The sequence below is a fragment of the Microbulbifer sp. YPW1 genome, from assembly GCF_013367775.1.
Classification (GTDB): Bacteria; Pseudomonadota; Gammaproteobacteria; order Pseudomonadales; family Cellvibrionaceae; genus Microbulbifer.
Map to the genome: position 1 here is coordinate 633,928 of NZ_CP055157.1, position 56,484 is coordinate 690,411.

Below are 56,484 nucleotides of genomic sequence, written 5' to 3' on the forward strand. Positions count from 1 at the left end.
GACCGCTATTGCGCGTGGTCACCGGACTCGAAGCGCAGCATTTTTCCGACGATACCCTGGCGCGGTTTTATCAGGGCGGATTTACGGTTTCTCCCCAGAGCAATCGCATGGGTATACGACTTGCTGGCGAGCCGCTGCCCGTGGAGGGAATTCCGCAACAGGTATCCTCCGCGCTGTGTCCCGGTACCGTGCAGGTACCGCCCAATGGCCTGCCCATTATCAGTTTCGTCGAGGGACAGACCATCGGCGGCTATCCGCGTATTGCCCATGTAATCAGCGCGGATCTGCACCGCCTGGGACAGCTGACAGCGAGCGCGCGGCTGGATTTTGAAGTGGTCGATCAGCACGCGGCCCACCGCATTCTGGCGGGGAAATACCGCCTGCTCGCGGAGCTTCCATCCCTGCTGTAAACCCGTACCCGGGTATTTCCCGCACTGATTCGCAAATGACACAAGCCGGGCGCAAATGGCGCGCGATCCCCTTCCCGATACCACAGGCTTTCGCTAACTTCTCCCACGCCTGATGACAGCGCTGTCAGCGCATATGTCACAGGCCTAGCAAGCAATAACAATAACTCTGGAGAAGACATGCCAACTCAATCCCGGCCAGTCCTGGCCGCAACCCCCACAACCGCAAGGCGGCGTATCCGACAAACACACGCCAGAAGCGCCCTGTACGCCCTTGTACCGCTGATGTCGCTGCTGGCGACACCTGCACAGGCGAACCTCCCGGCAGAGCCCTACGAGGCCGGACAGAGCTATTCCGGCGGCAGCCTGGTGTGTTACCAGGACGACCTGTTCAGGGCACAGTGGTGGGCGGGCCCTTCTGACTCACCGCAAGCCGCTTACACTGCGAGCAATAGTTGGGATACCCCCTGGCTGCTGGATGACCCGGGTGCCTGCAGCGCAACGGGTACCAACCTTCCACCGCTCGCCGAGGCCAGCGCAAATCCCGCGGAAATCACCGGCCCCGGTAGCATTGCCCTGGACGGCAGCCTGTCGTCGGATCCGGACGGCGACCCGATCAGCTACGCCTGGGCACAGATAGCCCCGACAACCCCGCAGGCAAGCATCCAGGCACCGAGTGCCAGCGGTACCCAGGTAGATTTACCGGATGTGGGGGAAGACACCCTGTATCAGTTCCGGCTGGGCGTAGCGGACGCCGACCACGTTACCTACACCACGGTCGAAGTACTGCAGCGTGCGGGCGCGGTCATCCCCGTGCTCCCTGTTGCAGCGATCACGGCCTCCGATACCAACCCGACCTGTCCGGCCAGCATCGAGCTGAGCGGCGCTACCTCCAGTTACCCGGACGGGGAGACCTTCGTGTTTTTCTGGCGACAGGTCAGTGGACCCTCCGCGGAGATAGTGACCCCCAACGCCATAACCACCACCGTGAACCTGCCGGACCCGGGTGCGAATGCTTCTTATACGTTTGAGCTGGAAATCACCAACGGAGAAGTCAGTGCAACTGACTCCATTGTGATCGACCAGCAATGCGGCGACGGGGGCTTCACCATTCCCCTGAGCACACTGGAAGCCCGCGAAGCGGAACTCACGTCCAGCGAGCTGTTCAGGCAGGTCAAAGCCTCGATCGTCACCCGGGATAACACTGAGGTAGAAGCGGTGGTAGCGGGACGCGCGCAGAACCCGACGAATGTCTTGCGAGTCGAATCCATCATCGGTAATGCGGACTGGGAATTCCTGTTTCCCGTGCGTGCACCGGAATATTCCTACAGCAATTTCCTGCGCGCGGTGGCGAAATTCCCCGCCTTCTGTGGTGATTACGATGACGGCCGAGACGCCGGTGCCATCTGCCGGAAATCCCTCGCCACCATGTTCGCCCACTTCACCCAGGAAACCGGGGGCCATACCCCGCACTGGGCAGAACCGGAATGGAGCCAGGGGCTCTACTTCCTGCGCGAACAGGGCTGGAACGAAAGCACGCCGAATGGCTATGGCATCTGCGATCCCTCCACCTGGCAAGCACAGCAATGGCCCTGCGCGACCTTCGCCGATGGAAGTTACAAAAGCTATTTCGGCCGCGGCGCCAAGCAGTTGAGCTACAACTACAACTATGGCCCCTTCTCCGCCGCCATGTACGGTGATGTAAATGTGCTGCTCAAACAACCCAGCCTGGTCGCGGACACCTGGCTGAACCTGGCCAGCGCCGTGTTTTTCTTCGTCTACCCGCAACCGCCCAAGCCGAGCATGCTGCATGTTATCGACGGTACCTGGCAGCCGAACACGCACGACCTCAACAGCGGCCTGGTGCCGGGGTTCGGTGTCACCACCATGATCATCAACGGCGGCATCGAATGCGGCGGCAGCAACGAGCATGTACAATCGCAAAACCGCATCGACTATTACCGCAATTTCGCGGATTACCTGGCAGTCCCGGTACCCGCGGATGAGGTACTCGGTTGCGCCAGCATGGGCCGGTTTGAAGTGGGTGGCGCGGGCGCCATGGAGATCTACTGGGAGCAGGACTGGAGCTGGGACCCCAGCTACCCGAACGGAGAAAGCTCCGCCTGCAAACTGGTTGGCTACCAGACGCGGTTTTCAGCGTTTATTGATGGCGACTACGCGCGCTGCGTAGATCACTTCTTTGAGGTGAATATCGATTACCAGAACTGACCTTCCGCAGCCCCCGTCTTAAGCGGCTGCATGTATGAACGGATGCGGTGTCGCCAACGCGACACCGCATTGCAGTACTCGCCGGGCCCCTGGTCAGGAGTCGACCCAGCTCACCACCTCGTCTTCGTGCTTGTCTGCACAGGGCGTCGCCTTCGGTGGCACGTAACCCACGCGTTCCGTTGGCGAGCGATGCTGTTGCTCCCAGTGCGCCACGGCTTCACCGCAGAGGGACTTCTGCTCCTCCGTAAGAGGCACACCATTCGGCCACTTGCCGAGCTCAATCGCGCGCTTGAGGCTACCCACAATCTGAGGATTGAGGGCCTGCAGTAAATCATTCAGGGACTGGAACATATCGGCTACCGTCGCGAAGGATGCGTTAAAACCTGGATCAAAAACAAAAAAAGCCGGTCAATGACCGGCTTTTCTCGCTCGGCACAAAACTCGTACCGATAAACCCGGGGCTATTCGCCTCAGGCTTCAGCTGCTTCTGCAGTCTCGTCCGCTACCGGACGATCCACCAGCTCGACGTAGGCCATTGGAGCCTTGTCGCCTGCACGGAAACCGCATTTCAGAATGCGGATGTATCCGCCCGGGCGGGCTTCATAACGGGGACCCAGTTCGTCGAACAGCTTGCGCACAGCATCCTTGTCACGGATACGGGCGAAAGCCAGACGGCGGTTAGCAACACTGTCTTTCTTGGCCAGGGTGATCAGCGGCTCAGCAACGCGACGCAGCTCCTTGGCTTTGGGCAGTGTGGTTTTGATCAGTTCGTGCTCTACCAGAGAGGCGGTCATGTTCTTGAACATGGCCTTGCGGTGAGAGCTGGTACGACTGAATTTACGGCCACTATAACGATGACGCATAACTCAATTCCTCACGACTTCAATTGCTTTCTCAGCAAGTCGTCTGGGAGCGGTGCTTGCGGTTGCGCACACCACTCGGTTTTCTTCACGCGGGCGGGCGAGGCCCGCGCCACAAACGCTTTACAGGGAGCTCAGCTTGCTGTCGCCCTTGAGGCTGGCCGGCGGCCAGTTTTCGAGGCGCATACCCAGGGACAGACCACGGGAAGCCAGAACGTCCTTGATCTCGGTCAGGGACTTCTTGCCCAGGTTCGGGGTCTTGAGCAGCTCTACTTCGGTACGCTGAATCAGGTCGCCGATGTAGTAGATGTTCTCTGCTTTCAGACAGTTGGCCGAACGCACGGTCAGCTCCAGGTCGTCTACCGGACGCAACAGCACCGGATCGACTTCCTCTTCCTTGGTTTCCGGCTGGGCATCCTTCTCGCCTTCCAGATCCACAAATACTGCCAGCTGCTGCTGGAGAATAGTGGCGGCGCGACGGATTGCTTCTTCCGGATCCAGAGTACCGTTGGTCTCCAGGTCCAGAACCAGCTTGTCCAGGTCGGTGCGCTGTTCTACACGCGCGGATTCCACGCTGTAGGAAACGCGACGAACCGGGCCAAAAGAGGCGTCCAGCTGCAGACGGCCGATAGAGCGGGTCTCTTCTTCGTCTTCACGACGCGCATCGGCGGGCTGGTAGCCACGGCCGCGCGCTACGGTCAGACGCAGGTTGAGTTCCACGTCACCGGTGATGTTGGCGATCACGTGCTCAGGGTTCACGATTTCAATGTCGTGGTCCACCTGAATGTCGCCAGCGGTTACTGCGCCCGGGCCCTTCTTGCTCAGGCTCAGCACTGCCTGGTCCTTGCCGTGCATCACCACCGCAATTTCCTTCAGGTTGAGCAGGATTTCAATTACGTCTTCCTGCACGCCCTCAATTGCGCTGTACTCGTGCTCAACACCGTCGATCTCAACTTCAGTGACGGCGCAGCCCGGCATGGAGGACAGCAGGATGCGGCGCAGCGCGTTGCCAAGAGTGTGGCCGAAACCACGCTCCAGCGGTTCCAGAACCACTTTAGCGTGGTTCTGGTTGTACTCGGTGACGTCAATACGACGAGGTGTCAAAAACTCGTTGACAGCAGTCTGCATAGCCATACCTGTATTACAGTTTTATTCCTTAAATGGAACAGAGCCTTACTTGGAGTAGAGTTCCACGATAAGGTTTTCATTGATCTCTGCCGGCAGATCGACGCGATCAGGAACGCGCTTGAAGGTACCTTCGAGCTTGCTCGCGTTCACGTCTACCCACTCTACGTCACCGCGCTGTGCAGCGAGGGAAACGGAGTTCTGGATACGCATCTGCTTTTTGGCTTTCTCGCGAATAGCGATAACGTCGCCTTCCTTAACCTGATAGGAAGGGATGTTTACTGCGCTACCGTTAACCAGGATCGCCTTGTGGGAAACCAGCTGACGCGCTTCAGAGCGAGTAGAGCCGAAGCCCATGCGGTAAACCACGTTGTCGAGGCGTTTTTCCAGAAGCTTCAGCAGGTTTTCACCAGTTGCACCTTTCAGGCGCGCCGCTTCCTTATAGTAGTTACGGAACTGCTTTTCCAGCACGCCGTAGATGCGGCGTACTTTTTGCTTTTCACGCAGCTGAACGCCGTAGTCGGACAGGCGACCGCGACCGGCGCCATGAACGCCAGGCTTGGTTTCCGCGCGGCACTTAGATTCGTGCGGGCGAACGCCACTTTTCAGCTGAAGATCGGTACCTTCCCGACGGGAAAGCTTACATTTTGGTCCAATATAACGTGCCATTTCGTCAACCCCCTCTTACACGCGACGTTTCTTGGGCGGACGACAACCGTTATGCGGGATCGGCGTCACGTCGGTGATGTTGGTGATCTTGTAGCCGCAGTTGTTCAGGGCGCGAACGGCAGATTCACGACCCGGGCCGGGGCCCTTAACTTCGACATCAAGGTTTTTCAGGCCGTACTCCTGAGCGGCAGTACCTGCGCGTTCAGCGGCAACCTGGGCTGCGAAAGGGGTACTCTTACGAGAACCGCGGAAACCGGAGCCACCTGCAGTAGCCCAGCTCAGAGTGTTGCCCTGACGGTCAGTGATCGTCACGATCGTGTTGTTGAACGATGCGTGGATGTGGGCAACACCGTCGACAACGGTCTTTTTGACCTTTTTGCGAACAGTAGTTTTTGGCTTAGCCATACCTGTATCCTAAATCCTGTACTTGTGAAGACTAGCGCGATCGATTACTTACGGATCGGCTTGCGCGGACCCTTACGGGTACGGGCGTTAGTCTTGGTGCGCTGACCGCGAAGCGGCAGGCTGCGACGGTGACGCAGACCGCGGAAGCAACCCAGGTCCATCAGACGTTTGATGTTCATGGATACTTCACGACGCAGATCACCTTCAACGGTCAGTTTCGCAACTTCACCGCGGATGGTTTCGATCTGGTCTTCGGACAGATCACGAAGTTTGGTGGATTCAGCGATACCTACCGCTGCCAGAATAGATTTTGCAGTAGTGCGACCGACACCATAGATATGGGTCAGGGAGATCACTGCGTGCTTGTGGTCTGGTACATTGACACCAGCAATACGTGCCATAGAGGCGTACTCCACGTATTGTGAACCAGCGCAATTTTGGTGATGGCGCGGCTCAATTCTCGATTCGGCGCTGACAGCGAATAAAAAGCCACCAGCACCACCAAAAAGGCGCGCAAGAATAGCTTTTCAGACACCAAATTGCAATAGCCCGCCCTCCCAAGGCCGAAACCCGGGGTAAAGCGGACGACAGTCAACGCCCCCTGTTTGAAACCTTTGAATCAGGCCAAACGGCTGACTCTCTGGTTTCGCCGCACGCTAATTGCGTTGCGGAGCGCCTTTTTACACGGGGCTGTGCAAGAAGGCAAATTTTTGATCACTCTTTACAACACCGGTAAACCGGACCTTGTAGAGAATGGCGTCGCTAGAAGCCCATCCCAGGGCGGACGCCGGCCCGACCATCCTTGGCCGGTCGCCAGGCAATGCTGCGGAATGCCACCGGCATTCCGCTCATTGCTTAGCCCTGCCGCTGCTTGTGACGCGGTTCGGCGCTGCAGATTACCCGCAGAACACCTTTACGACGTACGATTTTGCAGTTACGGCAGATCTTTTTAACAGAAGCGCGTACTTTCATGACCTTACCTCAATTCAATCCTGCTGCTGTGGATGCCAATCAACGGCGGCCGTAGCTTTGCAGATTTGCCTTTTTCATCATCCCCTCGTACTGGTGGGACAGCAAATGCGACTGCACCTGCGCCATGAAGTCCATCACTACGACCACAACGATCAGCAGCGAAGTACCTCCCAGATAGAAAGGAATGTTCAGCCCGACCACCAGGAACTGCGGCAGCAGGGATACCAGAGCGATGTAACAGGCACCGACCAGGGTCAAACGAGTCAGAACGCTGTCGATATAACGCGCGGTCTGCTCACCGGGACGGATACCGGGCACATATGCACCGGATTTTTTCAGGTTGTCTGCCACTTCATTCGGGTTGAACATCAACGCCGTGTAGAAGAAACAGAAGAAGCCAATCAACAGTGCGAACAGAATAATGTTCAGCGGCTGACCGGGGCCCAGCTGGAGCGCCATCCACTGCAGGATCTGCGCACCGATACCTTCGCCACCCTGACCGAACCACTGCGCCAGAGTCGCAGGGAACAGCAGGATACTGCTGGCAAAGATAACCGGGATTACACCGGCCATGTTGACCTTCAGCGGCAGGTGGCTGGACTGTGCCGCCGGCGCCTGGGAGTAACGACCCGCCTGGCGCCGCGCGTGATTAATGGTGATACGGCGTTGGCCGCGTTCCATAACCACAACGAAGTAGACAACAGCAATCGCCACGAAGCCGATAGCCAGCAGCATCAGGATATGCAATTCACCCTGACGCGCCTGCTCGAAAGCCTGGCCAATAGCACTGGGCAGCCCGGCAACGATACCGGCGAAGATCAGCATGGAAATACCATTGCCAACACCGCGCTCGGTGATCTGCTCCCCCAGCCACATCATGAACACTGCACCGGTTACCAGTGACACTACGGCCACAAAGTAGAAACCGAATGCCGGCTCAGCGGAATATGCGAGGTTCTGACCGGCGAGACCAAAGGTCATACCGATGCCCTGGATCAGAGCCAGCAATACCGTTAAATAACGGGTGTACTGGTTGATCTTGCGACGCCCTGCATCACCTTCCTTCTTTAACGCCTCCAGAGAAGGCGTCACCGCGGTCATCAACTGCATAATGATGGACGCGGAGATGTAAGGCATGATCCCGAGGGCCAGAATACTCATCCGTTCCAGTGCGCCACCGGAAAACATGTTGAACAGGCCAAGGATGGTTCCCTGGTTCTGATTAAACAGGTTTGCCAGCTTTTCCGGATCAATACCGGGCACCGGAATATGGGTCCCTATACGATATACGAGAATCGCGAGAAACAGAAAACGAAGGCGAGCCCAAAGCTCGCCTAATCCCTTGCCGTTACCCAGGGAGTTAACACCAGATCCTGGTCGTGCCATTGGGGCCTCGATTTAGTCTTCTACTTTTCCGCCAGCAGCTTCGATGGCCGCTTTAGCACCTTTGGTGACGCCGAGACCTTTCACGGTTACCGCTTTGGTCAGCTCACCGGAAAGGAACACTTTGGCGCGCTTAATGTGGCTGCCGATAATATCGGCATTTTTCAGCGCTGCCAAATCAATCGTGTCACCTTCTACCTTCGCCAGCTCCGCCAGACGCACTTCCGCTACAAAGCGGCCAACGCGAGAGGTGAAACCGTACTTCGGCAGGCGCTTCTGCAGCGGCATCTGACCGCCTTCGAAGCCCGGACGAACGCTACCACCGGAACGGGCCTTTTGACCCTTGTGACCACGGCCACCGGTTTTACCCAGACCGCTACCGATGCCGCGACCAACGCGCTTGGCGCTGTGCTTGTGACCCTCAGCGGGAGACAAATCGTTTAAACGCATGTTACGCCTCCTCAACTTTAACGAGGTAGTTCACTTTGTTGATCATGCCGCGCACAGAGGGAGTGTCTTCCACTTCCACAGTGTGACCGATGCGGCGCAGACCCAGACCAGCAACACATGCCTGATGATTTTTCAGGCGACCGTTGATGCTCTTGACCTGGGTGACTTTGATGGTCTTCTTAGCCATGACTCATTCACTCAAAGCAAGTTCAGAGTGGGCCGCAGCGATAGTGCTGCTGCGACCCAAACCGAATCAGTTCAGGATTTCTTCCACAGACTTGCCACGCTTGGCGGCGACGTCTTCCGGGCTGCTCATTTTGCCCAGAGCACTGAAAGTGGCGCGAACGACGTTTACCGGGTTGGTAGAGCCGTAGCACTTGGCCAGTACGTTGTGGACACCAGCCATTTCCAGTACGGAGCGCATGGCACCGCCGGCAATTACACCGGTACCCTGGGAAGCGGGCTGCATGTATACCTTGGAACCGCCGTGGCGACCGTTGGTAGCGTACTGAATGGTGTCACCGTTCAGGTCTACCTGGATCATGTTGCGACGCGCAGCTTCCATTGCCTTTTGGATGGCAACTGGCACTTCGCGAGCCTTGCCACGACCAAAGCCAACGCGGCCATTGCCATCGCCAACTACGGTCAGAGCGGTGAACGCGAAGATACGACCACCTTTTACGGTTTTGGCAACGCGATTGACCTGGACCAGCTTTTCCTGGAGGCCTTCGTCGTTGCTCTTCTCGACTTTATCTCTAGCCATAACTCAACCCTTAGAATTTCAGACCGGCTTCGCGGGCAGCGTCTGCCAGGGCCTTAACACGGCCGTGGTATTTGAAACCGCTGCGATCGAAGGCTACCGCTTCAACGCCGGCGGCCTTGGCACGCTCAGCGATCAGGGTACCGACGGCTTTAGCAGCGTCGACGTTGCCGGTTTTGCTTTCACGCAGGTCCTTGTCCAGAGTAGAGGCAGAGGCCAATACCTTGTCGCCTTCGGCAGACAGGATCTGTGCGTATATGTGGCGCGGAGTGCGGTTCACTGTCAGGCGAACGGCGCCCAGCTCACGGAACTTGGCGCGGGCACGACGTGCACGACGCAAGCGAGATTGCTTTTTAACGTTCATATCTATGCCTTACTTCTTCTTGGCCTCTTTGCGATACACGCGCTCATCGGCGTAGCGGACACCCTTACCTTTGTAGGGCTCCGGCGGACGGAATGCGCGGATCTCTGCGGCCACTTGACCCAACAGCTGCTTGTCGCTGCTCTTCAGTACGATTTCAGTCTGGCTCGGAGTCTCTGCGGTTACGCCTTCCGGAAGTGCGTAATCGATCGGGTGAGAGAAACCGAGAGTCAGGTTAACGGTCTTACCGGATGCTTTCGCACGGTAACCAACACCGTTCAGCTGCAGCTTCTTTTCGAAGCCCTGACTGACACCGACCACCATATTGTTAACCAGCGCACGGGTGGTACCCGCCAGTGCACGCGCCTGCTTGGAGCCATTGCGCGCGGCAAACTTCAGCTGGTTTTCTTCTTGCTTAACTTCCACATCAGAGTGGACGTTGAAGTTCAGATTGCCGTTACCACCTTTTACAGCGATATCCTGACCTTTCAGGTCAACGGAAACGCCAGCGGGGATCTGAACTGGATCATTTGCTACTCGAGACATTTCAACCCCCGCTTAGAATACGGTGCAGAGCACTTCGCCACCGACGCCAGCCTGACGGGCTGCACGATCAGTCATCACACCTTGAGAGGTGGAAACGATCGCGATACCCAGGCCACCGCGTACGGAAGGCAGCGCTTTTTTACCGGCGTAGTTACGCAGGCCCGGACGGGAAACCCGATCCAGCTCAGCGATAACCGGCTTGCCCTGAAAGTATTTCAGTTCGATGGTCAGTTCAGGCTTGGCGCCTTCGCTGACGGCTACACCAGTAACGTAACCTTCGTCTTTCAGAACGTTGGCTACAGCTACTTTCAGTTTTGATGAAGGCATGGAAACACTGCCCTTTCCGCGGCCCAGGGCGTTGCGGATGCGGGTCAGCATATCTGCCAACGGATCTTGCATACTCATTACTTAAGACTCCTCAAGTCTGCCGTATTACCAGCTGGACTTAACCAGGCCGGGGACATCACCACGCATGGCTGCTTCACGCAGTTTGTTACGGCACAGGCCGAACTTGCGGTAGACAGCGTGGGGGCGACCAGTGATACGGCAGCGGCGCTGCTGACGTACCGGGCTTGCATCGCGCGGCAGTTGTTGCAGCTTGAGCTGAGCCTCCCAACGCTCCTCTTCAGAAGCGTCGGCACTGGCGATGATCGCCTTCAGCTCTTGACGCTTTTCAGCGTACTTAGCTGCGGTTCGAGCGCGCTTGTTCTCGCGCGCAATCATGGATTTCTTCGCCATGGAATCCTCTTAACCCTTAAACGGGAAGTTGAATGCTTTCAGCAGTGCACGACCTTGGTCGTCGTTAGCTGCTGTAGTAGTGATACAAATATCCAGACCGCGGATCTTGTCTACTTTGTCGTAGTCAATTTCCGGGAAGATAATTTGTTCGGTTACACCCATTGAGAAGTTACCACGACCGTCGAACTGCTTCGGGCTAATGCCACGGAAGTCGCGGATACGCGGAATCGCGATACCGATCAGGCGCTCCAGGAACTCATACATGCGCTCACCGCGCAGAGTTACCTTACAGCCAATCGGCCAGCCATCACGGATTTTAAAGCCCGCGATAGACTTACGCGCGTTGGTCACAATGGGTTTTTGACCAGTGATTGCAGTCATGTCATTGACTGCGTGTTCCAGTACCTTCTTATCACCAATGGCTTCACCGACACCCATGTTGACGGTGATTTTGGTGATGCGCGGCACGGACATTACGTTCTCAAGTCCCAGCTCTTCTTTCAGCTTGGACGCGAGTTCTTTGGTATAGAGCTCTTTAAGCCTTGCCATGTTTTCCACCTGACTTATGCGTCAACGGCTTCGCCGCTGGATTTGAAGACGCGAATCTTAGTGCCGTCTTCCAGTACTTTGAAGCCTACCCGGTCAGCTTTCTGGGTATTCGGGTTGAAGATGGCTACGTTGGAAACCTGGATAGCGGCTTCTTTCTCAACAATGCCACCAGCAACGCCCAGCTGGGGGTTCGGTTTCTGGTGCTTTTTGATCATCTGTACACCGGATACGATCAGGCGACCGTCGTTAAGCACCTTACGTACGGTGCCACGCTTGCCTTTGTCGCGACCGGCGATAACGATGACTTCGTCGTCACGCTTGATCTTGCGCATTACTATTCTCCGCTCGTGGCTTAGATAACTTCGGGAGCCAGTGAGATGATCTTCATGAACTTCTCACCGCGCAGCTCGCGAGTTACCGGGCCAAAAATACGGGTGCCGACCGGCGCATGTTGCTGGTTCAGCAGTACCGCTGCGTTATCGTCAAATTTGATCAGGGAGCCGTCCGGGCGACGCACACCTTTTTTGGTGCGAACCACAACCGCGTTCATCACCTGACCTTTTTTCACTTTACCGCGAGGAATTGCTTCCTTAACGGTTACTTTGATGATGTCGCCAACGCCAGCGTAGCGACGGTGGGAGCCGCCCAGCACCTTGATGCACATGACACGGCGAGCCCCACTGTTATCGGCTACTTCTAAGTAGGATTCCGCTTGAATCATCGTTCCTCTCCGAAACTCTTCAATGCGCTAGGGGTTAAACCTTCGCCGCACGCTCTACAATTTTCTGCAAGGACCAGGATTTGCTCTTGGACAGCGGACGAGATTCTTCAATGGTCACAACATCACCGATGCCGCATTCATTGTTTTCGTCGTGTGCTTTGAGCTTGGTGGACTTGCTCACGATTTTGCCGTAGATCGGGTGCTTAACACGGCGCTCGATCAAAACGGTGACGGTTTTATCCATCTTGTCACTCACAACCTTGCCGGTCAGAGTACGCTTCAGTTTTGCTTCAGCCATGATTAATTACCTGCTTTCTCGGTCAACACAGTCTTAATGCGAGCAATGTCGCGACGAGTCTGCTTCAGCAGATGGGTCTGAGTCAGCTGACCGGTGGACTTCTGCATACGCAGCTTGAACTGTGCTTCAAGCTGGCTCAGGAGTTCCTGGTTCAGTTCTTCAACAGACTTTGAGCGTAGATCTGCAGTCTTCATTACATCACCGAACGCTTAACGAAAGTTGTCTTTACAGGCAGCTTGGCTGCCGCGAGCTCAAATGCTTCGCGAGCCAGTTCTTCGGATACGCCTTCCATTTCATAGAGGACTTTACCCGGCTGAATCTGAGCCACCCAGTATTCTACGTTACCCTTACCTTTACCCATACGAACTTCGAGGGGCTTACTGGAAATGGGCTTGTCCGGAAACACACGAATCCAGATCTTACCGCCACGTTTAACGTGACGAGTCATTGCGCGACGAGCCGCTTCGATCTGACGCGCAGTAATGCGTCCACGACCGATGGCCTTGAGGCCGAACTCGCCAAAGCTCACTTTAGAGCCGCGCTGAGAAAGACCGCGGTTGCGACCCTTCTGTACCTTGCGGAATTTTGTACGCTTTGGTTGTAGCATCTGCGCACCCCTTATTTAGCAGCTTTTTTGCGAGTCTTCGCTGGCTTTTCTTCGGGGATTTCGTCACCGATGACTTCGCCTTTGAAGATCCAAACTTTCACACCGATGATGCCGTAGGTAGTACTGGCTTCATAAGTGCCGTAGTCGATGTTGGCACGCAGAGTGTGCAGCGGCACACGGCCTTCACGGTACCATTCAGTACGCGCGATCTCAGCACCGCCGAGACGACCGCCCACTTGAATCTTGATACCTTCAGCGCCCTGGCGCATTGCGTTCTGTACGGCACGCTTCATAGCGCGACGGAACATAACGCGACGCTCCAACTGCTGAGCAACGTTCTGGGCTACCAGAGTGGCATCCAGGTCAGGCTTGCGAACTTCTTCGATGTCGATGTGCACGGGCACACCCATCTGGGAAGTCAGCTCGTTGCGCAGACGCTCTACGTCTTCACCTTTTTTACCGATCACGATGCCCGGACGCGCAGTGTGGATAGTCACACGAGCGGTGTTGGCCGGACGTTCGATCTCGATGCGGCTCACGGAAGCGTGGGCCAGTTTCTTGCGAATGTATTCGCGAACTTTCAGATCCGTGTACAGCTTGTCTGCGTACTCGTCACTGCCGGCATACCAAACGGAGGTATGCTTTTTAACGATACCCAGACGAATGCCGGTAGGATGTACTTTTTGTCCCATGGTTTTCTCGCCTGCTCTCTTATTTCTCGGCTACTTTCACAGTAATGTGACAAGTACGCTTCAGAATACGATCAGCACGACCTTTCGCACGCGGTTTAATGCGCTTCATGGTCATACCCTCATCCACGAAAATTGTGGAAACCTTCAGTTCGTCGACATCGGCACCTTCATTGTGCTCGGCGTTGGCGATGGCAGATTCCAGAACCTTCTTGACGATCGCAGCACCCTTCTTGTGGCTGAAAGCCAGGATATCCAGGGCTTCCTCGACACCTTTGCCGCGAATCTGATCAGCTACCAGACGCGCCTTTTGTGCCGACAGACGAGCACCGCGTAATTTTGCTTGTACTTCCATCTCTATAACCTCGGCTTAGCGCTTCTTCGCTTTCTTATCCGCAGCGTGGCCACGGTAAGTGCGGGTAGCCGCGAATTCGCCCAGCTTGTGACCAACCATTTCTTCGTTGATCAGAACGGGCACGTGTTGACGACCGTTATGAACGGCAATCGTCAGGCCCACCATTTCCGGCATAACCATGGAACGGCGGGACCAGGTTTTAATCGGTCGACGATCATTTTTCTCAATCGCCGCCTCCACCTTCTTGATCAAATGCAGATCAATAAAGGGACCTTTCTTTAATGAGCGTGGCACTGTCGATTCCTCTCTAGCAGCTCAGACATCGCGCGCGGCTTACTTGCCGCGACGACGTACAATCATGTTGTCGGTGCGCTTGTTCTTACGCGTTTTCTTACCCTTGGTCGGAACACCCCAAGGCGTCACAGGGTGACGACCACCAGAGGTACGACCTTCACCACCACCGTGCGGGTGGTCTACCGGGTTCATCGCCACACCGCGAACGGTAGGACGAACACCGCGCCAGCGTTTGGCACCTGCTTTACCCAGCTTGCGCAGGCTGTGCTCGGAGTTGCTCACTTCACCCAGGGTGGCGCGGCACTCGGACAGAACCCGACGCATTTCGCCAGAACGCAGACGGATAGTCGCGTACTGACCTTCACGGGCAACCAGCTGTACAGAGGCACCGGCAGAGCGGGCCAGCTGAGCACCTTTACCAGGCTTCAGCTCGATGGCGTGAATCACGGAACCAACCGGGATGTTGCGCAGCGGCAAAGTGTTACCCACTTTGATCGGCGCAGCGTCGCCGGACTGGACCTTGTCACCAGCTTTCAAGTGCTTCGGTGCAAGAATGTAACGGCGCTCACCGTCGGCGTAGCAAACCAGAGCGATATGCGCGCTGCGGTTCGGATCGTATTCCAGGCGCTCAACGGTGGCCGGAATGCCATCCTTGTTACGCTTGAAATCCACTACGCGGTAGTGATGCTTGTGACCACCACCGATATGACGGGTAGTGATGCGACCGTTGTTGTTACGACCACCGGACTTGGACTTCTTCTCCAGCAGCGGCGCGTAAGGTGCACCCTTGTGCAGGTCGGAATTAACAACCTTTACTAGGTGACGACGGCCAGCAGAGGTCGGTTTTGTCTTTACAATTGCCATTGTAACTTTCCCCTTTACTCAGCAGCTTCAAAGTTGATGTCGCTGCCTTCGGCCAGGCGAACGTAGGCTTTTTTCCAGTCGTTACGCTGGCCCATGCCGTAGCGAGTACGTTTGGTTTTGCCTTTTACGTTCACGGTGCGAACCTGCTCAACAGAAACATTGAACAGCTTCTCTACCGCGGCCTTGATCTCGGCTTTGGACGCGTCGGTGGTGACCTTGAACACTACCTGGTTGGCGGCATCCGCCAGCACAGCAGCTTTCTCGGAAATTACCGGACCCAGCAGTACTTTGTAGATTCGCTCTTGGTTCATCCCAGCACCTCATCAATTTTCTTCAGTGCAGAAACGGTAACCACGACCTTGTCAAAGCGAATCAGGCTTACCGGATCGATACCCTGGACATCGCGAACATCGATCTTGTGCAGGTTGCGCGCGGCCAGGTAGAGGTTTTCATTAACCTCTTCGGTCACGATCAGCGCTTCTGCCAGATCGTACTGGGCAAGCTTGGTTACCAGCTGCTTGGTTTTCGGCGCTTCCACGTCGAAAGACTCAACAACAACCAGACGCTCCTGACGAGCCAGCTCAGAGAGAATGCAGCGCAGTGCAGCGCGGTACATTTTCTTGTTCAGCTTGACGCTGTGATCGCGCGGTTCAGCGGCGAAAGTTACGCCACCGGAGCGCCACAGCGGGCTGCGGATAGTACCGGCGCGAGCACGGCCAGTACCTTTCTGGCGCCAAGGCTTCTTGCCGCCACCGGAAACCGCAGAGCGGTTCTTCTGGGCCTTGGTGCCCTGGCGCGCGCCAGCCATGTAGGCGACGACGGCCTGGTGTACCAGGTCCTGGTTGAATTCACGACCGAAAGCCACTTCAGAGACAGCTACAGTGCCTTTGGCGCCTTCGGGAGTAGCGATATTCAGTTCCATATCTAATTACCCTCAGACTTAGGCTTTCACAGCCGGACGAACGATCACGTTGCCACCCGGAGCTCCGGGAACAGCGCCTTTTACCAGCAGCAGGTTGCGCTCGGCATCCACACGAACCACTTCCAGGTTTTGCGTGGTAACACGCTCAGCACCCATGTGACCGGCCATCTTCTTGCCTTTCCACACACGACCAGGGGTCTGGCACTGACCGATAGAACCGGGTGCGCGGTGAGACAGGGAGTTACCGTGGGTAGCGTCTTGCATGCGGAAGTTCCAGCGCTTAATACCGCCCTGAAATCCTTTACCTTTGGAAGTGCCGGTTACGTCAATCTTCTGACCAGCTTCGAAGCTAGCAACAGTGATTTCAGAACCGATTTCGAAGGACTCTTCAGAACCGTCAGTACGCAGTTCGAAAAGAGCAGAGCCAGCCTCTGTGTTGGCTTTGGCGAAGTGGCCCGCTTGGGGCTTGGAGACACGGGAAGCCTTACGAGCACCCACAGTTACCTGCACTGCGGAGTAGCCGTCAGTTTCCTGAGTTTTCACCTGAGTGACGCGATTGGGAGCTACCTCGATAACAGTTACCGGGATAGACGCGCCATCTTCAGTGAAGATGCGAGTCATGCCGCTCTTGCGGCCGACAATACCTATAGTCATCTTTTCAACCTCTCAGTGCACGGGGCTTTAACCCACTGCGGCCGCCCAATTTCAGAGCGTTACACTACCCGAACCTTTTTCGTTCGGGATTCGGTAGTTAATTTGAAGTGTTAGCCGAGACTAATCTGAACCTCAACACCTGCCGCCAGATCGAGCTTCATCAGCGCGTCAACGGTTTTCTCGGTGGGCTCAACAATGTCCAGCAAACGCTTGTGAGTACGGATTTCATACTGGTCGCGCGCGTCTTTGTTGACGTGCGGAGAGATCAGTACGGTGTACTTCTCTTTACGAGTCGGCAGCGGAATGGGACCGCGAACCTGAGCGCCAGTGCGCTTGGCCGTCTCGACGATCTCCTGAGTAGACGTGTCGATCAGCTTGTGATCAAACGCCTTCAGGCGAATTCGGATGCGTTGACCCTGCATGGAATCAAACTCCAGTTATAAAGCTAAAGAACGTCCTTTTGCACAGCCCCGAGGGCGGGCGAAAAGGAGCGCGAAGTCTACGGGTGATTTTTTGGCCTGTCAACTCCACAGTGAAAACAAAGTTTGCACGGGCACGCCAAATAGCACCGGCGCGAAACTAAACTGAGGTATAAGCCGAAAAGCGCCATACAGGAGGGGCAAATCATGACTATTGCCAGCACTGTCAGTCAGTACCTGACTGACCATTCAATTCAGTATCGGGTCATCCCCCACGAGCACAGCGCTACCAACCGGGAAAGCGCACACAAAGCCAATGTTCGCGAAGACCGGGTCGCCAAGGCCATCATGCTCAAGGATGAACGCGGTACGGTGATGACCATCATCCCCGCAAGCAGCAGCCTGGACATGCGCGCCGTACACGAGGAGACCGGCCGCAACCATCTGGAAATGATGGACGAGAGCGAATTCCAGCAACACTTTTCTGACTGTGAGGTCGGCGCCCTGCCCCCGCTGGGCCCAGCCTACGGGATTACCACCCTGGTGGACAGCGGCCTGGACGACCGGGACACCCTCTACCTCGAGTCCGGGGACCACGAGTCACTGATCGCAATGGATGGCCGCGACTTCGACCAGCTCATGTCAGGCAGCAGACACTGCAACCTGACCCGAGACTGGATTTAAAGTCACCGGCCTTACGGGCGGCCATAAAAAAAGCCGCAGTGTTTCCACTGCGGCCTTTTCGTGCTTAAAACCAGGACTAAAAATTAGTCGAGGATTTTAGCTACAACGCCAGCACCAACGGTACGGCCACCTTCGCGGATGGCGAAGCGCAGGCCTTCTTCCATGGCGATCGGCGCGATCAGCTCAACTTTCATCTGAATGTTGTCGCCCGGCATTACCATTTCGGTGCCTTCCGGCAGCTCAACCGCACCAGTTACGTCGGTGGTACGGAAGTAGAACTGCGGACGGTAGCCTTTGAAGAACGGGGTGTGACGACCACCTTCGTCCTTGGACAGGATGTACACCTCACCTTCGAACTTGGTGTGCGGGGTGATGGAACCCGGCTTCGCCAGGACCTGACCACGCTCAACTTCGTCACGCTTGGTGCCACGCAGCAGTGCGCCGATGTTCTCACCAGCACGACCTTCGTCGAGCAGCTTGCGGAACATTTCAACACCGGTACAGGTGGTCTTGGTGGTCTCTTTGATACCAACGATTTCGATTTCGTCGCCGGTATTGATGATGCCACGCTCAACACGACCAGTTACCACGGTACCACGGCCAGAGATGGAGAATACGTCTTCGATCGGCATCAGGAACGGCATGTCTACTGCACGCTCCGGCTCCGGGATGTACTCGTCCAGGGTTTCTACCAGCTTCTTAACAGCGGTAGTACCCAGCTCATCACCGTCTTCACCGTTCAGCGCCATCAGAGCGGAACCAGCAATGATCGGAGTGTCGTCGCCCGGGAATTCGTACTGGTCCAGCAGCTCGCGCAGCTCCATTTCAACCAGTTCCATCATCTCGGCGTATTCTTCAGAACCAACACCGCCACAGTCTTCTGCCAGCAGGTCAGCCTTGTTCAGGAACACAACGATGTAAGGTACACCTACCTGACGAGACAGCAGGATGTGTTCGCGAGTCTGGGGCATAGGGCCGTCAGTCGCACCACATACCAGGATAGCGCCGTCCATCTGAGCAGCACCGGTGATCATGTTTTTAACGTAGTCGGCGTGGCCCGGGCAGTCTACGTGCGCGTAGTGACGGGTCGGGGACTCGTATTCAACGTGAGAGGTAGCGATGGTGATACCACGCTCACGCTCTTCCGGTGCATTGTCGATACCGTCGAAAGCAACGGCTGCGCCGCCCCATACTTCCGCACATACGCGAGTCAGCGCAGCGGTCAGGGTGGTTTTACCGTGGTCAACGTGACCGATGGTGCCCACGTTTACGTGGGGCTTGGAACGTTCAAACTTTTCTTTTCCCATTTTCAATATCCTCTAGCTAAAAGAAGTTAGGAAATTAGCCTTTGTTTTTCGCGATGATTTCGTCAGCGACGTTTTTCGGCGCTTCAGCGTACTTCAGGAATTCCATGGTGTAGGTCGCACGGCCCTGGGTAGCAGAACGCAGGTCAGTGGCGTAACCGAACATTTCGGCCAGCGGCACTTCAGCGTTGACAACCTTACCAGAAGCACTGTCTTCCATACCCTGGATCAGACCACGACGACGGTTGAGGTCACCCACAACGTCACCCATGTTTTCTTCCGGGGTAACTACTTCCACTTTCATCATCGGCTCGAGCAGAACCGCGCCGCCGACCTGAGCCAGCTTCTTGGTTGCCATGGAACCAGCGATCTTGAACGCCATTTCATTGGAGTCCACATCGTGGAAGGAGCCGTCGTACAGGGTAGCCTTCAGGCCCAGCAGCGGGTAGCCAGCCAGAACACCATTCTGCATCTGCTCTTCGATACCCTTCTGTACCGCAGGAATGTATTCCTTCGGTACCACACCACCAACGATGGCGTTTTCGAATTCCAGACCTTCCTGGGACTCGTCTTCTGCCGGCTCGAACTTCACCCATACGTGACCGTACTGACCGCGACCACCGGACTGGCGAACGAACTTGCCTTCGATCTCAGAGGTGTTGCGGATAGTTTCACGATAGGCCACCTGCGGCTTACCGATGTTGGCTTCAACGTTGAATTCGCGACGCATGCGGTCAACGATGATGTCCAGGTGTAGCTCACCCATACCGGAGATGATGGTCTGGCCAGTCTCTTCGTCGGTTTTAACGCGGAAAGAGGGGTCTTCCTGAGCCAGTTTGCCCAGGGCAATACCCATCTTTTCCTGGTCCGGCTTGGACTTCGGCTCTACCGCCACGGAGATTACCGGCTCAGGGAATTCCATGCGTTCGAGAACAATCTTGGCGTCTTCGGCGCACAGAGTGTCACCAGTGGTCACATCCTTCAAGCCGATAGCCGCAGCGATGTCGCCCGCCAGTACTTCCTTGATCTCTTTACGGTCGTTGGAGTGCATCTGCACCATACGGCCAACGCGTTCTTTCTTCATTTTCACGGAGTTGTATACCGCGGTGCCGCTTTCCAGCTTACCGGAGTACACGCGGAAGAAAGTCAGAGTACCAACGAACGGGTCGGTAGCGATCTTGAACGCCAGAGCAGCGAACGGCGCATTGTCGTCAGCCTTACGGGTTTCAACGGTTTCACCGTCGTCCAGAGTACCTTCAATCGCCTTAACTTCGGTAGGCGCAGGCAGGTATTCAATAACCGCGTCCAGCATGGCCTGTACGCCCTTGTTCTTGAACGCAGAGCCGCCCAGAACCGGTACGATTTCGTTGGCCAGGGTACGCTGACGGATGGCTGCCTTGATCTCTTCTTCGGTCAGCTCACCCTCTTCCAGGTACTTCTCCATCAGCTCTTCGTTGGCTTCCGCCGCCGCTTCCACCAGGAACTCGCGCATTTCTTCGCACTCGTCCTGCAGCTCAGCCGGGATGTCGGCGTAGTCGAAAGTCATACCCATGTCTTCTTCGTTCCACAGGATGGCTTTCATCTTGACCAGGTCGACAACACCCTTGAACTCGTCTTCTGCGCCAATGGTCATCTGCAGAGGTACTGCAGTGGCGTTCAGACGGGTTTTCAGCTGGCCGACAACCTTACGGAAGTCTGCACCGGCGCGGTCCATTTTGTTGACGAATACCATGCGTGGTACTTCGTACTTGTTGGCCTGACGCCATACGGTTTCGGTCTGCGGCTGCACACCGGAAGAGCCACACAGAACAACAACAGCGCCGTCCAGTACACGCAGGGAACGCTCCACCTCAATGGTGAAGTCAACGTGTCCGGGGGTGTCGATGATGTTTACGCGATGCTGCGGGAACTGTTGCTGCATACCAGCCCAGAAACAGGTGGTCGCTGCAGAGGTGATGGTGATACCACGCTCCTGCTCCTGCTCCATCCAGTCCATGGTTGCGGCACCCTCGTGCACCTCACCAATTTTGTGGGACAGACCGGTGTAGAACAGTACGCGCTCGGTAGTCGTGGTTTTACCGGCGTCTACGTGGGCGCAGATACCGATATTGCGATAGCGTTCGATAGGCGTTTTACGTGCCACAGTTGTATCCTCGATATAACGGCAAAAGGCAGCTGGGCACGAGTTTAAAAACTGGCCCTGCTGCCTTTCGGTTTTAATTTCCGATGTGGGTATTCATCAGACTTAGAAGCGCCACTATCTTAGAAACGATAGTGGGAGAACGCTTTGTTGGCTTCCGCCATACGATGCACGTCTTCACGCTTCTTGACCGCGCCGCCCTTGTTCTGGGAAGCATCGATCATTTCATTGGCCAGACGCTGGGCCATGGACTTCTCACCGCGCTTACGGGAGAAATCTACCAGCCAGCGCATTGCCAGCGCGGTACGACGTGCGGGACGCACTTCTACCGGCACCTGGTAGGTAGCACCACCAACACGACGGGACTTAACTTCCACCATCGGGGCGATGTTTTCCAGGGACTCTTCAAAAACTTCAATCGGATCTTTGTTCAGCTTTTCTGAAACCAGATCCAGTGCACCGTAAACGATGCTCTCTGCCACAGACTTCTTACCAGAGATCATGACATGGTTCATGAACTTGGCCAGAGTCACGTTCCCGAACTTGGGATCGGGCAGCACTTCGCGCTTGGCGACTACTCGTCTTCTTGGCATGGGATTGCCTCTCTTCAGGGTTACTCTGAGACGCCGCCTGATTCACTAAAAATAGTAACTACAAATCGGCGAGCTCAGCCTTACTCCGGTTATTCGTTAAACCGAAACGCAAATTGACCTATGGGAATTAACCCTTAGGACGCTTGGCACCGTACTTGGAACGGCCCTGCTTGCGATCGTTTACGCCGGCACAGTCAAGTGCACCGCGTACAGTGTGGTAGCGCACACCCGGCAGGTCTTTTACACGACCGCCGCGAATCAGCACCACGCTGTGCTCCTGCAGGTTGTGGCCTTCACCGCCGATGTACGAAGTTACTTCGTAACCGTTGGTCAGGCGCACACGACAAACTTTACGCAGTGCGGAGTTCGGCTTCTTCGGTGTAGTGGTATACACACGAGTACAAACTCCACGGCGCTGCGGGCTAGCTTGCAGTGCAGGCACGTCGCTTTTTTCAACTTTGCGTTTTCTCGGCTTACGAACCAACTGGTTGATCGTTGCCATTAAAAATCACTCCAAAATAAAACGCCCCCACCTTTACAGCAGCGGGGGCCTATCGTCAGTGCGCGATTTCCGCCCGGCCCATGGACCATGAACCAATCGGCAATCGCACCCCATTAGCGGGGGCCGCATTCTATAAGGGCGACAACCCCGAGTCAATCACCTGCCGAAGTAAATACTTACCCCAGCAGGCAATTGCGATCCGGAACTGACCGGTGATGCCTGCTCCGCAAGCAAGAACCGCCGGTCAGACTACTCCGTTCTGTCGACCTTACTCCCCGGAAGATTTCAGGGCTTCGGTCAGTGCAGCTTCCACCTCTTCTGCAGAAGGACCCTCGGCATAGCCCTGGGTCAACTGCTGGGTGCGTCTGCGCTTGCGCTCTGCGTGGTAGGCGAGGCCGGTACCGGCCGGGATCAGACGACCCACTACCACGTTTTCCTTCAGGCCGCGCAGGCTGTCTTCCTTGCCGGTTACTGCCGCTTCGGTCAGTACACGGGTGGTCTCCTGGAAGGAGGCCGCAGACAGGAAGGACTCGGTCGCCAGAGACGCTTTGGTGATACCCAGCAGCAGGCGCTCGAACTGCGCAGGCTGCTTGCCTTCGGCACGCAGACGCTCGTTCTCTTCAACAACGCGCTGGTATTCCACCTGATCGCCCTTGATGAACTCGGAGTCACCCATCTCGAGGATCTCAACTTTACGCAGCATCTGACGCACGATGGTCTCAATGTGCTTATCGTTGATGCCTACACCCTGGAGACGGTAAACCTCCTGGATCTCGTTGGTGATGTAGCGCGCCAGTTCCTCCACGCCCTTGAGGCGCAGAATGTCGTGCGGGTTGGACGGGCCATCGGAGATAACCTCGCCCTTTTCTACGGTTTCACCTTCGAACACGGTCAGCTGGCGGTGCTTCGGAATCAGTACTTCGTAGTGATCCTTGCCATTGGCCAGCGGCTTGCCGTCTTTCGGGGTGATCTGCAGACGAACCTTGCCCTTGGTCTCTTTACCGAAGGAAACGGTACCGGAGATCTCCGCCAGGATGGACGGTTCTTTCGGCTTACGCGCTTCAAACAGGTCGGCAACCCGCGGCAGACCACCGGTAATATCCTTGGTACCGCCGGATTCCTGCGGAATACGTGCGACGATATCACCCACGTTCACCTTGTCGCTGTCCTTCAGGCTGAGGATTGCCCGCGGCGGCAGTGCGTAGTGTGCCGGCGCGTTGGAGTTGGCCAGGGTCAGCTCTTCACCGTTCTCGTCCACCAGGGTTACCGCCGGACGCAGGTCTTTACCTGCCGCCGGACGTTCTGCCGGGTCGATGACCTCGATAGAGGACAGACCGGTAATCTCGTCGGTCTGCTTACGGATAGAGAGGCCGTCTTCCATACCGGACAGCTTCACCCAACCGGCAACTTCGGTAATGATCGGGTGGGTGTGCGGATCCCACTTGGCCACGATCTGGCCACCATCAATGGTAGAACCTTCGTCGACGCTGATCACAGCACCGTAAGGTAGCTTGTAACGCTCGCGTTCACGACCGGCGGGGTCCGCTACTGCCAGCTCACCGGAGCGCGAAACCGCTACCAGGTTGCCGCTTTCGGTTTTAACCGTCTTCACATTGTGCAGACGCACGGTACCAGGCTGTTTCACCTGAATGCTGTCTGCAGCAGAGGCGCGGCTCGCCGCACCACCGATGTGGAAGGTACGCATGGTCAGCTGGGTACCCGGCTCACCGATGGACTGGGCAGCCACAACACCCACGGACTCACCCGGGTTGGCGCGGTGGCCACGGGCCAGGTCTCGGCCGTAACACTGGGCACAAATGCCGTGGGCGGTTTCACAGGAAATCGCGGAACGGACGATCACTTCGTCGATACCCATACCTTCGATGCGCTCGACCCAGGCTTCGTCGATCATGGTACCAGCCGGTACGGCAATCTCGTCGCTGCCAGGCTTGGTCACGTCGCGCGCCACAACACGGCCGAGGATACGGTCACCCAGGGACTCGATGACGTCACCGCCTTCGATCACCGGCGCCATGGTCAGGCCGTCGTCGGTGCCACAGTCGATCTCGGTAATTACCACGTCCTGCGCCACGTCTACCAGACGACGGGTCAGGTAACCGGAGTTCGCAGTTTTCAGTGCGGTATCCGCCAGACCTTTACGAGCACCGTGGGTCGAGATGAAGTACTGCAGTACGCTCAGACCTTCACGGAAGTTCGCAGTAATGGCGTTTTCGATAATGGAGCCGTCCGGACGCGCCATCAGACCACGCATACCTGCCAGCTGACGAATCTGCGCCTCGGAACCACGAGCGCCGGAGTCCGCGTACATGTAGACAGAGTTAAAGGAGTCCTGCTCGGTCTCTTTACCTTCGCGATCGATTACCGGCTCTTTCTTGATACCGGCCATCATCGCCTGGGTCACCTTGTCATTGGTGCGGGACCAAACGTCGATGACCTTATTGTATTTCTCACCCGCGGTAACCAGACCGGATGCGAACTGGGTTTCGATCTCTTTCACTTCCTCTTCCGCGGAAGCGATCAGGTCGGCCTTGGCCGCCGGGATCTCGAAGTCGTTCACACCGATGGAGGAGCCGGACTTGGTGGAGAAGTCGAAACCGGTGTACATCAGCTGGTCAGCAAAGATGACGGTCGCCTTCAGGCCCACTTTACGGTAGCACTCGTTCAGAACGCGGGAGATCGCCTTCTTCTTCATCGGCTGGTTGACGTATTCGAACGGCAGGCCTTCCGGCACGATGTTCCACAGCAGCGCACGACCGACAGTGGTGTCGTAAATAGTGCGGGTAACCTGCTTCTCACCGTCTTCGCCGATGGAGGTCTCGTCGATACGCACCTTGATCTTCGCCTGCAGGCCTACCTGCTTGGCGTAGAAGGCGCGGCTGACTTCCTTGATATCGGAGAAGGACATGCCCTCACCTTTATCGTTCACGCGCTCACGGGTCATCCAGTACAGACCCAGTACAACGTCCTGGGACGGTACGATGATCGGCTCACCATTGGCGGGCGACAGGATGTTGTTGGTGGACATCATCAGCGCGCGGGATTCCAGCTGCGCTTCGATGGTCAGCGGTACGTGTACCGCCATCTGGTCACCGTCGAAGTCGGCGTTGTACGCCGCACACACCAGCGGATGCAGCTGGATCGCTTTACCTTCAATCAGCACCGGCTCGAATGCCTGGATACCCAGACGGTGCAGGGTCGGTGCACGGTTCAGCAGTACCGGGTGCTCGCGGATCACCTCATCGAGGATGTCCCACACCACCGCTTCTTCGCGCTCGACCATTTTCTTGGCCGCCTTGATGGTGGTGGCCAGACCGCGGGTTTCCAGCTTGCCGAAAATGAACGGCTTGAACAGCTCGAGGGCCATTTTCTTGGGCAGTCCACACTGGTGCAGGCGCAGGGTCGGACCAACCACGATCACGGAACGACCGGAGTAGTCCACACGCTTACCCAGCAGGTTCTGGCGGAAACGACCCTGCTTACCCTTGATCATGTCGGCCAGGGACTTCAGCGGACGCTTGTTGGAACCGGTGATGGCGCGGCCGCGACGGCCGTTGTCCAGCAGGGCGTCAACAGATTCCTGCAGCATACGCTTTTCGTTGCGCACGATGATGTCCGGCGCGTTCAGCTCGAGCAGGCGCTTCAGACGGTTGTTACGGTTGATCACCCGGCGGTACAGATCGTTCAGGTCAGAGGTCGCAAAGCGGCCGCCGTCCAGGGGTACCAGCGGACGCAGATCCGGCGGCAGAACCGGCAGAGCCTGCATGATCATCCACTCCGGCTTGTTGCCGGACTTGTAGAAGGCTTCCAGCAGCTTAAGACGCTTGGACAGCTTCTTGATCTTGGTCTCGGAGTTGGTCGCCGGGATCTCTTCGCGCAGACGCTGGATTTCGGACGGCAGCTCGATGTCGTTCATCAGCTCCTGGATGGCTTCCGCACCCATCTTGGCTTCGAACTCGTCAGCGAACTCTTCCATTGCTTCGAAGTACTGCTCGTCGTTCAGCAGCTGGCCGCGCTCCAGGGTAGTCATACCCGGATCGGTAACCACATAGGATTCGAAGTACAGCACGCGCTCGATATCGCGCAGGGTCATGTCCAGCAGCAAGCCGATACGGGACGGCAGGGACTTCAGGAACCAGATGTGCGCAACCGGGCTCGCCAGCTCGATGTGGCCCATGCGCTCACGACGCACCTTGGCCTTGGTCACTTCTACACCGCACTTTTCACAGATGATGCCGCGGTGCTTCATGCGCTTGTACTTGCCGCACAGACACTCGTAGTCTTTTACCGGGCCAAAGATCTTGGCACAGAACAGACCTTCACGCTCCGGCTTGAAGGTACGGTAGTTAATGGTCTCCGGCTTTTTCACTTCGCCGTAGGACCAGGAACGGATCATTTCTGGCGAAGCCAGACCGATACGGATCGCGTCAAATTCTTCCAGCTGCTCCTGGGCTTTCACCAGGTTTAACAAATCTTTCAAGGCCTTTCCTCCACTAGGGGGTAGTCAACCCGGCCAACTGCTTCTGGGGCCGGGAGCGCCGGCGGTGTTTTACAACCGCCGGCCTCTGTCTACTAAATCCGATTGTTACCAGTCTTATTCGTTTTCCAGCTCGAAGTTCATACCCAGCGAGCGGATTTCCTTGACCAGTACGTTGAAGGATTCGGGCATGCCCGGCTCCATGCGGTGGTCGCCATCCACGATGTTCTTGTACATCTTGGTACGACCTTCAACGTCATCGGATTTGACCGTGAGCATTTCCTGCAGGGTGTAAGCGGCACCGTATGCTTCCAGTGCCCACACTTCCATCTCACCGAAACGCTGACCACCGAACTGCGCCTTACCACCCAGCGGCTGCTGGGTAACCAGGCTGTAGGAACCGGTAGAACGCGCGTGCATCTTGTCGTCTACCAGGTGGTTCAGCTTCAGCATGTACATGTAGCCCACAGTAACCGGACGCTCAAAGGCGTCACCAGTACGGCCGTCGTACAGCGTGATCTGGCCGGAATCCGGGATGTCCGCGAGACGCAGCAGCTTCTTGATCTCGGGCTCTTCGGCACCGTCGAACACCGGAGTCGCCATGGGTACACCGCGACGCAGGTTTTCGGACATCGCCATCACTTCCTGGTCAGACAGCTCGTCCAGCTCTTCCTTGTTGCCGCCGGTGGAGTTGTAGACCTCTTCCAGGAACCCGCGAACTTTCGCCGCTTCCTGCTTCTCCTTGATCATGCGATCAATCTTCACACCGAGGCCCTTGGCGGCCATACCCAGGTGCATTTCCAGAACCTGACCCACGTTCATACGGGACGGTACACCCAGCGGGTTGAGAACCACATCTACCGGCTCACCGTTCTCATCGTACGGCATGTCTTCGACAGGCTTGATCACGGAGATCACACCTTTGTTACCGTGACGACCGGCCATCTTGTCACCGGGCTGGATGCGACGCTTGATCGCCAGGTATACCTTGACGATCTTCAGCACGCCCGGCGCCAGGTCGTCGCCAGATTCCAGTTTCTTCTTCTTGTCTTCAAACTGCTCGTCGAGCAGCTTGCGACGCTCTTTCAGCTGGGCTTCGGCCTTTTCCAGCTGCTCGTTCAGGCTCTCTTCCGCCATGCGCAGCTTGAACCAGTCTTCGCGCGGCAGGCCGGCCAGGACTTCAGCGTTCAGCACATCGCCTTTCTTAACGCCCTTGCCGCCGGCGACCTTCTGGCCGTCCAGTGCCGCAGCCAGACGCTCAAAGGTTGCGCCTTCTACGATGCGGTATTCCTCGTTGAGGTCCTTGCGGACTTCGTCGAGCTGGGCTTTTTCGATCGCCAGGGAGCGCTGGTCCTTCTGCAGACCGTCGCGGGTGAAGACCTGTACGTCGATCACGGTACCGCGAGTGCCGGACGGCGCACGCAGGGAGGTGTCTTTAACGTCAGACGCCTTCTCACCGAAGATTGCACGCAGCAGTTTTTCTTCCGGGGTTAGCTGGGCTTCGCCTTTCGGAGTTACCTTGCCTACCAGGATATCGCCGGCGCCCACTTCCGCACCGATGTACACGATGCCGGACTCATCCAGCTTGTTCAGCGCAGATTCGCCCACGTTGGGGATATCCGCGGTGATTTCCTCACTGCCCAGCTTGGTGTCACGGGCAATACAGGTCAGTTCCTGAATGTGGATGGTGGTAAAGCGGTCTTCCTGTACAACGCGCTCGGATACGAGGATGGAGTCCTCGAAGTTGTAGCCGTTCCAGGGCATGAACGCGATGCGCATGTTCTGGCCCAGCGCCAGCTCACCCAAGTCAACGGACGGGCCGTCAGCCAGGATGTCGCCGCGCGCAACCACGTCACCGGTCTTCACGATCGGGCGCTGGTTGATACAGGTGTTCTGGTTGGAGCGGGTGTACTTGGTCAGACCATACAGATCCACACCCGCATCACCGGCTTCTACTTCGTCGTCATGTACCCGCACAACCACACGGCTGGCGTCGACACGCTCGATCACACCACCGCGCTTCGCTACGACACATACGCCGGAGTCGCGCGCTACGGTGCGCTCCATGCCAGTGCCCACCAGCGGCTTTTCAGCGCGCAGGGTCGGAACCGCCTGGCGCTGCATGTTCGAGCCCATGAGTGCGCGGTTGGCGTCATCGTGTTCGAGGAACGGAATCATCGCCGCAGCCACAGAGACCACCTGACGGGCGGACACGTCCATATACTGGATTTCGTCCGGAGTCTTCAGGGTGAACTCGTACTGGTAACGCACGCTGACCAGGTCATCGGTAAAGCGACCGTTTTCGTCCACAGCTGCGGACGCCTGTGCAACCACGAAGTTGGCTTCGTTGATCGCAGACAGGTATTCGATTTGGTCCGTCACCTGACCGTCGACAACCTTGCGGTACGGGCTCTCGAGGAAACCGTAGTGGTTAGCGCGGGCATAAGTGGCCAGGGAGTTGATCAGACCGATGTTCGGACCTTCCGGCGTCTCAATCGGACATACGCGACCGTAGTGAGTCGGGTGTACGTCGCGCACCTCAAAGCCGGCACGTTCGCGGGTCAGACCGCCCGGGCCCAGTGCAGAGACACGGCGCTTGTGGGTAACTTCCGACAGCGGGTTGTTCTGGTCCATAAACTGGGACAGCTGGGAGGAGCCAAAGAACTCCTTCACCGCAGCGGCTACCGGCTTGGCGTTGATCAGATCCTGCGGCATCAGGCCTTCGGATTCCGCCATGGACAGGCGCTCTTTAACCGCGCGCTCTACCCGCACCAGGCCCACACGGAACTGGTTTTCAGCCATTTCGCCCACAGAACGCACACGACGGTTACCCAGGTGGTCGATATCGTCCACCATGCCGCGGCCGTTGCGGATCTCGATGAGGGTCTTGAGCACGTCGACGATGTCTTCTTTGCTCAGGGTGCCCTGACCGGTCTCGTCTTCACGACCCAGGCGACGGTTGAACTTCATGCGGCCAACAGCGGACAGATCGTAACGCTCGTCGGAGAAGAACAGGTTCTCGAACAGGGATTCCGCAGATTCCTTGGTGGGCGGCTCGCCCGGGCGCATCATGCGGTAGATCTCGACCAGTGCTTCCAGCTGGGTGCGAGACGGATCTGCACGCAGGGTATCGGAAATAAACGGACCGCAGTCCAGGTCGTTGGTGTAAAGGGTCTCGAAATTCTTGACGTTCAGGATGCGCAGCTTGGCAACCACTTCGTCGGTGATTTCGGTATTACACTCCACCGCCACTTCGCCGGTGGAATCATCGATGATGTCGTTCGCCAGAACGCGACCATTCAGGTAGGTCAGCGGAGCTTCAAGCTTCTCTACACCGGCCTTTTCCAACTGGCGGATATGACGCGGGGTAATACGGCGACCTTCCTCAACAATGACCTTGCCGCTGCCGTCCTTGATATCGAAGGAAGCAACATCACCGCGCAGGCGCGATGGGATCAGGTCGAGGCTGACAGTGTCGTCATTCAGGGTGAACTTGCTGGTGTCGAAGAACATTTCCAGCATTTCCTGGGAGGCGAAACCCAGGGCGCGCAGCAGAATGGTCGCAGGCAGTTTGCGGCGACGGTCGATACGCACGTATACGAGGTCTTTCGGGTCGAACTCGAAGTCGAGCCAGGAACCGCGGTAAGGAATCACCCGCGCGGCGTACAGCAGCTTGCCGGAAGAGTGAGTCTTGCCTTTGTCGTGATCGAAGAATACACCCGGGGAGCGGTGCAGCTGGGATACGATTACACGTTCAGTACCGTTAATAACAAAGGTACCGTTTTCAGTCATGAGCGGAATTTCGCCCATGTAGACTTCCTGCTCCTTGATGTCCTTGATGGACTTATTCGCAGATTCTTTATCGTAAATAATCAGGCGAACGCGAACCCGCAGCGGGCAGGCATAAGTCACGCCGCGCAGGGTACATTCCTTGACATCGAAGGCAGGTTTGCCGAGGGTGTAGCTAACGTACTCCAGTGCGGCGTTGCCAGAGTAACTGACAATTGGAAATACAGACTTGAACGCCGCCTGCAAGCCCATGTCCAGGCGCTCATCCGGGCGCGTGTCGGCCTGAGTAAATTTGCGATACGAGTCCAACTGTATCGCAAGCAGGAAAGGCACATCCATGACCTTAGGCAGCTTGCCAAAATCCTTGCGGATACGTTTTTTCTCAGTGTATGAGTAAGCCATTCATATTCCCCAGCTTGATCGGTGACAAGACTTCATCAGAACTGCGGTCAGTTATCTGACGATACGCAGTCCATCCGGGCGAGAAGTCTCTGCACATTGCGCTACGCTTAAAACAGGTGGTTAAAAACTGCACCGCCCTGTGCGCAAACCTCTCGATTTTTCTGCCGTTTGCTGCTTTCGAGGCGCTTCCCTTTGGCGGGAAAAAGCCCTATGCCGCAAACGGCAAAAAGGCCGGCGGACAAATGTCCACCAGCCTTGCCGTCAGTGGTTGATTACGCAGCCACTGACGGTGGTGTGTAGATCTGAATTACTTCAGTTCTACGGTAGCGCCAGCTTCTTCCAGCTCTTTCTTCGCTGCTTCGGCTTCGTCTTTGGACACGCCTTCTTTCAGCGGGCTCGGAGCGCCGTCTACCAGAGCTTTGGCTTCTTTCAGGCCCAGACCAGTGATGCCGCGAACAGCTTTGATCACGTTCACTTTCTTGTCGCCAGCAGAGGCCAGGATTACGTCGAACTCGTCCTTTTCTTCTGCAGCAGCTTCGCCGCCAGCCGGTCCAGCCATAACAGCAGCAGCTGCGGTTACGCCGAACTTCTCTTCCATAGCTTCGATCAGCTCAACAACGTCCTTAACAGACATTTCAGCGATCGCATTGATGATATCTTCTTTAGTCAGAGACATGAGTTAGTACCTGATTTCGTGTGAGCAGGAAACTGCTCGTAATTTCTTTAAAAGTTGAAAACTGCCATTTCGCCTCAGCGAAACAGTTACGCAGCTTCCTGCTCTTTTTGGTCGCGAACGGCCGCTATAGTGCGAACCAGTTTGCCAGCAGAGGCTTCTTTCATGCAGCTCATCAGCTTCGCGATTGCTTCATCGTAAGTCGGCAGGCTTGCCAACAGAGCGATGTCAGTCGCTACGCCTTCGAAGGCGGCACCTTTCAGCTCCAGCTTGTCATTGCCCTTAGCGAACTCTTTCAGGATGCGCGCGCCGGCACCCGGGTGTTCGTTAGAGAAAGCAATGATGCTGGGACCGACGAAGTTCTCAATGAGACATTCGAATTCGGTACCGGCCAGAGCGCGACGCGCCAGAGTATTGCGGACGACTTTCAACCAAACGCCGTTCTCGCGAGCCTCTTTGCGCAGGGCAGTCATGTCGTTCACGGTAACGCCGCGGGAATCCGCAACCACCGCCGACAGAGCACCCTCAGCAGCCTGCTGGACTTCCGCGACAATCGCTTTCTTGTCTACGAGTCCAATAGCCATAGTGTCACTCCTGGATTTGAATGAAGGCCGGGAACTACATGTAACCCCGGCCCGTTCCGGTGCTTAAAGCTCAAATCCAGTAAAAATACTGGTTTGGGCACACCGTCTGCGTAGGCTCGATCTCTTAACTGGTCAATCTGACCAGAGATCTGGATTAAGCGGCGGGCATTTAAACCTCAAACACCCGCCGCACCTACGGTCTTTGACGACCCACCTACCCGCTTGCGCGTTGGTGGACCCCAAAGTTCTTTTTACTGAACGTTGTCAATTTTCAGAGAATTGAATTCTCGGAAAATTATTTAACGTCCAGAGAAGCCTGGTCGATGGTCAGACCCGGGCCCATGGTAGTGCTCAGGGTGATCTTCTTCAGATACACGCCTTTCGCGGAAGCCGGCTTGGCCTTTTTCAGGTCAGCTACCAGCGCTTCCAGGTTTTCCTTCAGCAGGTTTGCGTCGAACGCCACCTTGCCGATACCACCGTGGATGATGCCGCCTTTGTCAGCGCGGAAACGCACCTGACCAGCCTTGGCATTTTTAACGGCAGTAGCAACGTCCGGGGTAACGGTACCGGTTTTCGGGTTCGGCATCAGGCCACGCGGACCGAGGATCTGGCCCAGCTGGCCAACAACGCGCATGGCGTCCGGAGAAGCCACAACCACGTCGAAATCCATCTTGCCAGCTTTAACTTCAGCAGCCAGCTCGTCCATACCTACCAGGTCGGCGCCAGCTTCTTTAGCGGCGTCGGCATTGGCACCCTGGGTAAATACGGCAACGCGTACTTCTTTACCGGTACCGTGCGGCAGAGTGGTCGCGCCACGTACAGCCTGGTCGGATTTACGCGGGTCGATACCCAGGTTGATGGCAGCATCAACAGTTTCCGCGAACTTGACGTTGGAAAACTCTTTCAGCAGCGCAACAGCTTCATCGATGCCGTATGCTTTGCCAGCTTCAATTTTTTCAGCGATAGCACGCTGACGCTTGGTCAATTTAGCCACTTACACACCCTCCACTTCGATACCGGCACTGCGGGCGGAACCAGCGATGGTGCGCACCGCTGCATCCATATCGGATGCAGTCAGGTCTGCCTTCTTCATTTCCACGATCTCTTCGATCTGAGCGCGGGTCACTTTGCCCACTTTCTCAGTGTTCGGGCGGCCGGAACCGCTCTTGATCTTGGCAGCCTTGCGCAGCAGAACTGCGGCGGGCGGAGATTTCATGATGAAGGTGAAGGAGCGATCGCTGTATACAGAGATCACTACCGGTACCGGCAGGCCCGGCTCCAGGCTCTGAGTCTGTGCGTTGAACGCCTTACAGAACTCCATGATGTTCACGCCGTGCTGACCCAGTGCAGGACCAACGGGCGGACTCGGGTTGGCCTGACCGGCCTTCACTTGCAGCTTGATGTAAGCTTCAATTTTCTTAGCCATTACAGCTTCCTCTTTAACTGGGTATTAGCGCCTGCGCTGTACACTTTTACAAACATGCAACGCTCAGCTCCCCTGTTTACCCCGGACACCGCTCGACACGGTTTTCAGGGACGCGAAAGCCCTCTTCCACCTGTGGCGAAAGAGGGCCGAATCCTTTCAGCTCGAACTCAGTTCTTTTCTACCTGACCGAATTCCAGCTCTACCGGCGTGGAGCGACCGAAGATCAATACCGCCACCCGCAGGCGACTCTTCTCGTAATTGACCTCTTCAACCACACCGTTGAAATCATTAAACGGACCGTCGATAACGCGAACCATTTCACCCGGCTCAAACAGCGTCTTGGGCTTGGGCTTATCAACGGAATCATCGATGCGATTCAGGATAGCCTGAGCTTCGCGATCGGTAATCGGTGCAGGCTTGTCCGCCTTGCCACCGATGAAACCCAGCACACGCGGAGTCTCTTTAACCAGGTGCCAGGTGTCGTCATTGAGCTCCATTTCCACCAGCACGTAGCCAGGGAAGAACTTGCGCTCACTTTTGCGCTTCTGACCGGCACGCATTTCCACCACTTCCTCGGTGGGGACCAACACCTCTCCGAAGAGGTGATCCATCTCGTGCAGCTCAATGCGCTCCTTGAGAGAAGTCTTTACACGCTTCTCATAGCCGGAGTAAGCCTGAACTACATACCAATGCTTTGCCATGGATTAACCTTTAGCCAATGATCTTGGAGGCAGCCCAACCGAGGCCGGAATCCAGCGCCCACAGAATGACAGCCATCAGCAGCACGAACACCACCACAATCAAAGTGGTCTGGGTCGCTTCCTGACGAGTCGGCCAAACTACGCGGCGCACTTCATTCTGCGCCTCCCGCAACAGATTCCAGAAGGAATTACCCTTCTCGGTCTGCACTGCAACAAATACAGCCGCCAGGCAAAGCGCAACGATTGCCAGCACACGATACAGCAGGGGGATTTCGGCGTAGTAGGAATTGCCCGCCACAGCAGCACCAACAAGCAGCACCACTACCAGCCACTTAAGGCCGTCAAGACGAAAGGTTTTCGCCTCTACTTTAGCATTCATACAAAGAAGCCTTTAGCGCGCCCAGTTACTGCAAGGCGCCTTTATTGCCAACGACCGCAAAGAGCGACAGCAGTACAGGATAGCCCAACTGCAGGCCCCTTGCGGGCATCTGAAAGTTGGCAGGCCAGGAGGGACTCGAACCCCCAACAGCCGGTTTTGGAGACCGGTGCTCTACCAATTGAACTACTGGCCTGGAACACATCCGGGGGCAAAACGCGTCACCACCGGAAAAAACGAGGGGCGGATCATACCACCCACCCCAGCGTTTGCAAGCGTGACCACCAATTCATTATGGCGATCACACCCGCGCCATCGATTACTCGATGATTTTGGCTACAACGCCAGCGCCAACGGTACGGCCACCTTCGCGGATCGCGAAGCGCAGACCGTCTTCCATGGCGATCGGAGCGATCAGGGTAACGGTCATCTGAACGTTGTCGCCCGGCATTACCATCTCGGTACCTTCCGGCAGCTCACACGCACCAGTCACGTCAGTGGTACGGAAGTAGAACTGCGGACGATAGCCCTTGAAGAACGGGGTGTGACGACCACCTTCGTCCTTGGACAGCACATACACTTCCGCTTCGAACTTGGTGTGCGGAGTGATGGAGCCCGGCTTGGCCAGTACCTGACCACGCTCTACTTCGTCACGCTTGGTACCGCGCAGCAGGGCGCCGATGTTCTCACCAGCACGACCTTCGTCGAGCAGTTTGCGGAACATTTCAACACCGGTACAGGTGGTAGAAGTGGTCTCTTTGATACCAACGATCTGGATCTCGTCACCAGTGCGGATGATGCCACGCTCTACACGACCGGTTACTACGGTACCGCGACCAGAGATAGAGAATACGTCTTCGATCGGCATCAGGAACGGCTGATCTACCGCACGCTCCGGCTCCGGGATGTACTCGTCCAGGGTTTCAACCAGCTTCTTAACAGCGGTGGTACCCATTTCGTTGTCGTCTTCGCCGTTCAGCGCCATCAGAGCAGAACCGGTGATGATCGGAGTGTCGTCACCCGGGAACTCGTACTGGTCCAGAAGTTCGCGAACTTCCATCTCAACCAGCTCCAGCAGCTCTTCGTCGTCAACCATGTCGGCTTTGTTCAGGAATACCACGATGTACGGTACACCTACCTGACGAGACAGCAGGATGTGCTCACGAGTCTGCGGCATGGGGCCGTCAGCTGCGGAACACACCAGGATAGCGCCGTCCATCTGAGCAGCACCGGTGATCATATTCTTAACGTAGTCGGCGTGTCCCGGGCAGTCTACGTGCGCGTAGTGACGGGTCGGAGACTCGTATTCAACGTGAGAGGTGGCAATGGTGATACCGCGCTCACGCTCTTCCGGTGCGTTATCGATACCATCGAAGGCAACGGCAGAGCCGCCCCACACTTCGGCACACACGCGAGTCAGCGCTGCAGTCAGAGTGGTCTTACCATGGTCAACGTGACCAATGGTGCCCACGTTCACGTGGGGCTTGGAACGTTCAAACTTTTCTTTTGCCATTGCGGGCCTCCCAATATAAGCGTGAGCCGAACTAGCGACCTTACCCAAGAACAGCTCCCGGGCACCCTTCCAGGAGCCAAACCGGGAACCAGTGCACCCAGGCCCGCCTGACGGCAAATAAGCCGGATACAAATAGCCGCGGAGACACAAGTCACCGCGGCTACGAATAATGGAGCTCATGGGCGGATTTGAACCGCCGACCTCACCCTTACCAAGGGTGTGCTCTACCCCTGAGCTACATGAGCATACTCCGGACATCGACAAAAACTGTCGACACACAGGCGGGGCTGCCTGCGCTCTCACTCGACCCAAAGATCAAGCAAGTTACCAACCAAGCTCCGCACTAAAGAATGGAGCGGGCAGCGGGAATCGAACCCGCATCATCAGCTTGGAAGGCTGAGGTTCTACCATTGAACTATGCCCGCGCTATCGCGTGCGAAAACCTCCACGATAGAAGACCAAACAACTTCTTCTACCTTCGATGCCAGCACACAGGCATCTGAATAATGGTGCAGGGGGGTGGATTCGAACCACCGAAGCTTGCGCGTCAGATTTACAGTCTGATCCCTTTGGCCACTCGGGAACCCTGCTCGAAAGCGGTGCGTATTTTCTACAGCCGCCGCCTCGCTGTCAACAATTTTTTTCCTTAATTTTCACAGACTTAGCTGCTTTCTTTACCCTTCGGTAAAACCGACCAGAACCCGGAAGGAAATGGAGCTGGCGAGAGGAGTCGAACCCCCGACCGGCTGATTACAAGTCAGCTGCTCTACCAACTGAGCTACGCCAGCATGCCCATACTTGAACCCTAAAAAGGACTCACCACTCCGGGCGTTGTTGACACCCCCTGAAGTGGAGGCGGGATTCTAGGGGAACTGTCCGCGACAAGCAACAGTGGATTGTCGCTTTTCTTCACCCAGGCAAAACACACCCGCCAATTCTTCCTTCAGCTACTCCTCTTGGGCGGTACGAATCTCACTGCACAGGTTCTGGCGGCGGCCGATATCCGGATAATCCAGCTGCAGCTGACCCCAGAAATCCTCACCCAAAGAAGCCGCTCCGGAAGCGCCCTCGCGCTCCGCGAGCACTACCCAGCGTTCCAGATACGTCTGTGGCTCCTCGCGAAACTGTGCCGCGAAACCGCGATCCTGCAGTTCACCTGTCAGGGTCTCGGCACGATCTTTCTCAGAAAAAATACCGAACGAGATGCCGTTTTCCAGCGATCCCTTGGGTATCACATAGCTGTCGATACCCGCCGCCTGCAGCTCACGCAGTTTGCGAAAGGCTTCCTGAGAGGAATTCAGCGGCGCCAGGTATACCCAGTAGCGCATCTGCCCCTGCATTTCTATCTCGCGCATGGCGGCATTTATCTCAAGCGCCTGCAGGCGTCGCGCCACATCTTCCCCCTGATAGGCTTCGGCGAATGGGCCCACCATTGTGCACAGTGCCTCCGCCCCGCCACGGGCATTCCGCGCCGGTACCGCAGACCGCTCCGGCTTTGACGGCGGTTCAGGCGCAGGCAACGCGGCGGGATCGGCCTCGGTGACCAGCGAAATACCCCCCCCCTCTTCCGCCGCGATTACCGGCGTCACGCGCGCCGCAGTTGGTCTGTCGTTGGACAGGAACCAGGCAAACAGACCGAGATTGGCAACCGCCAACAAAATAAATATCCAGCGCATAATGTATTCAGGTAGTTAGTACTTTGAATGCCGACAAAGGCGTCAGAGTGTTGAACAGTGCGCATTCTAGCCAACCAGAGCGTCTCAGGGGCAGCCACTGGCGCACACTGCGAGCTGCCGGGAAGCATTCGCCGCAGGTCTAGGGGTTGGTGAGCGCAAGCCCCTCCATCACCAGATCCTCTGCCCACTCCCCGGGACGATCACACAACGGCGCCAGCATTCCACCGTCGCCACCACAAAACAGCAAGCGCGGGCTCGCGTGCCCAGACACAGCGCAGCGGTGCGCCAGATCATCGTACACACGCTCGACCGCGCCGAGCACCATGACCGGCAAGCCGCGGTCCACCGCATCCCGCGTGTTACATCCCGGATCGAGGGAAGTGGGCTGGCTATCCGGCGGATCTACTTTTACCGCATCGGTGTCGCTATACAGAGCGCGGCGCATCAACCCCAGCCCCGGAACGATGTACCCCCCAAGATGCTGACCATCGCCCCCCAGAAGGTCCAGGGTGACGGCACTGCCGCAGTCGACCACCAGCGCCGGCGCGGGGCGGCGCCGATACGCTGCCAGCACTGCCAGCCAGCGATCCACCCCGAGCTTTGACTCTTCCCTGTACGCGCAGCGCACCCCTCCGCACTCCGGCGTAACCCGGGCAAACTCCGGCCGAGCTCCGAGATGCTGCTGCACGTGAGAAGCGATACATTGCTCGACGGTCGCGCCCGCCACATTCGCCACCCGGACCCTTTGCGGGGCGTGCTCGCCCCAGGCCGCGGGGGGCTCCGATGCCTCCCACCAGGGCCCTGGCGCAAACGCGCCGCGCGCGAGGACCACGGGATCAGCGGCACCCGCGCCGGTTTCGATAAGACGCCACTTGGCGCGGGTATTTCCCTGGTCCAGTTCGAGTATTCTCACCCTTGCGCCCCCTGCCCCTTGCGCGCCGAATCTTGCTCGACCTCTCGCTCCGCGGCTCCATCGCCGGGACGCAGGGACACCTCGCCACCGTGAAAAACCTTGTGCTCACCGTCGCATTCCAGCACCAGTGCGCCACTGCCATCGACCCCGCGCTCGATGCCACACCAGCGCTGCTGGGCGGACTGCAGACAGACCTCCGCATCGGCAAACTGATCCAGAGCCAGCCACGCATCGCGCCAGCGGGCAAACCCGCCCTCGGGATAGTCGGCAAGCATCGGCAACAGTTCATCGAGCATCGCCGCGACCAGTTGATTACGCGGAATACCCGGACACACCTCTGCGAGGTCGATCCACGGCTGACCGATGGCCTCGGCCGCAGCATCAGGCAGGCGCATGTTGAGGCCAATACCGACCACTACGGCGCAGCGGTCGGTCAGGTCACCACTCAATTCGAGCAGTACGCCGGCCAATTTGCGGCCGCGACACCAGACATCATTGGGCCATTTCAAGCGCACATCCGGCACCTCGAAGCGCGCCAGGGCGCGGGCCAGGGCGACGCCGACAGCAAGACTCAGCCCTTCGAGCAACTGCACGCCGCCATTGAACTGCCAACCGATTGAGAGGCTGATCCCTGAGGCGAAGGGGCTCGCCCAGGTGCGGCCGCGGCGGCCGCGCCCCGCGGACTGCATTTCCGCAAGCACCACGCGTGCGTGCCCGCTTCCCTGCTCCAGGCTTGCAAGCACCCGCGCGTTGGTGGAGTCCACCTGATCAAATACCTGTAGCTCGCCCAGCAGCGGTAAGCTGGCACGCCCCAGCGAAGAGAGAATCGACTCTGGCTCCAGCAGATCCAGACCCCCAGCGAGACAATATCCCCGCCCCTTGACCGACTCCACTTGCAGCCCCAGGGGCTCGAGCTTCTGCAACTGTTTCCACACCGCTGCGCGACTCACCCCCAGTACCTCACCGAGGGATTCACCGGAGTGAACCTCGCCATCGGCGAGCAGCAGCAACAGGGGGCGCAGTGCGGCCAGCGAACCTGCCGGCACTTCATTGGAATGACGCGAGACCAAGTTAAATTCTCCGGTAATTCGGGTACTGCGAACGGTTTCCAGCAATGCCGCGGTTCAGCGATAACGGCGGCAGTAGCGGTGACCGAGAGAGGTCAGGATCTCGTAGCCAATGGTGCCCGCAGCGGCGCCCATATGATCCACCGTCAATGACTCCCCCAGCACTTCGATCAGCGATAGCTGTGCGCGCTGGTCCCCACTGAGGGCAGAGACATCAAACACGGTGGTATCCATGGATACGCGCCCCAGCATCGGTACGGGAATCCGCTGCTCCCCGGCAATCGCCACGCCGCTGCCGCGACCACTCTGGGCGCGCAGTATACCGTCGGCATATCCGCCCCTGACCACAGCCAGCCAGCTGCCAGCCACCGCAGTCTGCGTAGCGCCGTAGCCCACCGCACTGTCCCTGTGTACCTGGCGCAGCTGTATTACCGGCAGGCGCAAATTGACGACCGGGCGCATGGGGTTGGGCTGGGCAGGCGTCGGGTTGACCCCGTACAGGGCACACCCCGGGCGCACCACCTCGAACTGGAAATCTTCACCCAGACAGATACCCGCGGAGTTTGCCAGACTCGCCGGCACGTTCGGGCAGATCTCCCGCAGGCGCGCCACCATACCGGCAAAGGCGGCCTGCTGATGGCCGTTTTGCGCGTGGCCGACCTCGTCCGCACAGGCGAGGTGGCTGAGGATCAGTTGCAGGTTCGCCTGCCGCAACAGCGCGGGCTTTGTTAACAGGTGGGCAAATTCATCCTCGCCCATACCCAGCCGGGTCATCCCGGAATCCACCTTCAGCGCTGCCGGTGCCGCCAGCGCGTTATCGCCGGCGAAACCGAGTGTCTCATCACACCAGCGCTGTATCTGTGCGGTCGTCACCAGCACCGGGATCAATCCGGACTCGGCACAGGCGCGCTCGCACCCCGGGCGTACACCGGTCAAAACGAAAATAGTCACAGGTCCATCCAGAACCGATCGCAGCTGCACGCCCTCGCTCTGTGTGGCGACAAAGAAGGTCCGGCAACCGGCCTGGTACAGGGCCGGAGCCACTTGCGCCACGCCCAGGCCATAGGCATCCGCCTTGACCACCGCACCGCACTCGCAGCCGCCGTGCAGGCGCGCACGCAACCAGCTGTAGTTATGGACAATGGCGCCCAGGTCGATAGTGAGCAGCCCTTCGCGCTCGTGATCGGAGATCGTCACTCTTAATGCCTTCCTCTACGCCGCTTTCAACTGGCGGACAACAAACCTTCACGGCGCAGGGCCCGTGCGCCCACCATGACCGCAGCCAGAACTAATCCCAGAGTAACCAGAGACCCGGCGACCATCCACACGGGAGAAACCTCGCCCCCCACCAGCAGGCCCTTGAGCCACTGTTGATGCCCCACGAGCGGCAGCAACTGCCAACTGTCGGACAACTTGACCTGCGCAATGTCCAACGCCATCAGCACCACCAGCGGCGCTATCTGGAAAATGCTCAACTGGGTCTGTGCATCCTTGAACGACTGGGAGCGCAGCGCCAGCAGAATCTGCAACACCGCCACCAGCAGCGCCAGCGGCAACATGATCAAGCCCATGGCGATCACACCGCCGGTCGTGGTGGCGCGCTGGATACCCAGCTCGGTAAGCGGCATGACCGGCATCAATAACAGCAATGTGGCAATTGCCAGCAGCGAGCCCAGCCACCCCAGGCTCGCGACGGCGATGGTTTTGGCGGTAATGATCTGCCAGCCCGCCATAGGCTGCAGCAACAGCGGCTCCAGACTGAGGCGCTCCCGCTCGCCGGCGGAGGTATCCACGGCGGTAGCGAGACAGGCGACAAACAGGGTCATGATCAACAACCCGGGCACTGTGGCCAGAATCAACGCACCGCGGCTCGAAGGGGTACTGACATCGCGGGTTTCGACACGCCAGGGGGCCAGCAGCCGCGGCGCCACGCCCCGCGCAGCAAGACGCTGGGTAACCACCAGCTGCTGCAGGGCCCCCAGGCGCTCTTGTATGTCCCGCTGGGCGCGCCCGCTGCTGGTGTCTGAACTGTTGACGTAGAGATACAGCGGCGGCGCGCGGAATCCCTGATAGCGCTGTGCAAAGTCCTCACCGAATTCCAGCACAATATCGTAATCCCCGGCGAGCAGTTCCCGCGGCGAACCACTATCCAGCGATGACACTTCCAGATCCGGGGACTGCAATCGCTCCCGGATCAGCGGCGCGCGCTCGGCGCCCAGCAGCGCGACACGGGTAACGTCTTCGCTCTGCTTCTTGATCATGAAGATGGTGCCGCCCGCCAGCGCGGCGGGAAACATCAGGGAAAAGCACACCGCCATTACCAGCGCCCGGCGGTCCCGCCACGCCTCCAGCAATTCCTTGCGCAGCAGCGGCGCCATCTGTTTCACGCCGCGGATCACATTCGAAATACTCACGCTGGCTCTCCTTGCATCTGCGCAACTGCTGGCCGCTGCCCGTAGGCCAGCGCCACAAAACTGTCTTCGAGATTCGTGCAGCCGGTTTCCGCCGCCAGCTGCTCCGGTGTCCCCGCGCCCACGATCTGCCCCGCCGCCATCACCAGTACCCGGTCCGAAAGTTCCGCCACTTCCGGCATCACGTGACTGGAAAACAGGATGGTGGTGCCCGCAGCCCGCAGCCGCAGCAGGGTTTTGCGCAGCAGGCGCACCGCCAGCACATCCAGGCCGCGGGTAGGCTCATCCAGGATCAGGTGGCGGGGGCGATGTACCAGCGCCCGAGCCAGGGAGACCTTCATGCGCTCCCCCTGGGAAAATCCTTTGGTGCGCCGGTCCCACAGGGCATCCAGCTCGAGCTCCTCACGCACAGCCTGCAGTGCCTCCTGCAGCGCCGCGCCGGTGAGCCCCTGCATCTGCGCGAATACCGACAGGTACTCGCGTACGGTGAGCCGCTCGTAGAGCCCTTCGCGGTCGCCCACCACCCCCAGCTGGCGACGCACCGCCATGGGATCGGAGGCGGGGTCCGCATCGCCCACCAGCACACGTCCGGAGTCTGCTTGCAGCAATCCACAGACGATACGCAGGCAACTGGTCTTGCCCGCGCCATTGGCGCCGAGCAGAGCGGTGATACGGCCATCCGGCACTTCAAAACTCAGGTTGTGCAGCACCTGCTGCCCCTCGAAAGATTTGCAGATTTTGTCGACGCGAATCATGGCTGGTCACCTCCTGCGACTTCTTCCGTGGGAGTTTCCCGTTGCTCCAGCGGTTCCGGATGCTCCGCTGAACTCTCGTCCGCGCCTCCGGCAGAATCTTCTTGCGCGAGCATTGATTCCGCTTCCGGAATCGACTGTTCAGGCATCAGTGCGGGCCCGAACGCACCGGCCGCAAACGGCGGTCGGCGGATATCTGCGAGGCAGCCGTCGTCCAGTGGCGTACCTGGCTGATCCAGGAACTGCAGGATCAGGTCCGGCACACATCCTCGCGGCGAATTGATATGTCCCCCGCCCTGCACCACCAGGTGCTGCTGGTTGGGCAGATAAGCGAGCTGCTCGTCCGCATACTCGGGCGGGGTAATGGGATCGGCGGTGCCGGAAATCAGCAATACCGGATGATCGCGGGGCTCCGGCGCATCGTAGGGGCGGGGCGGTACTGGCCAGACCTTGCAGCCCTCCACAAAGATGCGGATAAACATATCGCCGATAAAAGTGCCTTCGGCGTCGCGGGCAATATCCGCCGCGTCTACTCGGTTCATCTCCTCGGCACAGGCCACGGAATAGGTAAGTCCCAGGGACATGGCCCCTTCCATATCCGCAAACAGCCCGAGGATGCCAGACAGCGGCGCATAGTTGCCGCGACTGGCTTCGCTCACCGCGTACGGCAGCTGTGCCGCAGCGGCGGGATCGTACAGCGCGGTGCGCACGGCGCCGGCCAGCATCCAGGTTTCCACCGGTTCTTCGGAAGGACGCCCGGTAAACGGATCCGGGAAGCTGCTCGCCTGGGCATCGCTCCAGTTCGCCAGCAGGTTATCCAGCTGATTGCGCCAGTCTCCAAATCCCGCACATACGGGGTCTTCACTGCACGCCTGTTCCAGTTCCTGCAATGCGGACTCCGCCGCAGACGCGGCCAGAAACACCTTGGTATCAATGGGGGCAACACCGTCCAGCACCAGGCTCTGCAGGGAATCCGGATACCACTGCTGGTAAAGCAGCGCGGTGCGGGTACCCCAGGAGCCGCCCCACAGGGAAATACGCTCATGTCCCAGCGCCCGACGCACCGACTCCAGGTCTTCCACGGTCTGACGGCTGTTGATGCTCAGGGGGCGCTCGCCGGCATTGATATAGCAGGCGGCCAGCTGGGCCGTCATGAGTTCGATATTGTTCGGAGTCTCGGCACCGAAGCCGCAATCGAAGGCGTCGGAACGCCCTCCCCCTCGGCGATCCACCATCACGATATCGCGCCCGCGATTCAGTTTGCGCAGCGGATTCAGCAGCCGCACCAGGTCACTGGCGGCCTGCCCCGGGCCACCCGCGAGCAGATACAGCGGCTCATGCTGGCCGCCGTTTACCGCCGGCGCCACCAGCACCGACAGCGTTACCTGGTCACCCGCGCTGTCCGCGCCCACCGGGACCCGATAACAGCGCAGCGACTCTGACCAGCCGTCTGCATAACAGGTTTCGCTGGCGGTGGCAGTCGCTTCCGCCGGCCCCGGCTCGGCCAGCGCGCCAAAACTGAACAGTCCCGCCAATAAGGTAATTCCCAGGCTGTATTGCAGCCGTTGTGGGACAAGTCGCTTCCTTGAGTCCAATGCATACTCCCGTATTCGTAAGCGTTGATCGTTATCCGTTAACTGACCTCACCAGCCTTGTGAGCCGGCAGGCAAACCCAGCCAGTCTACCGGAGTTCCCCCCACCCGCCCACGCTTTGCAAGCCCCCGGCGGCATTAGTCGTGGCACCCCGGGGCGCGCGGTGGTATCGTTTGCGGTCGTTTTTATATCGAATAATTAATAGCCAGCGATACCCCACCGAAAAAAATGAGCTTTTCAGACAGAGAAAAACAACTGGTACGGGCTGCTTTTGCCTGGGGGCAGATTACCCAGAAGGAAGGCTACACCCTGTCCGATCTGGAAATCGAAAAGTCGGTGTTATTCCGCCGCCTGCTGGCCGGTCGCCCACCTCTCGCCTTTCCCCCGCCCCTGCGCCACGGATTTCCCTGGTACGAGGTGATCGAGGGCCGCAGTGAACATGTGGTAAACGCATCCGAGGCCTCTCCGGAACACAGCATCATCGCACCCGGCAGTAAACCCGGGGATACCTGCATTCTGATCGACGGCGCTTTCTGGCGTGTGGCGGAGACGATTCGCGAGCGCGAGGAATACCTGGTGGAATGGGGCGAGTACCCGATGCAGTGGCGTCTTTGCAAGCACTGGGAAGTGAATTACGAGATGACCCAGCAGCTGAACAATTTCCGCAAGGACAATCCGGAGGCGAATGTGAGCCTTGCCAGCCGCGGCGGGCAGAAGGAGTACAGTGAGTTCCGGGTGGACGACGACCAGACGGTATGGCTGTCGGAATGGCACCTGACCCGCATTGGCCTTCCGGGCTGGGTATGGGTTGGCAACGAGGTGGATCCGGAGCCGTACGTGCACGATCTGACGCCCCTGTGCCAGGATCAGCAGGGCGCGCTGGTGCTGGGCGTTGCCGGTGCAGACCGCGGCCCGGGGTGGCTGCGCATCGAAACCAGCGCTACCGATGCCCGCTATATCAAGCTGGGGGATGAACTGGAATACAAGTCCGTCATCGCCTCTGCGGTAACCGAATTCGACCGCCTGCTGCACAGCATTGCCGGCGAAGACCTCGAGGTAATTGATTGCCGCGACGGCGAGGTACTGCGCTGCTACCGCGTCCCCATGCAACTGGCTCCGCTCGAGCAGTTTGACCTTGGCGATGTGAATTACGATCTGGTGCCTGAGAACGCTTACGCCGGATAAACCACTTTACTCCGGCCCCCTTCATACTTCGTAGAAAATACAGTGGCGGCACTACCGCCGGGGGAAGTTCACGAGACACGCCGTGAACCCATCCCTGGGGGCTCTTCTAAAACATCCCTGTTTTAGAAGGTCTCGCGAACTTCCCCCGACGGCAGCGCCTGCAACTCTCACCTAGATACACTGATCGCCTCTATTAACGACAAAGCTTACGAAGCAAATCTGCTTTGATTGAAGCAAGGGGCCTGGTGTTTGTTTTTGAAAGCGTCGGCGACAGGGATGTCGCCGACGCAGCGTACATGGACGTATTGAAGGGGGGCGCCTAGCCCGGTTTCAAAAACAAACACCAGGCCCCTTGCGCCACCATTCCAGCTAAAAAAGAAAATCCACAGGGCGCAAGTCAGTCCACATCCCGCCCGCGACCAGCGCGCAACAATTCAAACCACGCCTCCCGATCGAGTTCCATTTCCAGTGCCGCCAGTGCAGCAACCAACCGCTCCGGATTACCACTTCCCAACACCGGAACCATATCTGAAGGGTGTTTCAACAGCCACGCCAATGCCAATTGCATGGCACCCACCTCGGGGGCCAGCCCGCGGGATTCGCACACACGACGCAATTCCGCCTGCACCCGCAACGCATCCTCGTCGTTGCCGGTGAACAGACGACCACCGGCAAAAGGCGACCACGCCATGGGCAGGAGCTTGTGTTGCTGACAGTAATCCAGCTGCCCGTCGAACATCGGCTGCGAATACAGCAATGACACCTCGATCTGGTTCACCGCCAGAGGGATCGACAGGCGGGACTGCAGAAGGTCGGTCTGGTGCGGCAGGAAATTGGAAACCCCGAGGTGCTTCACCTTGCCCTCAGCCACCAGCTGCTCAAGGACCAGCGCCAGCGCATCCGCATCCATCAGCGGATCCGGGCGGTGCAGCAACAACAGATCCATCTGCTCGATGCCCATATCCCGCAGGCTGGTCTCCACGGCACTGCGCACATGCGCCGCGCTGGTGTCGTAGTGATTGATACGCGCGCCGGACATTTCCCCGGCAAGGCGGATACTGCATTTGCTCACAATCTCCATGCGCTCGCGCAATTGCGGATTGTGCTTCAGCGCCGCGCCAAACGCCTGCTCGCAGCGGTAGTCCCCGTAAATATCTGCCAGGTCGAATGTGGTCACCCCGAGATCCAGCATCTGCTCGAACAGACGCACGCTTTCCGAGGGGGCGTAGTTCCAGTCGGTCAGCCGCCAGAGGCCAAACGCGATGCGGGACAGGGAAAGGTCGGGGGCGAGAGAAGAGGTAACGCGTTGCATGATAATCCGCCGGTTCAACAATGAATCGGCGGATTTTCGCATAGTCGCGATGGGATTTAACCGCCCCCGGCGGGGGCGGAATCACATCTGTAGAAGCAGAGAGACAGGCAGCGACCTTTACTGCGGCAACTTCAGGGTCTCGGCAATATCTGCCCAGGACACCAGCTTGAAGTTCTGGGTCTGGCTGGGCATGCGGTTGCGACCGTCCTGCACCACCAGCAGCCCCTGCGGATACTGACTGCCAAACGCCGCACTGGAGACTTCCAGGCCGTCGGTTTCCGAGCTGCCGTCGAGGTGTTTGTCCAGGTTGATATCCACACGGAAGTGACCCACAAACTGGCTGCCGTCGCGACTGAACAGCGCATAGCTGTTGTTGCCCTGGCTCGAAACCACCAGATAGCTCCTGTCGCCGGCGTGGTAGAGGCCCATGCCCTCCACATCCGCCGCCAGGCGCTCACCGTCCACCGGTGCAATCAGCTGGGGCTTGGCTTCGCCGGCTAGGAATCCGGCGATGTCCAGACGCCAGATGCCGCCGTCTTCCTCACCGAAGAACAGCATCTGCATTTCGTCATCCACCACGCAGCCTTCCACCTGGCTTTCCACTTCCAGCGTGGCCAGTTGCTGCAGACTCCAGTCCACGTTGCCGGTGCCGGGCACGATCTGCAGCAGCTGTACCGCGCCGTCCTTGTCCGACACCCAGGCCATCAGGTCCGCACCCTTGCGGTATACACACAGGCCGTAGGGGTCTTCCATGTCCAGATTGCGCAACCCGAGATAGTCGACCTCACCCGCAGCGCTGATACCGAACAGGCTCACACCGGGATCCGTGCGGTTGGTGGCCGCGGCGATGGCGACAAACTTGCCGTGCTGGATCGGGCGCAGGTCCACATTGTTGACGCGGCCGACGGCGAAATGCTCCACCAGCTTGCCGTTCAGGTCGTAGACGCTGAGCCCGCTCTTCTTGTCCGTGCCGAGAATCAGGCTTGCAGACGGGTTGACCGGGTTGACCCAGATCGCCGGATCATCCGCGGCATCGCCACCGGAGGTGACCGGGGCAGTCTGCGCGCTGGCGCGTACCCGCGGTATCTCCACCGGTCCGCGGAAGGCCTGCATCTCCGCCGCGGGCTCAGGCAAGGTGACCGCAAACCGCAGTACCCGGTTGCTCTCCTCCTCCAGCGCCAATAGCGCGCCCTGCAGTACTGCCGCGGAAACCGGCTGCATATCCGCCAGCGCCTCGGAGAAATGCGGCTTCTGACGCGGTGTATTGATGTTGAAGGCGAGTACCCGGTCGCCGGCGGTCATCCACAGGTTGCCACTGATGCCGTCCAACCACAGGCCGCCGAATTCTCCCTCGGGCAGCTCTGCAGATGCGGCGAACACCTCGCGGCCCTCGTCCATTTCCGCATCTGCGTTCAGGCTCCAGATTCCCAGGGGCGGCTGCGCCACCAGCAGCCGGCCACTGCGGTCATCCACCACACAGGAAGATACCTGCTCGCCGAAATACAGCGGGCGTACGCCGGTAAATTCCCAGGCCTGCTCGCGGGGGTGCACCACATACTCGTGGCCCAGCCCATTTTCATCGATGGCAAACAGGTGGGTGCGCCCGGCCTGGCGGGAGAAGCACATGGCCACCTGCGGGGCCGTGGTCGCCATGGCGCCCAGATAGCGAATGCGCGGGCTGCCTTCTTCCAGGTCCAGCAGGCGCAACTGCAGTTCCGCGCTGTCCTCGTCGTATACCGCAATCAGCCAGTTGTCCGGCTCCAGTTGCTGCAGGGCAAACCGCTCCACGGTACCGCCATCCAGGGCGAGCTGTTCACTGCCAGCGTCATCGACCAGTACCAGGCCACGCTTTTCACTGGCCAGCAGCAGGTAATCGCGCCCTGCCAGCTGCAGCGGGGCCAGCTGGCTGGACACCACATCCTGCAGGGCCAGCGCATTCTGCGCGGTGATCGGTTTGGGCGCCGCAGCCTGCTCGATCTGCGGGCCACAGGCACTGAGCAGACCAGTTAAAGCAAGCGCTACAGCGCCTCTCGCCAGGGTTTTACACGCAAAAGTTTTACACGCCATATCACTATCGTTCTTTGTCTCGTCTGTTGGCGACTTCGACAACACCGGGAGCAAAACTACGCCACCGCGTGTCAGAAAGATGTCAAACAGATGACCGTTGAATCCAATATAAAAAAATAGCAGAAAGCCCGGGCACCCACCGGCGCCGGGCCCCCTGCCCTTTCGTTCTGAAGCGATTCAGAACACTGTCAGTAAGTGACAGCGCGACTTAGAAGGTCGAGTAAGTCACACCCAGTACGTAAGCCGGGCCGTACTCTTCGTATTGACCGTTGTAGCCGCGACGGTTGGCGTAGAACGGCTCGTCGGTGAGGTTCACCGCATTGAAGAACACCTGCATACCATTCTCGAAGCGGTACTTGGCGGACAGATCCAGCTGCATGTGGTCGTCTTCGTAGAGGTCAAACGCCGCGTCTTCCAGATCCACTTCCAGCAGTCGCTCGCTCTTGTAGGCGGTGGACAGGCGCAGGCTCAGGGCATCGCGCTCGTAGCCAACGATAAAGTTGGCCACCAGGTCCGCCTGGGAAGGGAGGGTGATCTTGTTGCCGCGCTCGGCGTCAGCACCCAGACCCAGGTCCGCTTCGGAGTCCGTCATGGTGGCATTGGCACGCAACAGGAAGCCGTTGTCGAAACCGCGGGTCCAAGACAGCTCGGCACCGGTCAGGGTCGCCTTGTCGCCGTTGATCGGCTGGAAGATTTCCGCTTCTTCTACCGCCAGGCTGCCCACGTACAGGCTGTAGTCCGCGGTGCTGGCCACGTCTGCGGTCACCACGAAGTTATCGATCTGCTTGTGGAAAGCACCCAGGGAGAACATGCCCAGGGAATCGGCGTAGTACTCGAAGGAAACGTCGAAGTTACGCGCCTCATAAGGGTCCAGCGCCGGGTTGCCCGCGGCCACCTCCAGCTCGCCCTCGTCGTATTCGATCTCGGCGGCGGACGGGTTCAGGTCGCCGAAGGACGGGCGGGACAGGGATTCGGTGTAGGCGGCGCGCAGTACGACGTTTTCGCTGTAGTCGTACTTGAAGTTCACGCTCGGGAACAGGTTGCTGTAGTCGCGCTCGTAGGACACCGCAGAGACATACACGTCTTCGGCAATCTCTTCGGCTCCGGAAATCGCTTCGCCGGACTCCGCCACGCGATAGCCGTCGGCGCTGAAGTCGGTAGCTTCATAGCGCACCCCGTACACCAGGTTGGCGCGGCCGAAGTCGATATCGTTCATCAGGTAGAGCGCGGAGATATCCTCGTTCATCACGTAATCGCGCGCAGAATCCAGCGCGGTGCTGGTTTCGTCGATTTCGAAGCTGTCCAGATTGGCGTTGATAAACGCATTCAGTGCGCCCTTGTTCACACCCGGGCCGAAGTCGCCCAGACCGTAGTCAACGCCATTGCTGGCAAAATCTGCGAGAGTGAAATCGCCGCCGAAGCCATCGTAAACGGTGGCATTCAGGTCACCGGTTTTTTCCCGGCGACGCTCGTGCAGACCGAACTTCAGTTCAGACGGGTGACCGGCCACATCGATATCGCGGCGGAAGTCGATACGGAAGCTGACTTCCTCATCGTCGGTATAGTTGTCTTCAACCACCAGTTCGTCCAGCTCATAGCTGGCGGCATCCATTGCGCTGGCATCGGCGGCGAACATTTTCGGGATCTTGCCCGCGCGGGTATAACCCAGCTCCAGACCTTCCTGCACGAAGGTGGTGTCGCGACGGTGCGGCTCGGATTCTTCCGCGTGAGAGAAGCCCACGGCATACTCAACGCCCCACTTGTCCATATCGTGGGAACCGCCGGCAACCACCGACAGGATTTCCTGTTCCTCGTAGCGGTCTTTCAATTCTTTTTCCAGCGCCGCATCGGACCAGGTCACACTGCTCGCGGAAACGGTATCCGGATCGTCATTCTCCTCGTCCAGCTTGAAGGAATTGCGCTGGCGCTCTTCGCCATCGGAAAAGTCGGAGTACAGGGTGTGCAGGTACAGCTGGCTGCCTTCGGAAACTTCCAGATCGAAGTTGGCGGCGAGGCCGGTGCGCTCGCGGGTTACGGTGTAATCGCGCTGTTCAATTTCCGCGGCGGTTACGCCCACGCTGCCGTCGAGGGCCGTGAATTCTTCCCACACGCCGTCGGTTTCAATATTTTCTGAACCGAAGTTGCGCTCCTGGTGCGATGCGGCAACCGCAACACCCAGGGTGCGGCCGCCCAGGTCGAATTTATTGGTATAGGTGCCGGCGAACTTCGGGCTGTTTTCGCCCTGCAGTTCGCTGTAGCCGTTTTCCACGGTCACCTTGTAGGTCTGACCGTCGTGGTCCAGCGCATTGATACTCTTGATTTCGATCGCGCCACCGATGGAATCGGCACTCATGTCCGGGGTCAGGGTCTTGAACACTTCCAGGCTGGCCAGCAGGTCGGAAGGAATCACATCCAGAGCCACCGCGCGGCTGTCGGTTTCCGGTGCCGGCAGGCTCATGCCGTTGATGGTGGAGGCATTCAGGTTTGGATCGATACCGCGCACACCCACGAAGCGACCTTCGCCCTGGTCGCGGGCAATAAATACGCCGGACATACGCTGCAGGGCTTCGGTCACGTTGGCGTCAGGCAGTTCACCGATGGCCTCGGAAGTCTGCACCGCAACCACCTTGTTGGATTCGCGCTGACGCTCGATATCGCTGCGGGCGTTGGCCGCCTGGGCGGTGACCACTATGGTCTCCATCAGCTCGCCTTGCGTTTCCAGCGCTTGCTGCGCCCCGGCGTTGACGCTGATGATCGCGGCGGCAAGAGGCGCCACCATTTTAAAATTGAATGCAGGCTTAGTCATAAATCCCCGTCCCTAATTAGGAAGTGCTTGTGCAGGTACAGAAGCGGTTGGCTGGCCGTCCGATGGGTAGCGGAGAAAAATAAACCGCCACGCCCGACCTGTTAATTTGTGGGCGCAGGCTAGTCTTGTGATATGAATTTTGCGTTACGCTTTTTTTAAATTTGTCATAAAGCGCCGCTAACCTTGGTTCACGAAAACCACAACCCGCCCGAAGAAAGCGCATAAGAACCCCACAGAGGGCTCCAGCAACGGGGGTGGCGCAAAAAATGAATAATTGGTGAAGAATTTATGACACACGGCAAGCAACCCGATAGCACTGAACAGACCCCGAGCAATCCCCAGCGCCGCACGTTGCTCAAAACCCTGGGGGCAGCAACCGCCGCCACGGCCGGTGCCACACTGCTGCCCGGATGTACGCAAAAAAATACACCCGGGGCACAGGAGAATCTCGGGTTCAAAGAGATCCCTCACCGTCTCGATTTCACCCACCACATACCACAGGGCTACAGCACCGACCGGGTGTTGAGCTGGGGGGATCCGCTGGATGCATTCAGCGAGCCATTCAACCCGGAAAAGCTGACCGCCCCGGAACAGGCACGCCGCTTCGGCTACAACAATGATTTCATTGCCTATATGCCGCTGGCCGAGGATGCGGGGCCCGCTGAGGGAGACAGGCATTGCCTGAGTCGCAACAGCGAGCGCGGCCTGCTGTGCGTCAATCACGAATACACCCAGCCGCACCTGATGTTTGCCGGCTACAGCGAAGACAGCGCCAACCGCGGTACCAGCGACGATCACATTGCCATTGAGCAACAGGCCTGCGGCCACAGCGTGGTGGAAATCGAGAAAACAGCCCACGGCTGGCAGCCGGTTGCGGGCAGCCCCTACAACCGTCGCCTGTCCCTCACCACCACCATGGAAATCGTCGGTCCCGCCGCGGGCGATCGCCGTCTGCAGACCAACGAAGACCCCAGCGGCACGCGGGTATTCGGAACTGTGGGAAACTGCGCCGGGGGCAAGACACCTTGGGGAACGGTGCTGATTGCCGAGGAAGGGTTTGGCGGCGCTTTCCAAGGAGACCCGGACAACATTGCGGATGAAACAGAGGCGCGCAATCACCACGCATTTGGCATCTCACCGGACAACCGCAACTGGGGAGACTACGATCGCCGCTTCGATATCAGCGTGGAGCCGAACGAGCCGAACCGCTTTGGCTGGATGGTGGAATACGATCCTTATGACCCGCAATCGACTCCGCGCAAGCTGACCAGCCTGGGCCGCTTTGAACACGAGGGCTTCACCCTGGTGAGCAAACCCGGGCAACCCATTGTGGCCTACGGTGGCGACGACGATGAGCACCAGTTTGTGTACCGCTTTGTATCCCGCGGCATTTATCGCCCGGGCGACAACCACCACAACCGCGCGCTGCTGACCGAGGGCACCCTGTACGCGGGGCAGTTTTCCGAGGGCGGCAGCGGGCGCTGGTTACCACTGGTGCACGGCCAGGGACCGCTGACCGCTGCGAACGGGTTTCGCAACCAGGCGGATGTGCTGGTGGACGCACGCCGCGCAGCGAAACTGCTGGGCGCGACACCGATGGACCGCCCGGAGGATGTGGAGACCAATCCGGTCAACGACTGCACCTATGTGATGCTGACCAAAAACAAGAAGCGCAAGCCGGACGAGGTAAACGCGGCCAATCCGCGCGCGCGCAATACCGCGGGCCATGTGCTGGAAATTGTGCCGCCGGGACGCAGCGGCGAACGGGATCATGTGAGTGACACTTTCCGCTGGAATACCTTCTTGCTCGGCGGCAATCCCAATGCGGAAAACCCGGCAGAGCGCGGCGCTTACGGCCAGCAGCAGCCCGGCAATATTTCCCCCCACGGCTGGTTTGCCAATCCGGACAATGTGGCCTTCGACCAGCGCGGCAATATGTGGATCGCCACCGATGGCTGCGAGAGCTTCGGCTTTCACGACGGGCTGTGGGCGATGGCGACCGAGGGGGAGCTGCGCGCGGCACCCAAGCACTTTTTTGGCTGCCCTGAAGGCGGGGAAATCTGCGGTCCGGAATTCACTCCGGATGGAAAGACCCTGTTTGTCTCGGTACAACACCCGGCGGATGCGGACAACTCGACGTTTGATCACCCGATACACCGCTGGCCGGACAATAATCCACAGCTTCCGCCGCGGCCCTCGGTGCTCGCCATTCACAGAGACGATGGCGGTCTGGTCGGGAGCTGACTCAACGCCGCAGTGAAGTTATCCACCTTGAGATAGAAGCCCGCCGCCACAGCAACAATGCCAGTGCGATCGCGAAATAGATCGCGGGCTCTATCCAGCCACTCTTCACCGACCACCAGAAATGCCAGCAGGCGAGCAGCACCACGATATACAGCAGGCCATGGAGCTTTTTCCAATTGCGGCCCATTTTCCTGAGCAATGCGGGTAGCGAGGTAATCGCCAGCGCCAGTAATATCAGCCAGGCGGAAAATCCCAGCAGGATATAGGTGCGCTTGACCAGCTCACCACCGATCAACGACCAGTCAAGGCCGAGATCCAGCGCCAGCCAGGCGCTGAAATGCAGGGTGGCCCAGGCGAAGCACCAGAGCCCCAGCGGCCTGCGCAGGCGGTTAAGCTGACCGAAATGCAGGGATTTCGCCAGGGGGGAAACCAGCAGCGTGAGCAGCAGCAGGCGGATGGTGCCCATTCCCAGATAGTGAATCAGCTCCTTCACCGGATCGCCGCCGAGACGCCCCTGATTGATGGCCACGAACAGCCACAACAGTGGCAGCAATGCCCCCAGGTGCACGCATACCTGTAGCGTAATCGCCAGTGGTTTGCGCCAGGCGGCGCCAGATACAGGGCGGCCCATCAGTAAAACTTTTTCAGGTTCATTCCGGAGTAAAGGCCGGCGACTTCTTCCCCGTAGCCGTTGAACGGCAGGGTCGGCTGGCGCTTTACCGAAAACAATCCACCGGGACCGATAAAGCGCTCGCTGGCCTGGGACCAGCGCGGGTGGTCCACAGCCGGGTTCACATTGGCGTAGAAACCGTATTCCTGCGGCGCCAGTTTGTTCCAGCTGGTGGGCGGCATGCGTTCCACCAGCTTGATTTTGACGATCGATTTGATGCCCTTGAAGCCATATTTCCACGGCACCACAAGGCGAATGGGGGCACCGTTCTGGGGCGGCAGGGTTTTGCCGTACAGACCCACCGACAGAATGGTCAGCGGGTGCATGGCCTCGTCCATGCGCAGGCCCTCGACATAGGGGTAATCCACACCGCCCCCCACATAGCGGTTGCGCTGTCCGGGCATCTGTTCCGGATCATAGAGCGTCTCGAAGGCGACGTATTTGGCGCGACTGGTGGGCGCAAAGCGTTTCAGGAACTTGCCCAACTCAAATCCCACCCAGGGGATCACCATTGACCAGGCCTCGACGCAGCGCATGCGGTAGATGCGCTCTTCCAGCCCGATTTCATTCATCAGCTTCCACACATCCACCGTCGCCGGCTTTTCCACCTCACCCTCAACGGTCAGTGTCCAGGGTTCTATTTTCAACCCCTGGCTGTTTTCTGCCGGATCCGTCTTGCCGGTGCCGAATTCGTAGAAATTATTGTGGTTGGTGACCTTGGCTTCCGGTGTCAGCATCAAGTCCGGGGCAGGCTTGTGGGGAGAAAAGTCCAGCGGTTTGCGCGGCGCCGCACCTGGCTTGTCGCTCCCGAACAGGTCCAGAGCCCGGGCATTGCGCGCGAGCAACAGGCTGCCGACCCCGGCGCCCAGTCCGGCAATCACCCGGCGGCGGGAGACATAGGCGGACTCGGGCGTCGTGTGCGCCTCACTCAGGGTGTGAGGCGATGGTGATTTGATCAGCAGAGATTTGATCCGCAAGGTTGCTCTCCTTAATTTCTGATGGGCCAGCGGCGACGATCAGAGCGACTAACCTGGTGACTGCACAGCGTACTGTGAAGCCAGAGTAAGCAACACAGCTCACTGTTGGTCGCAGCAACCACCCTTTTCTTACACTGATACGTAAGAACCTTTTCCAATGGATTTGTTCAGGATTAGCACCAATTGTAATGGGGAACCATTTTCTTGGTGAACGCGGACTTCACAGACTATTGTTTTAATTCCAACGCCACCGTCTCTGAGAATGAGTGGCCTTCGGCTCAATACAGCCAATACTCAGACTGGCCTTAAGAGGTAGCGACCATGCTTGAGACAATCATTGTCATTCTTGTCG

At 58.2% G+C, this 56,484-nt stretch carries 60 protein-coding genes and 5 tRNA genes (2 of these 65 cut by a window edge); 6 read left to right on the plus strand and 59 right to left on the minus strand.

Annotation, left to right across the window (positions count from 1 at the left end):
- Positions 1-410: the 3' end of a biotin-dependent carboxyltransferase family protein gene (locus HUW35_RS02675; RefSeq protein WP_181254158.1), read on the plus strand. Its footprint begins 523 nt before the window's first position; 410 of the gene's 933 nt are visible here — the last part of the coding sequence; the start codon falls outside the window, past its left edge; it ends in the stop codon at positions 408-410.
- Between the two features lie 177 nt (positions 411-587).
- Positions 588-2,636, plus strand: a complete 2,049-nt coding sequence (locus HUW35_RS02680) for a glycoside hydrolase family 19 protein (RefSeq protein WP_219932637.1) — start codon at positions 588-590, stop codon at positions 2,634-2,636.
- A gap of 93 nt (positions 2,637-2,729) precedes the next feature.
- Here HUW35_RS02680 and HUW35_RS02685 read toward each other — a convergent pair whose 3' ends face one another.
- From HUW35_RS02685 to rpsJ, 29 genes are all read right to left on the minus strand, one after another.
- Entirely contained in the window at positions 2,730-2,987 is a 258-nt protein-coding gene (locus HUW35_RS02685; RefSeq protein ID WP_181254159.1) for a YeaC family protein, read from the minus strand.
- A 119-nt stretch (positions 2,988-3,106) separates the two neighbouring features.
- A complete protein-coding gene (gene rplQ, locus HUW35_RS02690) occupies positions 3,107-3,499 on the minus strand; it encodes a 50S ribosomal protein L17 (protein ID WP_010133817.1) in 393 nt (130 codons plus the stop codon).
- Positions 3,500-3,619: 120 nt separating this feature from the next.
- Positions 3,620-4,624, minus strand: a complete 1,005-nt coding sequence (gene rpoA / locus HUW35_RS02695) for a DNA-directed RNA polymerase subunit alpha (protein WP_181254160.1) — start codon at positions 4,622-4,624, stop codon at positions 3,620-3,622.
- Positions 4,625-4,669: 45 nt separating this feature from the next.
- On the minus strand, positions 4,670-5,290 hold the full coding sequence (gene rpsD / locus HUW35_RS02700) for a 30S ribosomal protein S4 (protein WP_078084436.1): 621 nt from the start codon (positions 5,288-5,290) through the stop codon (positions 4,670-4,672).
- 15 nt (positions 5,291-5,305) lie between these two features.
- Positions 5,306-5,695 (minus strand): 30S ribosomal protein S11, encoded by a 390-nt coding sequence (rpsK, locus tag HUW35_RS02705; RefSeq protein ID WP_043320820.1) that lies wholly within the window; start codon positions 5,693-5,695, stop codon positions 5,306-5,308.
- 44 nt (positions 5,696-5,739) lie between these two features.
- Positions 5,740-6,096, minus strand: a complete 357-nt coding sequence (gene rpsM, locus HUW35_RS02710) for a 30S ribosomal protein S13 (RefSeq protein ID WP_010133823.1) — start codon at positions 6,094-6,096, stop codon at positions 5,740-5,742.
- A gap of 454 nt (positions 6,097-6,550) precedes the next feature.
- Positions 6,551-6,667: a 50S ribosomal protein L36 gene (rpmJ, locus tag HUW35_RS02715; protein ID WP_010133825.1), complete on the minus strand. Its 117-nt coding sequence runs from the start codon at positions 6,665-6,667 to the stop codon at positions 6,551-6,553.
- A 39-nt stretch (positions 6,668-6,706) separates the two neighbouring features.
- Positions 6,707-8,053, minus strand: a complete 1,347-nt coding sequence (secY, locus tag HUW35_RS02720) for a preprotein translocase subunit SecY (protein ID WP_181254161.1) — start codon at positions 8,051-8,053, stop codon at positions 6,707-6,709.
- 12 nt (positions 8,054-8,065) lie between these two features.
- The gene (rplO, locus tag HUW35_RS02725; RefSeq protein ID WP_078084433.1) at positions 8,066-8,500 is read right to left on the minus strand and encodes a 50S ribosomal protein L15; all 435 of its coding nucleotides are present in this window, start codon (positions 8,498-8,500) and stop codon (positions 8,066-8,068) included.
- Between the two features lies 1 nt (position 8,501).
- Positions 8,502-8,687 (minus strand): 50S ribosomal protein L30, encoded by a 186-nt coding sequence (rpmD, locus tag HUW35_RS02730; RefSeq protein WP_010133829.1) that lies wholly within the window; start codon positions 8,685-8,687, stop codon positions 8,502-8,504.
- A gap of 66 nt (positions 8,688-8,753) precedes the next feature.
- Complete coding sequence (gene rpsE / locus HUW35_RS02735; RefSeq protein ID WP_078084432.1) at positions 8,754-9,263, minus strand: 30S ribosomal protein S5; 510 nt, start codon at positions 9,261-9,263, stop codon at positions 8,754-8,756.
- A 10-nt stretch (positions 9,264-9,273) separates the two neighbouring features.
- Positions 9,274-9,624, minus strand: coding sequence for a 50S ribosomal protein L18 (gene rplR, locus HUW35_RS02740; protein ID WP_078084431.1), 351 nt, complete (start codon positions 9,622-9,624; stop codon positions 9,274-9,276).
- A 9-nt stretch (positions 9,625-9,633) separates the two neighbouring features.
- On the minus strand, positions 9,634-10,167 hold the full coding sequence (gene rplF / locus HUW35_RS02745) for a 50S ribosomal protein L6 (RefSeq protein ID WP_181254162.1): 534 nt from the start codon (positions 10,165-10,167) through the stop codon (positions 9,634-9,636).
- 12 nt (positions 10,168-10,179) lie between these two features.
- The gene (gene rpsH, locus HUW35_RS02750; RefSeq protein WP_078084429.1) at positions 10,180-10,572 is read right to left on the minus strand and encodes a 30S ribosomal protein S8; all 393 of its coding nucleotides are present in this window, start codon (positions 10,570-10,572) and stop codon (positions 10,180-10,182) included.
- 27 nt (positions 10,573-10,599) lie between these two features.
- Positions 10,600-10,905 carry a 30S ribosomal protein S14 gene (gene rpsN, locus HUW35_RS02755; protein WP_161859413.1) on the minus strand — a complete coding sequence of 102 codons (306 nt, stop codon included), beginning with the start codon at positions 10,903-10,905 and terminating at the stop codon, positions 10,600-10,602.
- Between the two features lie 9 nt (positions 10,906-10,914).
- Entirely contained in the window at positions 10,915-11,454 is a 540-nt protein-coding gene (gene rplE, locus HUW35_RS02760; RefSeq protein ID WP_181254163.1) for a 50S ribosomal protein L5, read from the minus strand.
- A gap of 14 nt (positions 11,455-11,468) precedes the next feature.
- A complete protein-coding gene (gene rplX, locus HUW35_RS02765; protein WP_010133836.1) occupies positions 11,469-11,786 on the minus strand; it encodes a 50S ribosomal protein L24 in 318 nt (105 codons plus the stop codon).
- Between the two features lie 20 nt (positions 11,787-11,806).
- Positions 11,807-12,175, minus strand: a complete 369-nt coding sequence (gene rplN, locus HUW35_RS02770; protein ID WP_078084425.1) for a 50S ribosomal protein L14 — start codon at positions 12,173-12,175, stop codon at positions 11,807-11,809.
- A gap of 34 nt (positions 12,176-12,209) precedes the next feature.
- The gene (gene rpsQ, locus HUW35_RS02775) at positions 12,210-12,473 is read right to left on the minus strand and encodes a 30S ribosomal protein S17 (protein WP_181254164.1); all 264 of its coding nucleotides are present in this window, start codon (positions 12,471-12,473) and stop codon (positions 12,210-12,212) included.
- Between the two features lie 2 nt (positions 12,474-12,475).
- On the minus strand, positions 12,476-12,667 hold the full coding sequence (rpmC, locus tag HUW35_RS02780) for a 50S ribosomal protein L29 (RefSeq protein WP_043320803.1): 192 nt from the start codon (positions 12,665-12,667) through the stop codon (positions 12,476-12,478).
- Positions 12,667-13,080 carry a 50S ribosomal protein L16 gene (gene rplP / locus HUW35_RS02785; RefSeq protein WP_066967193.1) on the minus strand — a complete coding sequence of 138 codons (414 nt, stop codon included), beginning with the start codon at positions 13,078-13,080 and terminating at the stop codon, positions 12,667-12,669. Before rplP ends, rpmC begins: the two co-directional genes overlap by 1 nt.
- 11 nt (positions 13,081-13,091) lie before the next feature.
- Complete coding sequence (rpsC, locus tag HUW35_RS02790; protein WP_078084423.1) at positions 13,092-13,772, minus strand: 30S ribosomal protein S3; 681 nt, start codon at positions 13,770-13,772, stop codon at positions 13,092-13,094.
- 19 nt (positions 13,773-13,791) lie between these two features.
- Entirely contained in the window at positions 13,792-14,124 is a 333-nt protein-coding gene (gene rplV / locus HUW35_RS02795; protein WP_043320801.1) for a 50S ribosomal protein L22, read from the minus strand.
- A gap of 15 nt (positions 14,125-14,139) precedes the next feature.
- Positions 14,140-14,418, minus strand: coding sequence for a 30S ribosomal protein S19 (rpsS, locus tag HUW35_RS02800; protein WP_078084421.1), 279 nt, complete (start codon positions 14,416-14,418; stop codon positions 14,140-14,142).
- Positions 14,419-14,457: 39 nt separating this feature from the next.
- Positions 14,458-15,282, minus strand: coding sequence for a 50S ribosomal protein L2 (gene rplB, locus HUW35_RS02805; protein ID WP_078084420.1), 825 nt, complete (start codon positions 15,280-15,282; stop codon positions 14,458-14,460).
- Between the two features lie 14 nt (positions 15,283-15,296).
- Positions 15,297-15,593, minus strand: a complete 297-nt coding sequence (gene rplW, locus HUW35_RS02810) for a 50S ribosomal protein L23 (protein WP_078084419.1) — start codon at positions 15,591-15,593, stop codon at positions 15,297-15,299.
- Positions 15,590-16,204, minus strand: coding sequence for a 50S ribosomal protein L4 (gene rplD, locus HUW35_RS02815; RefSeq protein WP_181254165.1), 615 nt, complete (start codon positions 16,202-16,204; stop codon positions 15,590-15,592). The genes rplW and rplD overlap by 4 nt, the downstream gene beginning before the upstream one ends.
- An 18-nt stretch (positions 16,205-16,222) precedes the next feature.
- Positions 16,223-16,858 (minus strand): 50S ribosomal protein L3, encoded by a 636-nt coding sequence (gene rplC, locus HUW35_RS02820; RefSeq protein WP_078084417.1) that lies wholly within the window; start codon positions 16,856-16,858, stop codon positions 16,223-16,225.
- Between the two features lie 110 nt (positions 16,859-16,968).
- The gene (rpsJ, locus tag HUW35_RS02825; RefSeq protein WP_066967210.1) at positions 16,969-17,280 is read right to left on the minus strand and encodes a 30S ribosomal protein S10; all 312 of its coding nucleotides are present in this window, start codon (positions 17,278-17,280) and stop codon (positions 16,969-16,971) included.
- 204 nt (positions 17,281-17,484) lie between these two features.
- Between rpsJ and HUW35_RS02830 the strand changes: the two genes are divergently transcribed.
- Complete coding sequence (locus tag HUW35_RS02830; RefSeq protein ID WP_181254166.1) at positions 17,485-17,961, plus strand: aminoacyl-tRNA deacylase; 477 nt, start codon at positions 17,485-17,487, stop codon at positions 17,959-17,961.
- Between the two features lie 83 nt (positions 17,962-18,044).
- Here HUW35_RS02830 and tuf (HUW35_RS02835) read toward each other — a convergent pair whose 3' ends face one another.
- The 25 genes from tuf (HUW35_RS02835) to HUW35_RS02955 form a co-directional block, all read right to left on the minus strand.
- Entirely contained in the window at positions 18,045-19,268 is a 1,224-nt protein-coding gene (tuf, locus tag HUW35_RS02835) for an elongation factor Tu (RefSeq protein WP_181254167.1), read from the minus strand.
- A gap of 34 nt (positions 19,269-19,302) precedes the next feature.
- The gene (gene fusA / locus HUW35_RS02840) at positions 19,303-21,408 is read right to left on the minus strand and encodes an elongation factor G (RefSeq protein ID WP_181254168.1); all 2,106 of its coding nucleotides are present in this window, start codon (positions 21,406-21,408) and stop codon (positions 19,303-19,305) included.
- Positions 21,409-21,527: 119 nt separating this feature from the next.
- Positions 21,528-21,998, minus strand: coding sequence for a 30S ribosomal protein S7 (rpsG, locus tag HUW35_RS02845; protein WP_066967219.1), 471 nt, complete (start codon positions 21,996-21,998; stop codon positions 21,528-21,530).
- A gap of 127 nt (positions 21,999-22,125) precedes the next feature.
- Positions 22,126-22,500: a 30S ribosomal protein S12 gene (gene rpsL, locus HUW35_RS02850; RefSeq protein ID WP_067150990.1), complete on the minus strand. Its 375-nt coding sequence runs from the start codon at positions 22,498-22,500 to the stop codon at positions 22,126-22,128.
- Positions 22,501-22,768: 268 nt separating this feature from the next.
- Positions 22,769-26,998: a DNA-directed RNA polymerase subunit beta' gene (gene rpoC / locus HUW35_RS02855; RefSeq protein ID WP_181254169.1), complete on the minus strand. Its 4,230-nt coding sequence runs from the start codon at positions 26,996-26,998 to the stop codon at positions 22,769-22,771.
- Positions 26,999-27,112: 114 nt separating this feature from the next.
- Complete coding sequence (gene rpoB, locus HUW35_RS02860; protein WP_181254170.1) at positions 27,113-31,186, minus strand: DNA-directed RNA polymerase subunit beta; 4,074 nt, start codon at positions 31,184-31,186, stop codon at positions 27,113-27,115.
- 307 nt (positions 31,187-31,493) lie between these two features.
- On the minus strand, positions 31,494-31,862 hold the full coding sequence (rplL, locus tag HUW35_RS02865; protein WP_078083379.1) for a 50S ribosomal protein L7/L12: 369 nt from the start codon (positions 31,860-31,862) through the stop codon (positions 31,494-31,496).
- 86 nt (positions 31,863-31,948) lie between these two features.
- Positions 31,949-32,443 (minus strand): 50S ribosomal protein L10, encoded by a 495-nt coding sequence (rplJ, locus tag HUW35_RS02870; protein ID WP_078083380.1) that lies wholly within the window; start codon positions 32,441-32,443, stop codon positions 31,949-31,951.
- Between the two features lie 295 nt (positions 32,444-32,738).
- Positions 32,739-33,437 carry a 50S ribosomal protein L1 gene (rplA, locus tag HUW35_RS02875; RefSeq protein WP_066967239.1) on the minus strand — a complete coding sequence of 233 codons (699 nt, stop codon included), beginning with the start codon at positions 33,435-33,437 and terminating at the stop codon, positions 32,739-32,741.
- A complete protein-coding gene (rplK, locus tag HUW35_RS02880) occupies positions 33,438-33,869 on the minus strand; it encodes a 50S ribosomal protein L11 (RefSeq protein ID WP_078083381.1) in 432 nt (143 codons plus the stop codon).
- Between the two features lie 167 nt (positions 33,870-34,036).
- Complete coding sequence (gene nusG, locus HUW35_RS02885; RefSeq protein WP_078083382.1) at positions 34,037-34,570, minus strand: transcription termination/antitermination protein NusG; 534 nt, start codon at positions 34,568-34,570, stop codon at positions 34,037-34,039.
- Positions 34,571-34,580: 10 nt separating this feature from the next.
- Positions 34,581-34,949, minus strand: a complete 369-nt coding sequence (gene secE, locus HUW35_RS02890) for a preprotein translocase subunit SecE (protein ID WP_181254171.1) — start codon at positions 34,947-34,949, stop codon at positions 34,581-34,583.
- A 117-nt stretch (positions 34,950-35,066) separates the two neighbouring features.
- Positions 35,067-35,142: transfer RNA gene (locus tag HUW35_RS02895), tRNA-Trp, on the minus strand.
- 123 nt (positions 35,143-35,265) lie between these two features.
- Complete coding sequence (gene tuf / locus HUW35_RS02900) at positions 35,266-36,459, minus strand: elongation factor Tu (protein ID WP_181254172.1); 1,194 nt, start codon at positions 36,457-36,459, stop codon at positions 35,266-35,268.
- Between the two features lie 170 nt (positions 36,460-36,629).
- Positions 36,630-36,704: transfer RNA gene (locus tag HUW35_RS02905), tRNA-Thr, on the minus strand.
- 106 nt (positions 36,705-36,810) lie between these two features.
- Positions 36,811-36,884, minus strand: a tRNA-Gly gene (locus HUW35_RS02910).
- A gap of 82 nt (positions 36,885-36,966) precedes the next feature.
- Positions 36,967-37,049 (minus strand) — tRNA-Tyr (locus HUW35_RS02915).
- A 122-nt stretch (positions 37,050-37,171) separates the two neighbouring features.
- A tRNA-Thr gene (locus HUW35_RS02920) sits at positions 37,172-37,247 on the minus strand.
- Positions 37,248-37,406: 159 nt separating this feature from the next.
- Positions 37,407-38,135, minus strand: a complete 729-nt coding sequence (locus HUW35_RS02925) for an SPOR domain-containing protein (RefSeq protein ID WP_181254173.1) — start codon at positions 38,133-38,135, stop codon at positions 37,407-37,409.
- 139 nt (positions 38,136-38,274) lie between these two features.
- Positions 38,275-39,048, minus strand: coding sequence for a type III pantothenate kinase (locus HUW35_RS02930; protein ID WP_181254174.1), 774 nt, complete (start codon positions 39,046-39,048; stop codon positions 38,275-38,277).
- Positions 39,045-40,118: a bifunctional biotin--[acetyl-CoA-carboxylase] ligase/biotin operon repressor BirA gene (birA, locus tag HUW35_RS02935; protein WP_255463441.1), complete on the minus strand. Its 1,074-nt coding sequence runs from the start codon at positions 40,116-40,118 to the stop codon at positions 39,045-39,047. Before birA ends, HUW35_RS02930 begins: the two co-directional genes overlap by 4 nt.
- A 54-nt stretch (positions 40,119-40,172) precedes the next feature.
- The gene (gene alr / locus HUW35_RS02940) at positions 40,173-41,312 is read right to left on the minus strand and encodes an alanine racemase (protein WP_181254175.1); all 1,140 of its coding nucleotides are present in this window, start codon (positions 41,310-41,312) and stop codon (positions 40,173-40,175) included.
- 26 nt (positions 41,313-41,338) lie between these two features.
- On the minus strand, positions 41,339-42,529 hold the full coding sequence (locus HUW35_RS02945; protein WP_255463442.1) for an ABC transporter permease: 1,191 nt from the start codon (positions 42,527-42,529) through the stop codon (positions 41,339-41,341).
- Complete coding sequence (locus HUW35_RS02950; protein WP_181254176.1) at positions 42,526-43,281, minus strand: ATP-binding cassette domain-containing protein; 756 nt, start codon at positions 43,279-43,281, stop codon at positions 42,526-42,528. Before HUW35_RS02950 ends, HUW35_RS02945 begins: the two co-directional genes overlap by 4 nt.
- Positions 43,278-44,813: an alpha/beta hydrolase gene (locus HUW35_RS02955; RefSeq protein WP_255463443.1), complete on the minus strand. Its 1,536-nt coding sequence runs from the start codon at positions 44,811-44,813 to the stop codon at positions 43,278-43,280. Before HUW35_RS02955 ends, HUW35_RS02950 begins: the two co-directional genes overlap by 4 nt.
- A gap of 286 nt (positions 44,814-45,099) precedes the next feature.
- On the opposite strand from HUW35_RS02955, the gene HUW35_RS02960 reads away from it, so the two are divergent.
- Complete coding sequence (locus tag HUW35_RS02960; RefSeq protein WP_181254177.1) at positions 45,100-46,056, plus strand: hypothetical protein; 957 nt, start codon at positions 45,100-45,102, stop codon at positions 46,054-46,056.
- 397 nt (positions 46,057-46,453) lie between these two features.
- Here HUW35_RS02960 and HUW35_RS02965 read toward each other — a convergent pair whose 3' ends face one another.
- The 3 genes from HUW35_RS02965 to HUW35_RS02975 all read right to left on the minus strand — a co-directional run bounded on the left by HUW35_RS02965 (position 46,454) and on the right by HUW35_RS02975 (position 52,241).
- The gene (locus HUW35_RS02965; RefSeq protein WP_181254178.1) at positions 46,454-47,368 is read right to left on the minus strand and encodes an aldo/keto reductase family oxidoreductase; all 915 of its coding nucleotides are present in this window, start codon (positions 47,366-47,368) and stop codon (positions 46,454-46,456) included.
- Positions 47,369-47,485: 117 nt separating this feature from the next.
- A complete protein-coding gene (locus HUW35_RS02970; protein ID WP_181254179.1) occupies positions 47,486-49,435 on the minus strand; it encodes a phytase in 1,950 nt (649 codons plus the stop codon).
- A gap of 208 nt (positions 49,436-49,643) precedes the next feature.
- Positions 49,644-52,241 carry a TonB-dependent receptor gene (locus tag HUW35_RS02975; RefSeq protein WP_181254180.1) on the minus strand — a complete coding sequence of 866 codons (2,598 nt, stop codon included), beginning with the start codon at positions 52,239-52,241 and terminating at the stop codon, positions 49,644-49,646.
- A 288-nt stretch (positions 52,242-52,529) separates the two neighbouring features.
- On the opposite strand from HUW35_RS02975, the gene HUW35_RS02980 reads away from it, so the two are divergent.
- The gene (locus HUW35_RS02980) at positions 52,530-54,485 is read left to right on the plus strand and encodes a PhoX family phosphatase (RefSeq protein WP_181254181.1); all 1,956 of its coding nucleotides are present in this window, start codon (positions 52,530-52,532) and stop codon (positions 54,483-54,485) included.
- A 1-nt stretch (position 54,486) separates the two neighbouring features.
- Here HUW35_RS02980 and msrQ read toward each other — a convergent pair whose 3' ends face one another.
- Together msrQ and msrP are read right to left on the minus strand one after the other, a co-directional pair.
- Positions 54,487-55,116: a protein-methionine-sulfoxide reductase heme-binding subunit MsrQ gene (gene msrQ, locus HUW35_RS02985; protein ID WP_181254182.1), complete on the minus strand. Its 630-nt coding sequence runs from the start codon at positions 55,114-55,116 to the stop codon at positions 54,487-54,489.
- The gene (msrP, locus tag HUW35_RS02990; protein WP_370464608.1) at positions 55,116-56,132 is read right to left on the minus strand and encodes a protein-methionine-sulfoxide reductase catalytic subunit MsrP; all 1,017 of its coding nucleotides are present in this window, start codon (positions 56,130-56,132) and stop codon (positions 55,116-55,118) included. Before msrP ends, msrQ begins: the two co-directional genes overlap by 1 nt.
- A 321-nt stretch (positions 56,133-56,453) precedes the next feature.
- Between msrP and HUW35_RS02995 the strand changes: the two genes are divergently transcribed.
- Positions 56,454-56,484 carry the beginning of a lmo0937 family membrane protein gene (locus HUW35_RS02995; RefSeq protein WP_161859444.1) on the plus strand. The gene runs 116 nt beyond the window's last position, so 31 of the gene's 147 nt are visible here — the first part of the coding sequence; its start codon is at positions 56,454-56,456; its stop codon lies off the right edge, out of view.

Excerpts from the sequence above, each read along its gene's own strand:
- secY (WP_181254161.1), bottom strand. The coding sequence starts at position 8,053 with ATGGCACGACCAGGATCTGGTGTTAACTCCCTGGGTAACGGCAAGGGA.
- rplR (WP_078084431.1), bottom strand. The coding sequence starts at position 9,624 with ATGAACGTTAAAAAGCAATCTCGCTTGCGTCGTGCACGTCGTGCCCGC.
- HUW35_RS02950 (WP_181254176.1), bottom strand. The coding sequence starts at position 43,281 with ATGATTCGCGTCGACAAAATCTGCAAATCTTTCGAGGGGCAGCAGGTG.
- HUW35_RS02960 (WP_181254177.1), top strand. The coding sequence starts at position 45,100 with ATGAGCTTTTCAGACAGAGAAAAACAACTGGTACGGGCTGCTTTTGCC.
- rplX (WP_010133836.1), bottom strand. The coding sequence starts at position 11,786 with ATGCGCAAGATCAAGCGTGACGACGAAGTCATCGTTATCGCCGGTCGC.
- rplC (WP_078084417.1), bottom strand. The coding sequence starts at position 16,858 with ATGACTATAGGTATTGTCGGCCGCAAGAGCGGCATGACTCGCATCTTC.
- rplP (WP_066967193.1), bottom strand. The coding sequence starts at position 13,080 with ATGCTACAACCAAAGCGTACAAAATTCCGCAAGGTACAGAAGGGTCGC.
- rpsQ (WP_181254164.1), bottom strand. The coding sequence starts at position 12,473 with ATGGCTGAAGCAAAACTGAAGCGTACTCTGACCGGCAAGGTTGTGAGT.
- rplD (WP_181254165.1), bottom strand. The coding sequence starts at position 16,204 with ATGGAACTGAATATCGCTACTCCCGAAGGCGCCAAAGGCACTGTAGCT.
- rplQ (WP_010133817.1), bottom strand. The coding sequence starts at position 3,499 with ATGCGTCATCGTTATAGTGGCCGTAAATTCAGTCGTACCAGCTCTCAC.
- rpsK (WP_043320820.1), bottom strand. The coding sequence starts at position 5,695 with ATGGCTAAGCCAAAAACTACTGTTCGCAAAAAGGTCAAAAAGACCGTT.
- rplN (WP_078084425.1), bottom strand. The coding sequence starts at position 12,175 with ATGATTCAAGCGGAATCCTACTTAGAAGTAGCCGATAACAGTGGGGCT.
- tuf (WP_181254172.1), bottom strand. The coding sequence starts at position 36,459 with ATGGCAAAAGAAAAGTTTGAACGTTCCAAGCCCCACGTGAACGTGGGC.
- rpsC (WP_078084423.1), bottom strand. The coding sequence starts at position 13,772 with ATGGGACAAAAAGTACATCCTACCGGCATTCGTCTGGGTATCGTTAAA.
- HUW35_RS02680 (WP_219932637.1), top strand. The coding sequence starts at position 588 with ATGCCAACTCAATCCCGGCCAGTCCTGGCCGCAACCCCCACAACCGCA.
- msrQ (WP_181254182.1), bottom strand. The coding sequence starts at position 55,116 with ATGGGCCGCCCTGTATCTGGCGCCGCCTGGCGCAAACCACTGGCGATT.
- rpmD (WP_010133829.1), bottom strand. The coding sequence starts at position 8,687 with ATGGCTAAGAAGACCATCAAAGTCACCCAGGTCAAGAGCATCAACGGT.
- rplE (WP_181254163.1), bottom strand. The coding sequence starts at position 11,454 with ATGGCAAGGCTTAAAGAGCTCTATACCAAAGAACTCGCGTCCAAGCTG.
- HUW35_RS02685 (WP_181254159.1), bottom strand. The coding sequence starts at position 2,987 with ATGTTCCAGTCCCTGAATGATTTACTGCAGGCCCTCAATCCTCAGATT.
- HUW35_RS02975 (WP_181254180.1), bottom strand. The coding sequence starts at position 52,241 with ATGACTAAGCCTGCATTCAATTTTAAAATGGTGGCGCCTCTTGCCGCC.
- rplW (WP_078084419.1), bottom strand. The coding sequence starts at position 15,593 with ATGAACCAAGAGCGAATCTACAAAGTACTGCTGGGTCCGGTAATTTCC.
- rpsG (WP_066967219.1), bottom strand. The coding sequence starts at position 21,998 with ATGCCAAGAAGACGAGTAGTCGCCAAGCGCGAAGTGCTGCCCGATCCC.
- rpoA (WP_181254160.1), bottom strand. The coding sequence starts at position 4,624 with ATGCAGACTGCTGTCAACGAGTTTTTGACACCTCGTCGTATTGACGTC.
- rpmC (WP_043320803.1), bottom strand. The coding sequence starts at position 12,667 with ATGAAGACTGCAGATCTACGCTCAAAGTCTGTTGAAGAACTGAACCAG.
- rplJ (WP_078083380.1), bottom strand. The coding sequence starts at position 32,443 with ATGGCTATTGGACTCGTAGACAAGAAAGCGATTGTCGCGGAAGTCCAG.
- HUW35_RS02965 (WP_181254178.1), bottom strand. The coding sequence starts at position 47,368 with ATGCAACGCGTTACCTCTTCTCTCGCCCCCGACCTTTCCCTGTCCCGC.
- tuf (WP_181254167.1), bottom strand. The coding sequence starts at position 19,268 with ATGGGAAAAGAAAAGTTTGAACGTTCCAAGCCCCACGTAAACGTGGGC.
- rpsL (WP_067150990.1), bottom strand. The coding sequence starts at position 22,500 with ATGGCAACGATCAACCAGTTGGTTCGTAAGCCGAGAAAACGCAAAGTT.
- rpsE (WP_078084432.1), bottom strand. The coding sequence starts at position 9,263 with ATGGCTAGAGATAAAGTCGAGAAGAGCAACGACGAAGGCCTCCAGGAA.
- HUW35_RS02830 (WP_181254166.1), top strand. The coding sequence starts at position 17,485 with ATGACTATTGCCAGCACTGTCAGTCAGTACCTGACTGACCATTCAATT.
- rpoB (WP_181254170.1), bottom strand. The coding sequence starts at position 31,186 with ATGGCTTACTCATACACTGAGAAAAAACGTATCCGCAAGGATTTTGGC.
- HUW35_RS02980 (WP_181254181.1), top strand. The coding sequence starts at position 52,530 with ATGACACACGGCAAGCAACCCGATAGCACTGAACAGACCCCGAGCAAT.
- rplV (WP_043320801.1), bottom strand. The coding sequence starts at position 14,124 with ATGGAAGTACAAGCAAAATTACGCGGTGCTCGTCTGTCGGCACAAAAG.
- rpsM (WP_010133823.1), bottom strand. The coding sequence starts at position 6,096 with ATGGCACGTATTGCTGGTGTCAATGTACCAGACCACAAGCACGCAGTG.
- rpsD (WP_078084436.1), bottom strand. The coding sequence starts at position 5,290 with ATGGCACGTTATATTGGACCAAAATGTAAGCTTTCCCGTCGGGAAGGT.
- rpsN (WP_161859413.1), bottom strand. The coding sequence starts at position 10,905 with ATGGCGAAGAAATCCATGATTGCGCGCGAGAACAAGCGCGCTCGAACC.
- nusG (WP_078083382.1), bottom strand. The coding sequence starts at position 34,570 with ATGGCAAAGCATTGGTATGTAGTTCAGGCTTACTCCGGCTATGAGAAG.
- rpsJ (WP_066967210.1), bottom strand. The coding sequence starts at position 17,280 with ATGCAGGGTCAACGCATCCGAATTCGCCTGAAGGCGTTTGATCACAAG.
- rplK (WP_078083381.1), bottom strand. The coding sequence starts at position 33,869 with ATGGCTAAGAAAATTGAAGCTTACATCAAGCTGCAAGTGAAGGCCGGT.
- rplO (WP_078084433.1), bottom strand. The coding sequence starts at position 8,500 with ATGCGTTTAAACGATTTGTCTCCCGCTGAGGGTCACAAGCACAGCGCC.
- secE (WP_181254171.1), bottom strand. The coding sequence starts at position 34,949 with ATGAATGCTAAAGTAGAGGCGAAAACCTTTCGTCTTGACGGCCTTAAG.
- rplF (WP_181254162.1), bottom strand. The coding sequence starts at position 10,167 with ATGTCTCGAGTAGCAAATGATCCAGTTCAGATCCCCGCTGGCGTTTCC.
- rpsH (WP_078084429.1), bottom strand. The coding sequence starts at position 10,572 with ATGAGTATGCAAGATCCGTTGGCAGATATGCTGACCCGCATCCGCAAC.
- rpmJ (WP_010133825.1), bottom strand. The coding sequence starts at position 6,667 with ATGAAAGTACGCGCTTCTGTTAAAAAGATCTGCCGTAACTGCAAAATC.
- HUW35_RS02970 (WP_181254179.1), bottom strand. The coding sequence starts at position 49,435 with ATGGCGTGTAAAACTTTTGCGTGTAAAACCCTGGCGAGAGGCGCTGTA.
- rplB (WP_078084420.1), bottom strand. The coding sequence starts at position 15,282 with ATGGCAATTGTAAAGACAAAACCGACCTCTGCTGGCCGTCGTCACCTA.
- HUW35_RS02925 (WP_181254173.1), bottom strand. The coding sequence starts at position 38,135 with ATGCGCTGGATATTTATTTTGTTGGCGGTTGCCAATCTCGGTCTGTTT.
- rplL (WP_078083379.1), bottom strand. The coding sequence starts at position 31,862 with ATGTCTCTGACTAAAGAAGATATCATCAATGCGATCGCTGAAATGTCT.